This is a genomic window from Amycolatopsis albidoflavus (assembly GCF_039525725.1).
Taxonomy (GTDB): Bacteria; Actinomycetota; Actinomycetes; order Mycobacteriales; family Pseudonocardiaceae; genus Amycolatopsis; species Amycolatopsis albidoflava.
This window is the reverse complement of the sequence record NZ_BAAAHV010000009.1, coordinates 56,340-112,967: the sequence shown is the minus strand read 5'-3', so window position 1 is coordinate 112,967 and position 56,628 is coordinate 56,340. Positions and strand designations below refer to the sequence as shown.

Annotated in this window: 51 protein-coding genes; 20 read left to right on the top strand and 31 right to left on the bottom strand. The window is 68.8% G+C overall.

All coding sequences use genetic code 11. The annotated features are described in order from the left end of the window. Positions 1–138: 138 nt before the first annotated feature. Positions 139–1,785 (bottom strand): thiamine pyrophosphate-binding protein, encoded by a 1,647-nt coding sequence (locus tag ABD156_RS12410; RefSeq protein WP_344271052.1) that lies wholly within the window; start codon positions 1,783–1,785, stop codon positions 139–141. A gap of 194 nt (positions 1,786–1,979) precedes the next feature. Here ABD156_RS12410 and ABD156_RS12405 point away from each other — a divergent pair, with 194 nt between their 5' ends. Then, positions 1,980–3,347, top strand: coding sequence for a WS/DGAT/MGAT family O-acyltransferase (locus tag ABD156_RS12405; RefSeq protein ID WP_344271050.1), 1,368 nt, complete (start codon positions 1,980–1,982; stop codon positions 3,345–3,347). Positions 3,348–3,351: 4 nt separating this feature from the next. Here ABD156_RS12405 and ABD156_RS12400 read toward each other — a convergent pair whose 3' ends face one another. After that, positions 3,352–4,317, bottom strand: coding sequence for an aldo/keto reductase (locus tag ABD156_RS12400; RefSeq protein ID WP_344271047.1), 966 nt, complete (start codon positions 4,315–4,317; stop codon positions 3,352–3,354). Between the two features lie 86 nt (positions 4,318–4,403). On the opposite strand from ABD156_RS12400, the gene ABD156_RS12395 reads away from it, so the two are divergent. Beyond that, positions 4,404–5,633 carry an MFS transporter gene (locus ABD156_RS12395; RefSeq protein ID WP_344271044.1) on the top strand — a complete coding sequence of 410 codons (1,230 nt, stop codon included), beginning with the start codon at positions 4,404–4,406 and terminating at the stop codon, positions 5,631–5,633. Here the strand turns inward: ABD156_RS12395 and ABD156_RS12390 are convergent. The 3 genes from ABD156_RS12390 to ABD156_RS12380 all read right to left on the bottom strand — a co-directional run bounded on the left by ABD156_RS12390 (position 5,590) and on the right by ABD156_RS12380 (position 8,448). Beyond that, positions 5,590–6,075 (bottom strand): MaoC family dehydratase, encoded by a 486-nt coding sequence (locus tag ABD156_RS12390; RefSeq protein WP_344271042.1) that lies wholly within the window; start codon positions 6,073–6,075, stop codon positions 5,590–5,592. The two genes, ABD156_RS12395 and ABD156_RS12390, sit on opposite strands and share 44 nt — an antisense overlap. Positions 6,076–6,136: 61 nt before the next feature. Continuing rightward, entirely contained in the window at positions 6,137–7,519 is a 1,383-nt protein-coding gene (locus ABD156_RS12385) for an amidase (protein ID WP_344271039.1), read from the bottom strand. Continuing rightward, positions 7,501–8,448 carry a D-2-hydroxyacid dehydrogenase gene (locus ABD156_RS12380; protein ID WP_377927067.1) on the bottom strand — a complete coding sequence of 316 codons (948 nt, stop codon included), beginning with the start codon at positions 8,446–8,448 and terminating at the stop codon, positions 7,501–7,503. Before ABD156_RS12380 ends, ABD156_RS12385 begins: the two co-directional genes overlap by 19 nt. 162 nt (positions 8,449–8,610) lie before the next feature. On the opposite strand from ABD156_RS12380, the gene ABD156_RS12375 reads away from it, so the two are divergent. The 3 genes from ABD156_RS12375 to ABD156_RS12365 are packed head-to-tail and all read left to right on the top strand — an operon-like array spanning position 8,611 to position 10,813. Then, on the top strand, positions 8,611–9,351 hold the full coding sequence (locus ABD156_RS12375) for a maleate cis-trans isomerase family protein (RefSeq protein ID WP_344271034.1): 741 nt from the start codon (positions 8,611–8,613) through the stop codon (positions 9,349–9,351). A gap of 46 nt (positions 9,352–9,397) precedes the next feature. After that, the gene (locus ABD156_RS12370; RefSeq protein ID WP_344271032.1) at positions 9,398–10,123 is read left to right on the top strand and encodes a maleate cis-trans isomerase family protein; all 726 of its coding nucleotides are present in this window, start codon (positions 9,398–9,400) and stop codon (positions 10,121–10,123) included. A gap of 3 nt (positions 10,124–10,126) precedes the next feature. Further along, positions 10,127–10,813 (top strand): GntR family transcriptional regulator, encoded by a 687-nt coding sequence (locus ABD156_RS12365; protein ID WP_344271030.1) that lies wholly within the window; start codon positions 10,127–10,129, stop codon positions 10,811–10,813. A gap of 110 nt (positions 10,814–10,923) precedes the next feature. Here ABD156_RS12365 and ABD156_RS12360 read toward each other — a convergent pair whose 3' ends face one another. Beyond that, the gene (locus ABD156_RS12360; RefSeq protein ID WP_344271028.1) at positions 10,924–11,697 is read right to left on the bottom strand and encodes an amidohydrolase family protein; all 774 of its coding nucleotides are present in this window, start codon (positions 11,695–11,697) and stop codon (positions 10,924–10,926) included. A 96-nt stretch (positions 11,698–11,793) separates the two neighbouring features. On the opposite strand from ABD156_RS12360, the gene ABD156_RS12355 reads away from it, so the two are divergent. Then, complete coding sequence (locus ABD156_RS12355; RefSeq protein WP_344271026.1) at positions 11,794–12,147, top strand: MerR family transcriptional regulator; 354 nt, start codon at positions 11,794–11,796, stop codon at positions 12,145–12,147. 5 nt (positions 12,148–12,152) lie between these two features. On the opposite strand, the gene ABD156_RS12350 is transcribed toward ABD156_RS12355, so the two are convergent. From ABD156_RS12350 to ABD156_RS12335, 4 genes are all read right to left on the bottom strand, one after another. Next, a complete protein-coding gene (locus ABD156_RS12350) occupies positions 12,153–12,632 on the bottom strand; it encodes a GNAT family N-acetyltransferase (protein WP_344271024.1) in 480 nt (159 codons plus the stop codon). A 53-nt stretch (positions 12,633–12,685) separates the two neighbouring features. Further along, the gene (locus ABD156_RS12345) at positions 12,686–13,153 is read right to left on the bottom strand and encodes a DUF4262 domain-containing protein (protein WP_344271021.1); all 468 of its coding nucleotides are present in this window, start codon (positions 13,151–13,153) and stop codon (positions 12,686–12,688) included. A 72-nt stretch (positions 13,154–13,225) separates the two neighbouring features. Continuing rightward, positions 13,226–14,281 carry a tartrate dehydrogenase gene (locus tag ABD156_RS12340; protein ID WP_344271018.1) on the bottom strand — a complete coding sequence of 352 codons (1,056 nt, stop codon included), beginning with the start codon at positions 14,279–14,281 and terminating at the stop codon, positions 13,226–13,228. Continuing rightward, positions 14,278–15,741 (bottom strand): NAD-dependent succinate-semialdehyde dehydrogenase, encoded by a 1,464-nt coding sequence (locus ABD156_RS12335; protein ID WP_344271015.1) that lies wholly within the window; start codon positions 15,739–15,741, stop codon positions 14,278–14,280. Before ABD156_RS12335 ends, ABD156_RS12340 begins: the two co-directional genes overlap by 4 nt. 94 nt (positions 15,742–15,835) lie before the next feature. On the opposite strand from ABD156_RS12335, the gene ABD156_RS12330 reads away from it, so the two are divergent. The 4 genes from ABD156_RS12330 (at position 15,836) to ABD156_RS12315 (ending at position 21,340) form a co-directional block, all read left to right on the top strand. Then, a complete protein-coding gene (locus tag ABD156_RS12330; protein ID WP_344271012.1) occupies positions 15,836–17,092 on the top strand; it encodes an aspartate aminotransferase family protein in 1,257 nt (418 codons plus the stop codon). A 3-nt stretch (positions 17,093–17,095) separates the two neighbouring features. Further along, positions 17,096–17,596: a DUF3830 family protein gene (locus tag ABD156_RS12325; RefSeq protein WP_067576183.1), complete on the top strand. Its 501-nt coding sequence runs from the start codon at positions 17,096–17,098 to the stop codon at positions 17,594–17,596. Between the two features lie 790 nt (positions 17,597–18,386). Beyond that, entirely contained in the window at positions 18,387–19,772 is a 1,386-nt protein-coding gene (locus tag ABD156_RS12320) for an FAD-binding oxidoreductase (RefSeq protein WP_344271006.1), read from the top strand. 5 nt (positions 19,773–19,777) lie between these two features. Then, positions 19,778–21,340, top strand: a complete 1,563-nt coding sequence (locus tag ABD156_RS12315; RefSeq protein ID WP_344271003.1) for an acetolactate synthase large subunit — start codon at positions 19,778–19,780, stop codon at positions 21,338–21,340. Here ABD156_RS12315 and ABD156_RS12310 read toward each other — a convergent pair. The 6 genes from ABD156_RS12310 to ABD156_RS12285 form a co-directional block, all read right to left on the bottom strand. Beyond that, entirely contained in the window at positions 21,337–22,740 is a 1,404-nt protein-coding gene (locus ABD156_RS12310) for an MFS transporter (protein ID WP_344272292.1), read from the bottom strand. The two genes, ABD156_RS12315 and ABD156_RS12310, sit on opposite strands and share 4 nt — an antisense overlap. Positions 22,741–22,871: 131 nt before the next feature. After that, on the bottom strand, positions 22,872–23,354 hold the full coding sequence (locus ABD156_RS12305; RefSeq protein WP_344271000.1) for a DUF3761 domain-containing protein: 483 nt from the start codon (positions 23,352–23,354) through the stop codon (positions 22,872–22,874). A 66-nt stretch (positions 23,355–23,420) separates the two neighbouring features. Further along, positions 23,421–26,249, bottom strand: a complete 2,829-nt coding sequence (locus ABD156_RS12300; RefSeq protein WP_344270997.1) for a hypothetical protein — start codon at positions 26,247–26,249, stop codon at positions 23,421–23,423. Between the two features lie 203 nt (positions 26,250–26,452). Next, positions 26,453–26,902, bottom strand: coding sequence for a hypothetical protein (locus ABD156_RS12295; RefSeq protein ID WP_344270994.1), 450 nt, complete (start codon positions 26,900–26,902; stop codon positions 26,453–26,455). A gap of 72 nt (positions 26,903–26,974) precedes the next feature. Next, positions 26,975–29,146: a 3-hydroxyacyl-CoA dehydrogenase NAD-binding domain-containing protein gene (locus ABD156_RS12290; protein ID WP_344270991.1), complete on the bottom strand. Its 2,172-nt coding sequence runs from the start codon at positions 29,144–29,146 to the stop codon at positions 26,975–26,977. A 7-nt stretch (positions 29,147–29,153) separates the two neighbouring features. Continuing rightward, the gene (locus tag ABD156_RS12285; protein WP_344270988.1) at positions 29,154–30,365 is read right to left on the bottom strand and encodes an acetyl-CoA C-acetyltransferase; all 1,212 of its coding nucleotides are present in this window, start codon (positions 30,363–30,365) and stop codon (positions 29,154–29,156) included. Positions 30,366–30,524: 159 nt separating this feature from the next. Here ABD156_RS12285 and ABD156_RS12280 point away from each other — a divergent pair, with 159 nt between their 5' ends. The 4 genes from ABD156_RS12280 (at position 30,525) to ABD156_RS12265 (ending at position 35,575) form a co-directional block, all read left to right on the top strand. Then, positions 30,525–31,706 (top strand): TetR/AcrR family transcriptional regulator, encoded by a 1,182-nt coding sequence (locus tag ABD156_RS12280; protein ID WP_344270985.1) that lies wholly within the window; start codon positions 30,525–30,527, stop codon positions 31,704–31,706. Between the two features lie 53 nt (positions 31,707–31,759). Further along, positions 31,760–32,938 (top strand): low temperature requirement protein A, encoded by a 1,179-nt coding sequence (locus ABD156_RS12275; RefSeq protein WP_344270982.1) that lies wholly within the window; start codon positions 31,760–31,762, stop codon positions 32,936–32,938. 101 nt (positions 32,939–33,039) lie between these two features. Further along, a complete protein-coding gene (locus ABD156_RS12270) occupies positions 33,040–34,335 on the top strand; it encodes an acyl-CoA dehydrogenase family protein (RefSeq protein WP_344272290.1) in 1,296 nt (431 codons plus the stop codon). Positions 34,336–34,363: 28 nt separating this feature from the next. Next, on the top strand, positions 34,364–35,575 hold the full coding sequence (locus ABD156_RS12265; protein ID WP_344270979.1) for an acyl-CoA dehydrogenase family protein: 1,212 nt from the start codon (positions 34,364–34,366) through the stop codon (positions 35,573–35,575). A gap of 247 nt (positions 35,576–35,822) precedes the next feature. Here the strand turns inward: ABD156_RS12265 and ABD156_RS12260 are convergent, their stop codons facing one another. Next, positions 35,823–35,960 (bottom strand): hypothetical protein, encoded by a 138-nt coding sequence (locus ABD156_RS12260; RefSeq protein ID WP_344270976.1) that lies wholly within the window; start codon positions 35,958–35,960, stop codon positions 35,823–35,825. 174 nt (positions 35,961–36,134) lie between these two features. Here ABD156_RS12260 and ABD156_RS12255 point away from each other — a divergent pair, with 174 nt between their 5' ends. After that, entirely contained in the window at positions 36,135–36,491 is a 357-nt protein-coding gene (locus ABD156_RS12255) for a bleomycin resistance protein (RefSeq protein WP_344270973.1), read from the top strand. Here ABD156_RS12255 and ABD156_RS47805 read toward each other — a convergent pair. From ABD156_RS47805 to ABD156_RS12240, 3 genes are all read right to left on the bottom strand, one after another. Then, positions 36,410–37,234 (bottom strand): hypothetical protein, encoded by an 825-nt coding sequence (locus ABD156_RS47805; protein ID WP_377926930.1) that lies wholly within the window; start codon positions 37,232–37,234, stop codon positions 36,410–36,412. The genes ABD156_RS12255 and ABD156_RS47805 overlap by 82 nt on opposite strands. 894 nt (positions 37,235–38,128) lie before the next feature. Beyond that, positions 38,129–38,869, bottom strand: a complete 741-nt coding sequence (locus ABD156_RS12245) for a hypothetical protein (RefSeq protein ID WP_344270970.1) — start codon at positions 38,867–38,869, stop codon at positions 38,129–38,131. A gap of 206 nt (positions 38,870–39,075) precedes the next feature. Further along, the gene (locus ABD156_RS12240) at positions 39,076–39,438 is read right to left on the bottom strand and encodes a winged helix-turn-helix transcriptional regulator (protein ID WP_344270967.1); all 363 of its coding nucleotides are present in this window, start codon (positions 39,436–39,438) and stop codon (positions 39,076–39,078) included. Positions 39,439–39,513: 75 nt separating this feature from the next. Here ABD156_RS12240 and ABD156_RS12235 point away from each other — a divergent pair, with 75 nt between their 5' ends. Next, positions 39,514–40,440 carry an NADP-dependent oxidoreductase gene (locus ABD156_RS12235; RefSeq protein WP_344270964.1) on the top strand — a complete coding sequence of 309 codons (927 nt, stop codon included), beginning with the start codon at positions 39,514–39,516 and terminating at the stop codon, positions 40,438–40,440. Positions 40,441–40,447: 7 nt separating this feature from the next. Here the strand turns inward: ABD156_RS12235 and ABD156_RS12230 are convergent, their stop codons facing one another. Next, positions 40,448–41,395, bottom strand: a complete 948-nt coding sequence (locus ABD156_RS12230; RefSeq protein ID WP_344270961.1) for an NADPH:quinone reductase — start codon at positions 41,393–41,395, stop codon at positions 40,448–40,450. A gap of 108 nt (positions 41,396–41,503) precedes the next feature. On the opposite strand from ABD156_RS12230, the gene ABD156_RS12225 reads away from it, so the two are divergent. After that, a complete protein-coding gene (locus ABD156_RS12225; protein ID WP_344270958.1) occupies positions 41,504–41,899 on the top strand; it encodes a hypothetical protein in 396 nt (131 codons plus the stop codon). Here the strand turns inward: ABD156_RS12225 and ABD156_RS12220 are convergent. From ABD156_RS12220 to ABD156_RS12185, 8 genes are all read right to left on the bottom strand, one after another. Next, entirely contained in the window at positions 41,888–42,946 is a 1,059-nt protein-coding gene (locus ABD156_RS12220; RefSeq protein WP_344270955.1) for an alpha/beta fold hydrolase, read from the bottom strand. The genes ABD156_RS12225 and ABD156_RS12220 overlap by 12 nt on opposite strands. 103 nt (positions 42,947–43,049) lie before the next feature. After that, positions 43,050–43,916, bottom strand: a complete 867-nt coding sequence (locus ABD156_RS12215) for an SDR family oxidoreductase (RefSeq protein WP_344270952.1) — start codon at positions 43,914–43,916, stop codon at positions 43,050–43,052. A gap of 60 nt (positions 43,917–43,976) precedes the next feature. Beyond that, entirely contained in the window at positions 43,977–44,486 is a 510-nt protein-coding gene (locus ABD156_RS12210; protein WP_344270949.1) for a GNAT family N-acetyltransferase, read from the bottom strand. 71 nt (positions 44,487–44,557) lie between these two features. Then, entirely contained in the window at positions 44,558–45,715 is a 1,158-nt protein-coding gene (locus tag ABD156_RS12205; RefSeq protein ID WP_344270946.1) for an acyl-CoA dehydrogenase family protein, read from the bottom strand. Next, entirely contained in the window at positions 45,712–47,697 is a 1,986-nt protein-coding gene (locus ABD156_RS12200) for an acetyl/propionyl/methylcrotonyl-CoA carboxylase subunit alpha (protein ID WP_344270943.1), read from the bottom strand. The genes ABD156_RS12205 and ABD156_RS12200 overlap by 4 nt, the downstream gene beginning before the upstream one ends. A gap of 5 nt (positions 47,698–47,702) precedes the next feature. Continuing rightward, positions 47,703–49,316 carry a carboxyl transferase domain-containing protein gene (locus ABD156_RS12195; RefSeq protein ID WP_344270940.1) on the bottom strand — a complete coding sequence of 538 codons (1,614 nt, stop codon included), beginning with the start codon at positions 49,314–49,316 and terminating at the stop codon, positions 47,703–47,705. 196 nt (positions 49,317–49,512) lie between these two features. Continuing rightward, on the bottom strand, positions 49,513–50,010 hold the full coding sequence (locus ABD156_RS12190; protein ID WP_086024916.1) for a hypothetical protein: 498 nt from the start codon (positions 50,008–50,010) through the stop codon (positions 49,513–49,515). Positions 50,011–50,062: 52 nt separating this feature from the next. Beyond that, the gene (locus ABD156_RS12185; RefSeq protein ID WP_344270935.1) at positions 50,063–50,653 is read right to left on the bottom strand and encodes an SACE_7040 family transcriptional regulator; all 591 of its coding nucleotides are present in this window, start codon (positions 50,651–50,653) and stop codon (positions 50,063–50,065) included. A gap of 195 nt (positions 50,654–50,848) precedes the next feature. On the opposite strand from ABD156_RS12185, the gene ABD156_RS12180 reads away from it, so the two are divergent. Continuing rightward, complete coding sequence (locus ABD156_RS12180; RefSeq protein ID WP_344272287.1) at positions 50,849–51,619, top strand: SGNH/GDSL hydrolase family protein; 771 nt, start codon at positions 50,849–50,851, stop codon at positions 51,617–51,619. Positions 51,620–51,677: 58 nt separating this feature from the next. Here ABD156_RS12180 and metX read toward each other — a convergent pair whose 3' ends face one another. After that, positions 51,678–52,805: a homoserine O-acetyltransferase MetX gene (gene metX / locus ABD156_RS12175; protein WP_344270933.1), complete on the bottom strand. Its 1,128-nt coding sequence runs from the start codon at positions 52,803–52,805 to the stop codon at positions 51,678–51,680. Continuing rightward, on the bottom strand, positions 52,802–54,109 hold the full coding sequence (locus ABD156_RS12170) for a bifunctional o-acetylhomoserine/o-acetylserine sulfhydrylase (RefSeq protein WP_344270930.1): 1,308 nt from the start codon (positions 54,107–54,109) through the stop codon (positions 52,802–52,804). Before ABD156_RS12170 ends, metX begins: the two co-directional genes overlap by 4 nt. A gap of 170 nt (positions 54,110–54,279) precedes the next feature. Between ABD156_RS12170 and ABD156_RS12165 the strand changes: the two genes are divergently transcribed. Both ABD156_RS12165 and ABD156_RS12160 read left to right on the top strand, forming a co-directional pair. Further along, a complete protein-coding gene (locus tag ABD156_RS12165; protein WP_344270927.1) occupies positions 54,280–54,768 on the top strand; it encodes a hypothetical protein in 489 nt (162 codons plus the stop codon). A gap of 71 nt (positions 54,769–54,839) precedes the next feature. Continuing rightward, a complete protein-coding gene (locus ABD156_RS12160) occupies positions 54,840–56,408 on the top strand; it encodes a PucR family transcriptional regulator (RefSeq protein WP_344270924.1) in 1,569 nt (522 codons plus the stop codon). Positions 56,409–56,628 lie beyond the last annotated feature (220 nt).

The following is a 56,628-nucleotide window of genomic DNA, read 5'->3' as shown; positions in this document are numbered from 1 at the left end:
ACCGTCTAAGGTATGTCAGGATCCTGACATTAGTCAAGGCCGCGAAGGGCCAGCCTTGGACATGTCACTGAGGCTGTCCGCGTTCGTCACGTGGGCAGTGGATGAAGGAGGCGGCCGCGCGACCCGGCTAGACGGCGCCTAGCTGCGCGGCTTCCGATACCACCGCGGCGAAGTGTTCAGCGGCGGCTTGAGCTTCGCGCGCACCACCAGCACGTTCGGCTCGTCCGATTCCACGAATTCGCTCAGCAGCCGGCGAAACGCGCGGCCGAAGCCGGACACCCGGTCCGCGTGCACGCCGAACGAGCGGGCCAACCCGACGAAATCGGGGCTGTCCCAGTCGACTCCGCGGTGCGGCAGGCCTTCCTGGTCCTGGTCGAAGCGCAGCATGCCGTAGCCGCCGTCGTCCACGACCACGACCGTCACCGGCAGCTGTTCCTCGGCCAGCGTCGCCAGATCCCCTACCGCGTAAAGGAAACCGCCGTCGCCGGTGACGCACAGGACGCGACCGCCGCCGGTCGCCTCGGCCGCCGCGCCCGCGCCGAGCGACGCCGGGAAGCCGTAGCCGAGCGTGCCCCAGCCCATCGGGTACGCCAGCCGCCGCGGCGCGCGGACCCGGTGGAAGCCGCCGATCCAGTATCCGGCGACGCACATGTCGGTGACGATCGTCCCGTCCGCCGGGAGCACTTCCTCCAAAGTGGACAGAAAGTCGGCGGCCTGCGGTTCCTCGTCGCGGATGCGCCTGCGCACCCGGCGGCCGATGCCGGCCAGCCGCGCGGTCAGCTCGTCCAGGCCGGGGCGAGTTTCCGGATGCAGGGATTCGACGACGCGGCGGGCGTCGCCGACCAGGGTGACGTCCGGCCGGTAGTTCTTCGCCGCGTCGCCGGCGTCGACGTTGATCGCGATCAGCTTCGGCGGCGCGGGCATCTGCCAGTTCTGCGTCATCAGGCCGTCGAAGTCGGTGCCGATCGCGAGCACCACGTCGGCCTCGTCCCACAGCTGCCCGACCTCCGGCGCGTGCACCGGATTCGGGGCCAGGCAAGGATGTTCGGGCGGAAGCAGGCCGCGCGCGCCGAACGTGGTGAGCACCGGCGCGGCGAGCCGCTGCGCGAGCTGCCCGATCGCTTCCCCGGCTTCGGAACGCAGCGCGCCGCCTCCCGCCCAGATCAGCGGACGGCGCGCGGACGCCAGCAGCTCCGACGCACGAGGCAGGTCCGGCAGGTCGAGCACGCGCTCGGCGGGCGGCGCGGGCGGTTCGCGCGGCGGCGTGGTCTCCCGGAGGAAATCGGTCGGAATGCCCAAATACACCGGGCCGCTTTGCGGCATCAGCGCGAGCCGGGCGGCGCGGTGCAGCGTCGTGGCGATCTGGTCCGCGCGGTGCACGGTGAACCCGGCTTTGGTCACCGGCGCGAACATCGCCTGCTGGTCGGAAGTTTCGTGCAGCACCCCGCGCACGACACCCGGACGGCGCAGCGTCGACGGGATGTCCGTGGCGATTACGAGCACCGGGGCCGCGGACGCCATCGCTTCGCCGACCGCGCCGAGCGTGTTCGCCGCGCCGGGGCCGGTGGTCACGAGCGCGACGCCGAGTTTTCCCGTCCTGCGGGCATAACCGTCGGCGGCGTACCCCGCGGTCTGTTCGTGCCGGACGTTGACGAGCCGGATCCCGGTGTCCGCCAACGCCTCCCACAGCGGCAGGTTGTGGACTCCCGGCAGGCCGAACACCACCTCGGCCCCGAGAGCCGTGAGCGCGTCCCCCAGCTGCTGAGCTCCAGTCCGTCCTGCCACGCCAGCGATGGTATCCGCCCCCGGTAAGCAGCCGCAGACACGTCACCGGACAGGGTTTGTCAGGGTCTGCGGCCTGCCGCGCCGCCCCGTTGTCCCCCACCTGGCCGCGAGATCTGAGACACCGGCTTTTTCGTGCGTACACTCCGGGTGCCGGGGACGCCGAGGTCCCCGTGGCGGCGGAAAGGGGTGTCCGAATGCCGTTGATGCCGGTGACCGACTCGATGTTCCTGATGGTCGAAACCCGCGAGCACCCGATGCACGTCGGCGGGCTCCAGTTGTTCCGCAAACCCGAGGGCGCGGGCGAGGACTACCTGCGCGACCTTCGCCGCGGCCTGCTGGAGTCGGACAACATGCGCAGCGTGTTCCGGATGCGGCCGAGCCGCCCGGTGAACACCGTCGGGCACGTGCGCTGGTCGCGTGACACCGACCTGGAGCTCGACTATCACTTCCGGCATTCCGCGCTGCCGCAGCCGGGCCGGATCCGCGAACTGCTCGAACTCACCTCGCGCTGGCACAGCACGCTGCTCGACCGGCACCGGCCGCTGTGGGAAACGCACCTCATCGAAGGACTGCGCGACGGCCGGTTCGCGGTGTATTCGAAGATCCACCACGCGCTGATGGACGGCGTTTCGGCGCTGCGGCATCTGCAGGGCACGCTGTCGGACGACCCGGCCGACCTGGACTGCCCGCCGCCGTGGGGTTCGCGCGACAAGCCCGCCGCGAACCACAACGGCCGCGCCCCGGCGTCGCCGTTCGCTCTGGTGGGCAAGACGTTCGAGCAGGTCGCGGGTATCGCGCCGGCCGCGGCGAAGGTGGCCCGCGAGGCGTTCCGCGAGCACCGGCTCACGCTGCCGATGCAGGCGCCGAAGACGATGCTGAACGTGCCGATCGGCGGCGCGCGCCGGTTCGCCGCGCAGTCCTGGCCGCTCGACCGGGTGCGCGAGGTCGCGACCGCCGCGGGCGTGTCCCGCAACGACGTCGTGCTCGCGATGTGCTCCGGCGCGCTGCGCGACTACCTCATCGAACAGAGCGCGCTGCCGGACGCGCCGCTGGTCGCGATGGTCCCGGTGTCGCTGCGCCGCCGCGACTCCGGCGACGCGACCGGCAACAACATCGGCGCGCTGCTGTGCAACCTGGCCACCGACGAGACCGATCCGGCGCGGCGGCTGGCCGCGATCTCCGAGTCGATGTCGAACGGCAAGAAGCTGTTCTCGCAGCTCTCGCCGCTGCAGACGCTGCTGCTGTCCGGGATCAACGTGGCCCAGCTGGGGGCGTCGCCGATCCCCGGCGTCGTCGGCAACACGCGCCCGCCGTTCAACCTGGTGATCTCGAACGTCCCCGGCCCGCGCAAGCAGATGTACTGGAACGGCGCGGCGCTGGACGGCATCTACCCGGCGTCGGTGCTGCTCGACGGGCAGGCCCTGAACATCACGCTGACCAGCAACGGGGACAACCTCGACTTCGGCGTCACCGGGTGCCGGCGCAGCGTCCCGCACCTGCAGCGGATCCTGACGCATCTGGATACGGCGCTCGCCGAGCTGGAATTCGCGACGCGGGGGTAGCCGGTCAGTCGATGCCTTCCGGGCTGGCTCCGCCGACCGCGACGGCTTGGGCGACGATGCGGTCGATCTCGGCGAGGTCCGCTGAGGTGAGCTGAAGGTCGGTCGCGCTCTTCTCGATGCTGGCCGGGCGGCGGGCGCCGACGATGGCGACGTCGGCCTTCGCCAGCGTCCACGCGATGGCCAGCTGGCTCACCGCCGCGCCTCTGTCCTCGGCGAACGCGGCGAGCTGGTCGACGATCTTCAGGTTGTGCCGCAACAAGTCCCCGCGGAAGGCGGACGAGCGCGAGCGCCAGTCCGACGGGTCGAACGCCGTCTCGGCAGTGAGCGAGCCGGTGAGCAGACCGCTGCCGAGCGCACTGTAGGCGAGCACGCCGAGGTTGTGCTCGCGGGCGTACGGGAGCGGATCGGTTTCCGCGCCGCGGCGGAAGAGGTGGTAGGGCACCTGCACGGTTTCCACCGTCTTGTTCAATGCCGTCTCGTTCACTGCGCTGAGCTGCGCGGAGTCGTAGTTCGAGACTCCGGCGTGGCGGATCTTGCCCGCGTCCACGAACTCCCGCAGCGTCCCGGCAACCTCGGCGGCCGGAGTCAGCGGGTCGGGCCAATGGATTTGGTAGAGGTCGAGATGGTCGACGCCGAGCGCGCGCAGGCTCTCGTCCACGCCTTGTGTGAGCCATGCTCGACGCGAATCGCGGATGCGTTCGGAACCGGGGTTCGTCCCGCCTTTGGTGGCGATGACGACGCTGTCGCGGCGATGGTCCAGTTCGCTGCGCAACGCTTTGCCCAGGAGCGCTTCGGCAGTGCCATAGGCGCGGGCGGTGTCGAAGAGGGTGATGCCCAGTTCGTGCGCGCGCCGGATCGCCGCGATCGCGGTGTCCTCGTCGAAGCCGCCCCACTGGCCGCCGAATCCGCCGGTGCCGAAGGCGATCCGGGAGACTTCGAGGCCGCTGCGGCCTAGGGTCGTCGTCCGCATGAGCCGAGCACAGCACTCTTCGCTTGACCTCGCCGAGCGTTCTCAACTGCTGATTATTCGGTTGACAATCAGAGGATGCTCGCCAGGTGAGCCTCCTGGAGCCGTTGCGGCACCGCAGTTTCCGCGCCCTCGCCGCCGGGCGAACGCTCGGCACCTTCGGCAACTCGGTCGCTCCGGTCGCGCTCGCGTTCGCGGTGCTCGACCGCACCGGGTCGGCGGTCGATCTCGGGCTGGTCGTCGGCGCCCGGTCGCTGGCGAACGTGCTGCTGCTGCTTTTCGGCGGCGTCCTCGCGGACCGGCTGCCGCGCGCGGTGATCCTGCAGGGCACCGAGATCGCGGCCGGGCTCAGCCAGGCGCTGATCGCCGCGAGTGTCCTTTGTGGATTCAGTTCGATCCCGTTCCTGATCTCGCTGAGCGTGGTCAACGGGGCGGTCGCGGCGATGTCGCTGCCCGCGTCGGCGGCCATCACTCCGCAGACGGTGCCGCGAGACCTGCTGGCTCCGGCGAACGCGTTGCTGCGGCTGCTGGTCAACGGAGGGCGCATCGCCGGAGCCGGAGTCGCCGGGGTCGCGGTGGCGGCGGCCGGATCCGGCTGGGCGCTGGCGGTGAACGCGCTGCTGTTCTTCGCCGCCGCGCTCGCCTATCACGCCGTCCGGCTGCCGCGCACCGACCGGGTTCCGGGCGCACGACCGATCGCCGATCTGGTCGCCGGATGGCACGAGTTCCGGTCCCGCGCCTGGGTGTGGGTAGTGGTCGCGCAATTCGCCTTCGTCAACGCCGCCGGGCTCGGCACGCTCGTGGTCATCGGGCCAGTCGTCGCGGACGAGACGTTCGGGCGGTCCGGTTGGGGACTGGCGCTGGCGATGCAGACCGCGGGCGCGCTCGTCGGCGGGATCGTCGCCGCGCATTGGCGGCCGCGGCACGCCTTGTTCATCGGGGTGCTGCTGGTGACAGTGGAAGCTCTGCCGGTGCTGGCGCTCGGCTGGTGGCCGTCGCTCGTCCCGCTGCTGGTCGCGATGCTGGCGGCCGGGCTGGCGATGGAGCAGTTCAGCGTCGCCTGGGACGTTTCGCTTCAGGAACACATCCCGCCCGACAAGCTCGCGCGCGTGTACTCCTACGACATGGTGGGTTCACTCGCCGCGATGCCGCTCGGGCAGATCGCGGCGGGTCCCCTCGTGCAGCACTTCGGCCGCGAGCCGGTGCTAGTCGCGTGCGGGGTGCTGATCCTGGTTTCGACCGGGCTCGCGCTGTGCAGCCGCGAGATCCGGCAGCTCACGAACCGGCCGGCGGAGCTGGTCGCACCGACAGGAAGTTGACCGCGCTCGCGCTGAACACCAGCTCGTCGTCGCCGTTGAACACTTCCATCCGGGTGCGGACGAGGCCGCGATCGGGCTTCGACTTCGACCGCCGCGCCTCGGTGACGGTCGCCCGCATCCGCAGCCGGTCCCCCGGCCGCACCGGGCGCGGCCAGCGCAGTTCGTCGATGCCGGGGCTGCCGAGGCTCGCGACCGACGACAGGTAGTGGTCGGCGAACATCCGCATCATCAGGCTGGACGTGTGCCAGCCGCTCGCGATCAGCCCGCCGAACGGGCCCTCCTTCGCCGCCGCCGGGTCGACGTGGAAGCTCTGCGGGTCGTACTTTTCGGCGAACTCGACGATCTCCGCTTCGGTGACAGTCGTGTCGCCGAACTCGTACACCGATCCCTCGGGGTAGTCCTCGAACCAGCGGTCGTCGATGGGCGCGGTGAACTCGGTCATGCGCGACAGCCTGCCATAGCTGATCGCGCCGGAAACGTGACTCGCGTCTGCCCGGCGAGCGTCACGGCGCGGCCCAGGGCCGGACCTCCTCCAGCAGCTTCGCCACCGCCAGCACCAGGTCGTCCGAATGCCGCGGGCCGACGATCTGCAGTCCCACCGGAAGGCCCGATTCGGTGCGCCCGGCCGGGACGCTGATCGCGGGCTGCTGCGTCATGTTGAACGGGTAGGTGAACGGCGTCCACTCCGGCCATTCGCTCATCCCGCTGCCCGGCGGCACGTCGTGGCCCGCCTCGAACGGCGGAATCGGGACGGTCGGCGTGAGCAGCACGTCGTAGCGGGTGTGGAACTCGCCCATCAGGATGCCGAGCGCGGCGCGTTCCGCGGTGGCGTCGAGGTAGTCGCCCGCGGAGTAGGTGTGGCCCCGTTCCCAGACGCGGCGCAGGCCCGGGTCGACCCGCGGCTCGCTGCCCGGCGGGAACGCGTCGAGCGACTTCGCCGCGCCTGCCGACCACAGCACGTCGAAGGCGTCCTTCGGGTCGGCGAATCCGGGATCGGCCTGCTCGACCTGCAACCCGGCGTCGGCGAGCGACTGCACCGCAGACTGGACGATCGCGGCGATTTCCGGGTCCACGTCGACAAAACCGAGCGCCGGCGAATACGCCGCGATCAGCCCGCGCACGTCGCGCCGCACCGCCTCGCGGTACGCGCTGATCGGCGGCGCGAGCCCGGTCGGGTCGCGGTGGTCGGGCAGCGCGAGGACGTCCAGCAGCAACGCCGTGTCGTCCACGCAGCGCGCCATCGGCCCGGCGTGCGCGAGCGGGCCGAACGGGCTCGCTGGGAACAGCGGGATCCGGCCGTGGGTCGGTTTCATGCCGACGATTCCGCAGAACGACGCGGGAATCCGCACCGAACCGCCGCCATCGGTGCCGACGGACAGCTCACCCATCGCCGCCGCGACCGCGGCCGCGCTGCCGCCACTGGACCCGCCCGCCGTCATCCGCGGGTTCACCGGATTGCGCGTGATGCCCGCCAGCGCGCTGTCGGTGACGCCCTTCCACGCGATCTCCGGCGTGGTCGTCTTGCCCAGCACGACCAGCCCCGCCTCGCGCATCCGCGCCATCACCGGGCTGTCGACCTCCCACGGCTGGTCGACCGGGATGCTCGTGGAACCGCGCAGCGTCGGCCAGCCCTGGGTGAGGAAGATGTCCTTGATCGACGCGGGAACCCCGTCGAGCGCGCCGATCGGATTCCCGTCGCGCCACCGGGCCTCGGCCGCTTTCGCCTGGTCGAGCGCGCGTTCGGCGTCGACGAGGCAGTAGGCGTTGATCTCGCCGTCGCGGTCCTCGATGTTCTGCAGGGCGCTCTTCGTCGCCTCGACCGGCGACAGTTCGCCGGTGGCGTAGGCGGCGACGAGTTCGCTGGCGGTCAATTCCCGGTCGCCCATCCGGCGCCTCCCTGCGATTCGGACGGCACGTAGCCGAGCCGTTTGTCCACGACGTTCCACAGCGGTTCCCCGGCGACCCAGCGCCGGAAGTTCCCCGCGAACACCTCGACCAGGGTCCGCCGCCAGCCGATGAAGTCGCCCGACATGTGCGGCGACAGCAGGACGTCCGGCATGGTCCACAGTGGACTCTCGGCGGGCAGCGGCTCGGTTTCGAAGACGTCGAGCGCGGCCCCGGCGATCTCGCCGGCTCGCAGGGCCGCGATCAGATCGGACGTGACCACCAGTTCGCCGCGGCCGACGTTCACGAATCGCGCGGACGGTTTCATCGCGGCGAACGCGGAGGCGTCGAACATGCCCTTGGTCTGATCGGTGAGCGGCGCGACCGCGACGACGTAGTCGAACTCGGGCAAATACCGCGCCAGCTCGGTGGATTCGCGCACGACGCCGAAGTCCGGGTCCCCGACCCTGGCTCGCCTGCCCGCCCCGGACACGCGCATCCCGGCCGCCCGCAGCATCCTCGCGATGGCCCTTCCGATCGGTCCGGTGCCGACCACCAGCACCTCCCGCCCGGCGATCCGCTCGCTCTCGCGGTGCTTCCACGTGCCGGCGCGCTGCAGGTCGAGCGAACGCGCGAAGTCCTTGGCGAACGCCAGCACGACGCCGAGCACGTACTCCGCGATGGCGTCGTCGAACACCCCGCGCGAGTTCGTGAGCACCACGTCGCTCTCGCGCAGCCCCGGGAACAGCACCGGGTCGACGCCGGCGCTCGCGATGTGCAGCCACTGCAACCGGTCCGCCGCGGGCCAGGCCCCCGGGACGGCTCCGGAAAGGAAATCGTAGACAAAAAGCGCGTCGGCTCCGGCCAGCGCACCGGCGAGGCCGCGCTCGTCGGTGTAACGAACTACCGCCGCGTCTTCGATAGCGGCCATGTCCGGTGGTTGGTCTGCCCCGCAGAGCACTGCCAGTACGGGGGTTTCCGGGGCGATCACGATTGACACGGTAAAAGTGGCTCGTATGATTGTCAACAATCCGAGGACCACCCCCGGAGCACCGGACGGGCATCCGCACAGGCGTATTCCGGAGGCTGAACCTTGGATCTGGACTTCCTCGCGTTCGAGGGCCCGCTAGCCCAGCGCGGCATCGGCGTGATCGCGCCGTTCGACCTCGCGCTCGAGCGCGAACTGTGGCGCTGGGTGCCGATGGAGGTGTCGCTGCACCTCGCCCGCACCCCGTACGAACCGGTCCCGGTGAGCATGGAAATGGCCCAGCTGGTGAGCGACAGCCGGCACCTCGCCACGGCCACGCGCGACGTGCTGCACGTGGAGCCCGAGGTGGTCGCGTACCTGTGCACCTCAGGCAGCTTCGTGAACGGCATCGACTACGAGCGCTCCCTCACCAAGGCGATCTGCGACGCGGGCGCGCCGGACGCGGTCACCACCTCCGGAGCTCTCGTCGAGGTGCTGCACCAACTCGACCTGCACCGGGTCTCGGTGCTCACGCCGTACGACGCCGACCTCACCGGCAAACTCCACGACTTCCTCGCCGAGGTCGGCGTGGACACCGTGTCCAGCGACCACCTCGGGCTGGGCGGCGGCATCTGGAAGGTCAGCTACCGCACCATCGCCGAGCGGATCCTGGCCGCGGACCACCGCGAGGCCGAGGCGATTTTCGTCAGCTGCACCAACCTCCCCACGTTCGACCTGATCGAACCGCTGGAGAAGGCGCTCGGCAAACCCGTGCTGACCGCCAACCAGCTGACCATGTGGGCCTGCCTGCGCCGGATGCGGCTGCCCGTCGTGGGTCCCGGCCAGTGGCTGCGGGAGGTGTCTTGACCCGTCCCGCTAATATTGTCGACAATTTGCGCATCCCGGAGGTTTCGTGACCACGATCGGCTTCATCTACCCCGACCACGCGGCCGAGGACGACTACCCGCTCGCGGAACAGCTTCTCGGCGGCTCCGAAGGCGACATCAGCCTGCCGGTCGCCCATATTTACGGGACTGACCTGCACGCCGTGCCGGAACTGCTCGACCTCGGCAGCGAAGCCCGGCTCGCCGAAGGCGCCCGGCTGCTCGCGAAGCACCAGCCGGAAGCGGTGGTGTGGGCTTGCACGTCCGGCAGCTTCGTGTACGGCTGGGACGGCGCGCGCAACCAGGCCGACCAGCTCGCCGCGGTTGCCGGGGTCCCGGCGTCGAGCACGTCGTTCGCCTTCGTGCACGCGGCGAAAGCCCTTGGCGTGCACCGAGTCGCGGTGGCCGCGAGCTACCCCGACGACGTCGCGCGGCTGTTCGTGGACTTCCTCGCCGCGGGAGGCGTCGAGGTGCTCTCGATGTCGAGCGCCGACATCGACACCGCCGCCGAGGTCGGCCAGCTCGCGCCCGAGGCTGTCGTCGATCTGGCGGTAAGCCACGACCACCCGGACGCCGACGCGATTCTGGTGCCCGACACCGCGATGCGCACGCTCGGCGAGATCACCGCGATCGAGGAGAAGCTCGGCAAGCCGGTGCTGACCGCCAACCAGGTGACCGTGTGGGAAGGCCTGCGCCTGACCGGTACGACGCGGCTGGTGCGTTCGCTGGGCGCGCTGTTCCGGACGAGGGGCTGACCCGTGGTCGCACTCCCTGACATAGAACCGGTGAGCCGGGAATCGACCGCCGCGGTGATCGCGCGCCAGCTGCGCGACGCGATCATGACCGGCGCACTGCCGCCGGGCACCCAGCTCGGCGAAACCGACCTGGCCGCCCGCTTCCAGGTCTCGCGCGGCCCGCTGCGGGAGGCGATGCAGCACCTCGTGTCCGAGGGCTTGCTGCGCAGCGAACGCCACCGGGGCCTGTTCGTGATCGACCTCGAACCGGCTGACGTGTTCGATATTTATCTCGCCCGGTCCGCCGTGGAAAGAGCCGCCCTGCTGTGCGCGTTCCGCGGCGACCGCGAGGCGGTGGCTGCCATCTTGGAGCAGAACGTGGCCGACATGGCCGCCGCCGCGGACGATCCGGCCGCGTTGTCCGAGGCGGACCTCCGATTTCACGAGGCCCTGATCAATGCCTCCGGCAGCAAGCGGTTGATGCGAATGGCCCGGACGTTGCTGATCGAGACGCGGATGTGCCTGACGTTGCTGCAGAGCACGTATCAGGGCGTGGAGGATCGGCTGGAGGAGCACACGCGGATCATCGAAGCCCTGCGGTCGGGCGACGAGGAGACGGCGCTGCAGTTGCTGGACGCGCACATGGAGGACGCGATCAGCCGGCTGCTTCCGGGGCGGAGTTTGAAGGACGGGGTCTCGGCGGCTGGGTGATGAGGGGGTCGTCGCCGCGTGGTTGGGTGCGGACGGCTTTCGCGCGCCGCGCAACAACGCACGCAGTCTCCTGGTTCGGGCCACGCTCCGGAGCCGGTTGAGGGCGAACGTCATAGCCCCAGCACCTCCGCCAGGGTGCCGCCGAGGACGCGGTTTCGCAGTTCTCCGGGCGGGGTCACGCGTTCGATCGTCGTGCGGGCCAAGACCGGGTCGCCGTAGGGTGCGTCCGAGCCGAACATTGTGCGGTCCGGGAGTTCCTTGATCGCCAGCCGGACCGCGAAGACGATGCTGGCTGTCGACAGTTCCAGGTAGACGTTCGGGGTCTCGCGGGCCAGATCGATCGCGGTGAGCCAATGTGCGCCGCCCAGTTGGCTGAGCACCAGCGGCACGGTCGGGTAGCTGCGGGCAAGCGCCGCCAGGGTGGACAGATCGGCTTCGGCGGTCGGGGCGGAGCCGTGCACCACGACCGGGAGTCCATTGTGGTCGGTGGCTGCCCGCAGGACTGGTTCGATCCGGGCCGCCGCGCCTGGGGGTGGGGTCAGTTCGCCGATGCCGTGGAACCCGCTCGCGACCTGATCGACCTCCGCGGCCAGCTGGTCTTCGGACCGGTCAAGGCGGACTGAACGGAAGCCCAGGAACCGGTCCGGATGTGCGGCCAGGGCGGTGTCCAGTTCTTGCCAGGCGGACTGGTAGCCGTCTCCGGACTGGCCGTTCAGCGCGGCGTCCAGCGCGCTCATTTCCCGGCGGAACGAGACCAGATCGGTGGCTCGTTCGGGATGCGGCCTGGTCGCGAACAGCACGGCGCGATCGGCTCCGGCCTCGTCCAGCAGGGCGAGATGCTGGTGCACGGGGTCGTGGACGTGGCTGTGTGCGTCGATGATCAACGGAAACTCCCGGTCAGCTCGGGCGCGCGGAATGCGGCCGCCGGGGCCAGTGTTGAACGTTGACACCGTGCCAAGGTCAAGCTCAGCGGAGGGGCGATGCGAATCGGGCAGCTGGCCGAGCGCACCGGGACCAGCGAACGGCTCCTGCGGTACTACGAACGCGTCGGCCTGCTGACGGCGGACCGGCTGCCCAACGGCTACCGCGACTACGCCCCGTCCGCCGAGCAGACCGTGCGGCAGATTCGCGCGCTGCTGGCGGCCGGGTTGCCGACCAGCCTGATCAAGCGGATGCTGCCGTGCGCCGAAACGGACGGTTCGTTGCGTCCGTGTCCGGGAGTGCTGGGCGCGCTGCGCACCCAGCTCACCGAACTCGACCGCCGGGCGGAAGACATCGCGCGGGCACGGCGGACCCTCCGCGAGGCGATCGCGGTGACGGAACGCGCCGGCTGAACGGCTCAGGTCGTGATCCAGTACCTCCGCACCGGCCCGTGATCGGTCTGGCGCACTTCCTCCAGCACCCCGCCCGCGCGTTCGATCGTCTTGGCGGACGCCAGGTTCTCCCCCGCGCACACCAAAAGCACCCGAGGCAATTCCCGGGCCTCGGTCAGCATCTCGCGCAATGCCCAGGAAGCCAGACCGCGGCCGCGCGCCGACGGGCGGATGCCGAAGCCGAGGTGCCCGGCCCACGAAACGTACTCCGCCGGGCCAGAGCGCAGAGCGATTCCGCCGAGTACCCGGCCGTCCTCGACTAGCCAGCGGTACCGAGCTCGGTCCCGCGTCAAAGAGTTCACCCAGGCGGCGAAGCCAGCTGGCGAATCGACCTCGTCCGACGCCGACAGGCCGAAGCCGTCCTCGTGCAGGCCTGGGCCCCATTCGATGTGTGCTTCCAGCCACGAGCGATGCAACCGGACGGTGGGGGCCACAAGTTCGGGCATGCTCCGAGTCTACCGGGCGAAAGCGCGAAAAAGCCTGGCGCAGCAGGAAAAACTCAGGCATCGCGCACCCCCAGCACGGGCTGTCCGCCGAGGCCGAAGTTGTACTGCGGCGACCACGGGAACCGGCCCGCCGGATCGGCGTAGACCAGCTGCCTGGCTTCGATTCTCGCGCCATAGCAGCAAACCGCCATGTACAGGTGCGTCGCGGGCGCGCTGAGCCGCACCACTTCCAGCGCGGGCAGCCGGGGCAGCAGCCACTGTTCGCCGGGCTCCGGCGGGCCGGTATGCAGGATATGTTCGGCCCCGGCGTTGAGCACGTATGTCGCTTCGCGCAACGACAATCCGGTGACCACCAGTTCCGGCAGCCCTTGCCCGGTCAGGCCCGCGGTGTACGCCCAGGGCGGCCGGGAACCTGGTTCCCGCACGCCCTGGACGCACCATCCGTACTCCCTGATCCGGTCCAGCACCTCGATCAGGTGCTGCTCCTCGGATCTTTCCGGCTCCTCGCACATCTGGCACATCGGTGCCCTCCTCCCCTCGGGGACCCGCCGACCGGGTCAGGGAAGAGTGAACCTCGCGGCACCGACGAAAAATCAGCGGAGCGAATCAGCCACCGCGGCGCCGAGCGAGGTTGTGGTAGCGGTTCCGCCGAGGTCGGGGGTGAGCGTTTCGCCCGCAGCCAGCACCTCGTCGACCGAGGCGCGGATCGCTTGTGCGGCAACGGTTTCCCCGAGGTGATCGAGCAGCATCGCCCCGGCGAGGATCTGGGCGACCGGGTTCGCGATGCCCTGTCCGGCGATGTCCGGAGCACTGCCGTGAACGGCCTCGAACATCGACGGAAAGTCACCTGATGGGTTGATGTTTCCGGACGGCGCCATGCCCAATCCGCCGGTGATCGCGGCCGCCAGGTCGCTCAGGATGTCGCCGAACAGGTTCGACGCCACCACCACGTCGAGCCGGTCCGGAGCCTGCACCATCCGCGCGGCGAGAGCGTCCACATGGCACTGTTCCGCGCGGACGTCCGGATACCGCGCGGCGACCTCGGCGAAAATCTCGTCCCAGTAAGGCATCGAGTGGATCAGCCCGTTGGACTTGGTCGCCGAAGTGACGTGCTGCGAACGCGTGCGCGCGAGCTCGAAGGCGTACCGGATGATCCGTTCCACCCCGACCCGCGTGAACACCGACTCCTGCAGCACGAACTCGTCCGGCCGCCCGGCGTTGTGCCGCCCGCCGATCGAGGAGTACTCGCCCTCGGAGTTCTCCCGGACGATCACCATTTCCAGCTCGTCGGCCTTCCGCCCGGCCAGCACCGAGGACGTCCCCGGCAGCAGCCGGACCGGCCGCAGGTTGACGTACTGCTGGAACGCCCGCCGCAACGGAATCAGCAGGCCCCACAACGAAACGTGGTCCGCCACACCGGGGAAGCCGACCGCGCCGAGCAGGATTCCGTCGAAGCCCGACAGCTGCGCGACACCGTCCTCCGGCATCATCGCGCCGGTCTTTGTGTACCGCTCGCAGCTCCAGTCGAATTCGGTCCACTCCAAGGAGAAGCCGTACTTCGCCGCGGCCGCGTCGAGGACCCGGCGCGCTTCGATGGTGACGTCGACCCCGATCCCGTCGCCCGGGATGCTCGCAATCCGGTGTGTCACAGGCTCACCGCGATGTACTTGGTCTCCAGGAACTCGTCGATGCCGACCGTGCCGCCCTCGCGGCCGAGACCGGACTGCTTGACGCCGCCGAACGGAGCCGCCGGGTTGGACACGATGCCCTGGTTGAGGCCGATCATCCCGGCCTCCAAACGTTCCGACACGCGCAGCGCGCGCTTCAGGTCGCTGGTGAACAGGTAGGACACCAGGCCGAATTCGGTGTCGTTGGCCTTCTCGACCGCCTCGTCCTCGGTGTCGAACGGCGTGATCGGCGCGACCGGGCCGAAGATTTCCTCGCTGGCCAGCCGAGCGTCGACCGGTACGTCGGTGAGCACGGTCGCCGGGTAGAAGTGCCCCGGACCTTCGACCCGCGAGCCGCCGGTGAGCACGCGCGCGCCCTTGTCCGTGGCGTCCTTGACCAGTTCGGTCACCTTCTTCACCGCGGCCTCGTCGATGAGCGGACCGACCACGACGCCCTCGTCGGTGCCGCGGCCCATCGGCAGCGCCTGCATCCGCTCGGTGAGCCGGCGGGAGAACTCCTCGGCGACGCCGCGCTGCACGTAGAACCGGTTGGCCGCGGTGCACGCCTCGCCGATGTTGCGCATCTTTGCCTGCATCGCACCCTCGACGGCGGCGTCCAGGTCCGCGTCGTCGAACACGACGAACGGCGCGTTGCCGCCCAGCTCCATCGACGTGCGCAGCACCTTCTCCGCGCACTGCTCCAGCAGTTTGCGCCCGACCCCGGTCGACCCGGTGAACGACAGCTTGCGCGCGCGTCCGTCGCGGATCAGCGGCTCCATCACGCCGCCCGCGTCCTTGGTGGTGACGACGTTCAGCACGCCCTCGGGCAGCCCGGCGTCGGCGAGGATTTGGGTGAGCGCGAGCATCGACAGCGGCGTCTGCGCGGCGGGCTTGATCACCATCGTGCAGCCCGCGGCGACGGCCGGGCCGATCTTGCGCGTGCCCATCGCCATCGGGAAGTTCCACGGCGTGATGAGCAGCGTCGAACCTACCGGCTGGCGCGTGATCAGGAACCGGCCCGAGCCGTTCGGGGCCACCGCGTAGCCGCCGTCGATCCGCACCGCTTCTTCGGCGAACCAGCGGAAGAACTCGGCGGCGTAAGTGATTTCGCCGGCGGCCTCGGCCAGCGGCTTGCCCATCTCCAGCGTCATCAGCAGTGCCAGCTCGTCCCGGCGCTCGATGAGCTTGCTGTACGCGCGGCTCAGGATCTCGCCGCGCTCCCGTGGCGCCACTGCCGCCCAGCCGGACTGCGCCGCGACCGCCGCGTCGAGCGCCGCGAGACCGTCTTCCGGCCCGGCGTCCGCGACCTGGCACAGGACCTCGCCAGTGGAGGGGTCCTGCACGTCGAAGGTCTTCCCGCTGCGCGCGGCGACCCACTTGCCGCCGATGAAGAGTTCCTTGCCGACCGCGCCCACGACGCCGTTCTCGGTGATCCCGCTCATCCAGGTTGCTCCTGTTCCTGTTGTCCCGAACTCATGCTATGGATATTGTCAACAATCGACAACCGTCTCCACCCGCATCCCAGGAGGGCGCCGCATGGCCCAGCTGTCCCCGCTGCTCAAGCAGGCAACGCCCGTCGCCGTCGACCACGGTGAAGGGGTTTACCTCTACGACGTGGACGGGAAACGTCATCTCGACTTCACCGCGGGGATCGGGGTGACCAGCACCGGGCACTGTCACCCGCGCGTGGTCGAAGCCGCGCGCGAGCAGATCGGCAAGCTCGTGCACGGCCAGTACACGACCGTCATGCACCAACCGCTGCTCGAACTCACCCGCAAGCTCGGCGACGTCCTGCCGTCCGGGCTCGATTCGCTCTTCTACGCGAACTCCGGCAGCGAGGCTGTGGAGGCCGCGCTGCGACTCGCGCGGCAGGCGACGAAGCGGCCGAACGTCATCGTGTTCCAGGGCGGCTTCCACGGCCGCACGGTCGCCGCCGCGACCATGACCACCTCCGGCACGCGGTTCAGCGCGGGCATCTCGCCGCTGATGTCCGGCGTGCACGTCGCGCCGTTCCCGTACGCCTACCACTACGGCTGGGACGAGGAGACGGCCACGAAGTTCGCCCTGCGCGAGCTCGACTACCTCTTCCAGACCGTCTCCGCGCCGAACGAGACGGCCGCGTTCTTCATCGAGCCGGTGCTCGGCGAGGGCGGCTACGTTCCCGCGAACACCGCGTTCATGGCCGGGCTGCGCGAGCGCGCCGACCGGCACGGCATCCTGCTGGTGCTCGACGAGGTGCAGGCGGGCTTCGGCCGCACCGGCAAGTTCTGGGGCCACGACCACTTCGACGTCCACCCGGACGTCGTGCTGATCGCGAAGGGCCTCGCCAGCGGCTTCCCGCTGTCGGGCATCGCCGCTTCGGAAGAGCTGATGGCGAAGGCGTACCCAGGTTCGCAAGGCGGTACGTACGGCGGCAACGCGGTGTCGTGCGCGGCAGCCATCGCGACGCTTGATGTCATTCAGGACGAAGGCTTGGTCGAGAATGCCGCGGAGCGCGGGCGTCAGCTTCTCGAGGGCGCGCGCGTCATCGCGGACAAGACGCCGGCTATCGGCGACGTACGCGGTCTCGGTCTTCTCGTGGGCACTGAGTTCACTACTGCGGACGGCGAACCGGACACGGCCACCGCGCAGGCCGCGCAACAAGCGGCTGCCAAGAGCGGGCTGCTGTTGCTCACCTGTGGTGCGTACTCGAACGTCGTGCGCATGGTGCCGCCCCTGGTCGTCAACGCGGAACAGGTCGACGACGCGCTGCGCATCTGGGGCGAGGTCGTCACGTCGGTCACGGGGAGCTGAGGCATGGCGCGCTACATCACCATCAGCCTCGACAAGCGCGGCGTCACCTGCCGCGCGCGGCTGCTCGACGACGAAGCACCGCGCACCTGCAAGGCGGTGTGGGACGCGCTGCCGCAAAGCGGTTCGGCCTACCACGCGAAGTACGCGCGCAACGAGGTCTACACGCTCGTGCCGCCCTTCGCCGAGCCGAAGCCGGGCCGCGAGAATCCGACCATCACGCCGATTCCCGGCGACGTGGTCTACTTCGGATTCGAGGCATGGGAAATCGGCAACCCGGCGTACGGCTACGACGACGGCAGCGAGGCCCACAGCGACCAGGGTGCCACGGATCTCGCGATTTTCTACGGCCGCAACAACCTCCTGATCAACGGCGACGCGGGCTGGGTGCCCGGCAACGTGTTCGCGACGATCGAGGAAGGCCTGTCCGAGATGGCCGCGGCCGCGCAGGACCTGTGGCTGCGCGGCGTGGAGGGCGAGACGCTGTCGTTCGCCCGCGCTGACTGACTGTCGCTTCCGGCAAGCGCAAGGGCCGGTTCCTCCACCGCGGAGGGACTGGCCCTTTTCACTGCCCGATCGGGCCAGATTGTTCCGCCAGAGTGAAGCCGGGTTAACCCTCCGCGATCATGAACGCGGCCCGGAATGCGCTGCCAGACAAGGGATCCGAGCCTGATGATCACCCGGCGGTGTGAACCTCGGCAACTCACCAATCGTGGCTTCGCATTCACCGGTTCGAGGGGCCACGCCGCCCGGTTGCCGCAGTGCGCGTCTGCTACCCAGGGTGATCGGACGCGGCCTTCGCTACAAACCGTGGCGAAGAGTCCACAGTGCACCCCCGGCGGCAAACCCGAAAGCCTTACATGTTTAACATGGGAAGATTCTCCGGCCGTCGATCCGTTGCCAGGACTGGGAAAACCGCGTTTTGACACCGCGACAGCACCGGTGGAAATCTGCGTTGGCTCCTCGCGAGAGCACCACAGAAGAACAATCCGAACAAGGAGCCCCTCAATGCAGATGTTCACCCAGCACGTGCACCACGGCCACGACCTGATCTCGGGTCTGCTCGCGCACCTGGCGCACGTGCTCGGCTGGCTCGTCTGACCGGCACCGAGGATTAACCCAGGGGCCGGCCTGTTGGCGCGGGCCGGTCCCTGCTGTGGTTCTCCCCCTGGCCACGCCGCGGCGTGGCCTTTTTCGTGCCCGCCCTCCGTCGGCTAACGTGAAAACTATTCATGGCCAGTCCGGTGGCAAAACAGCTAGGCTTCGGCCTTGACGTACGCGCGCACGAGGGAGTGGCATGAGCGAGATCGCAACACAGCTGGCAGGTGCCGTCGGAGCTGGGAACCTGCTGACCGGTGACGCGATTTCCGACGATTACGCGCACGACGAAGCACTCAGCACTCCCGGCCAGAAACCGGCGTACGTCGCGAAGCCGGCGACTGCCGAAGAGGTCTCCGCGCTGCTGAAGATCGCCTCCGCCGAGGGCCTCCCGGTGACCGCGCGCGGGTCCGGCAGCGGGCTGTCCGCCGCGGCGCGGCCGGTCGAAGGCGGGCTGGTCGTCTCGTTCGAGCGGATGAACTCGGTGCTCGAAATCGACACCGGCAACCACGTCGCCGTGGTCCAGCCGGGCGTCACGCTGGCCGAACTCGACGCGAAGACCGCCGAGCACGGCCTCACCTACCCCGTCTATCCCGGCGAACTGAGCGCGAGCGTCGGCGGCACCGTCGGCACCAACGCCGGCGGCATGCGCGCGATCCGCTACGGCATCACGCGCGGCAACGTCTCGGGCCTGCAGGCGGTGCTCGCGACCGGCGAGATCATCCGCGTGGGCGGCCGGATGTCGAAGATTTCCAGCGGTTACGACCTCACCCAGCTGATCATCGGTTCGGAGGGCACCCTCGCGCTGGTGACCGAGGTGATCGTGAAGCTGCAGCCGCGGCTCCCGCACAGCGCGACCGTGCTCGCCCCGTTCGATGATTTCGAGCAGGTGATGGCGGCGGTGCCGAAGATCGCCGCGAGCGGTCTCGCGCCGCAGATCCTCGAGTACATCGACAACCTGACGATGGCCGCGATGGTCTACAACGACAAGCTCGAACTGGGCGTCCCGGCGGAAATCCGCGACCGGACCCAGGCGTATCTGGCCGTAGCGCTGGAAAACCGGGTGGCCGACCGGCTCGGCGAGGACGTCGAGACGCTCGGCGAACTGCTGGTCGAGCTTGGCGCGACCGACGCGTACGTGCTCGAAGGCAATTCCGCTCGCAAGCTCATCGAAGCGCGGGAAAAAGCCTTCTGGAACGCCAAAGCCGTGGGCGCGGACGACATCATCGACGTGGTAGTGCCGCGGACCGCGATGCCGGAATTCATGGCCAAGGCCCGCGAGCTGGCGATGGCGACCGGCGGCGGCGCGCTCGGCTGCGGGCACGCCGGCGACGGCAACGTCCACCTCGCGATCTTCTGCAAGGACCCGGACACGCGCTCGCGGTTGCTGACCGACATCTTCGGCTGCGCGTACGAACTCGGCGGCGCGATCTCCGGCGAGCACGGCCTCGGCCGCACCAAGACGAAGTACTACGCCAAGCTGGAAGACCCCGCGAAGCTCGAGCTGCTGCGCCGGGTCAAGGACAGCTTCGACCCGGCCGGGATCCTGAACCCCGGCGTCCTGTTCGCGCAAACCGGAAAGTGAGCACAGTGAGCACGCTCAACGGCGCCCAGTCCCTCATCCGCACGCTCGTCGACAGCGGGGTCGACGTGTGCTTTTCCAACCCCGGCACGTCGGAGATGCACTTCGTCGCCGCGCTTGATTCGGTGCCGGAGATGCGCGGCGTGCTCGCGCTGTTCGAGGGCGTCGTGACCGGTGCCGCGGATGGGTACGCGCGAGTCGCCGGCAAGCCCGCCGCGACGCTGCTGCACCTCGGCCCTGGCCTGGGGAACGGCCTGGCGAACCTGCACAACGCGCGCCGCGCGCACACGCCGGTGGTCAACGTGATCGGCGACCACGCGACTTATCACAAGCAGTACGACGCCCCGCTCGAATCGGACATCGACGCGATCGCGGGCACGCTCGAAGGCTGGGTGCGCCGGTCCGGGCACACGAAGGACGTCGGCGCGGACGCGGCGGCGGCGGTCGCGGCGGCGCAGGACGCACCGGGCCGGGTCGCGACGCTGATCCTTCCGGCCGACGCGTCGTGGGGCGAGGGCGGTGAGACGTGCGAGCCGATTCCGCCGCGCGTGCCGCAGACCGTCGACGCGACGACCGTGCAGAAGATCGCGGACGTGCTGCGCAGCGGTGAGCCGGTGGCGTTGCTGGTCGGCGGATCCGCTTGCCACGAAGCCGGTTTGCGCGCGACCAGCCGGATCGCCGCCGCGACCGGGGCGAAGGCGCTCGCCGAAACTTTCCCGGCGCGGCTGGAGCGCGGTGCCGGTCTGCCGAACATCGAACGGCTGGGGTATCTCGCCGAACAGGCCAAGTACCAGCTGGACGGGATCAAGCACCTGATCGTCGCGGGCACGCGGGCACCGGTGTCGTTCTTCGCCTACCCCGGCATGCCGAGCGAGCTGACTCCGGAAGGCGCCGACGTGCACGTCCTCGCGACCGCCGGCCAGGACGTCGCCGCCGCGCTGGAAGCGGTCGCCGCACTCGTCGCCGCGGACACCGAGCCGGTCCTGCAGGAGGCCGGACGGCCGGAGCTGCCGAGCGGTCCGATCACCGTGCAGAACTGGGTCGACGTGATCGGCGCGCTGCTGCCGGAGAACGCGATCATCGTGGACGAGGCGAACACGTCCGGTCTCATGCTCCCCGCCGCGACGGCGGGCGCGCCGCGGCACGACGTGCTGACCCTGACCGGCGGCGCGATCGGCTACGGCATGCCGGTGGCCGTCGGCGCGGCGATCGCGGCTCCGCGGCGGCCGGTGATCAACCTCGAATCCGACGGCAGCGCGATGTACACGATCTCCGCGCTGTGGACGCAAGCGCGCGAGAACCTCGACGTGACCACGGTGGTGCTCAACAACAACGCGTACGCGATCCTGCGGATGGAGCTGCAACGCGTCGGCGCGTCCGGCGACGGGCCGCGCGCGAAGGACCTGCTGGACATCGGCCGTCCGGACCTGGATTTCGTGAAGATCGCCGAGGGCATGGGCGTTCCGGCGACCCGGGCGACGACGGCGGAGGAGCTGGCCGAGCAGTTCCGGCGCGCGGTCGCCGAGCCGGGGCCGCACCTGATCGACGTGGCTGTTCCGCCGCTGCTCTAGACCCGGGCGAGTTCCGGGCTGGCGGCACGGAATCGCGGCACCACCGCGGTCAACGCCAGCCCGGCCACCGCCGCCACCGCGGCGACCGCGAACGTGGCGCGGAAACCGGCGAGCGAAGGCACTGTGAACGAGCCGACCGTGATGGTGAGGTGGGCCAGCATCGTGGCCATCACGGCGCTGGAGGTCGAGGTGCCGACGGAACGCATGAGCGAGTTGAGCCCGTTCGCCGACGCGGTTTCGGTGACCGGCACCGCGCTCATGATCAGCGCGGGCATTGCGGCGTAAGCGATTCCGACGCCCGCGCCGATGATCACCGACGCGATGATCAGCTCGACCGCGTTGGCCATCAGGAAAATCGCGAAGACGTAGCCGACCGCGATCACGGTCGCGCCGGTCATGAGCGTGACGCGGGCGCCGTAGCGGTTGGTCAGCCGCGCGGACACCGGGGAGAGCGCCATCATCACCAGGCCGTTCGGTGCGAGGCACAGCCCGGCTTCGACCATGCTGAGCCCGAGGCCGTAGCCGGTCGCCGACGGTGCCTGCAGCAACTGCGGGAACGACAACGACATCGCGTACATCGCGAAGCCGACGAGCACCGACGCGAGGTTCGTGAACAACACCGGCCGCCGCGCCGAAACACGCAGATCGACCAGCGGGTCACGACGGCGCAGCTGATACCAGCCCCAAGCCGCGAGAACGACCACCGCGGTCGCGGCGAAGCCGAGCGTCGCCGGGCTGCCCCAACCCCATTGGCCGCCCTTCACGATCGGCAGCAACAGGCTCGTGAGGCCGACGATCAACCCGAGCGTGCCAAGGAAATCGAACGGCGCGGGCGTGCGGACCGGCGATTCCGGGACGAATCGCAGGATCAGCAGCGCACAGCCGAGCCCGAGCCCGGCCGCGCCCCAGAACAGGACGTGCCAGTCCGCGTGCTCGGCCACGATCGCCGCGACCGGCAACCCGATCGCGCCGCCGACCCCGAGCGTCGCGCTCATCAGCGAAATCGCGCCGCTGACGCGTTCCGGCGGCAGTTCGTCGCGCATGATGCTGATGCCGAGCGGAATGACGCCCATCGCGCAGCCCTGCAGCCCGCGGCCGACGATCATCAGCGCGAGCGAACTGGTCAGCGCCGAGACCACGGACCCGGCGATCAGCACCGCCAGGCTCACCAGGAGCACGCGGCGCTTGCCGTAAAGATCGCCGAGCCGCCCAGCGACCGGAGTGCACACCGCCGCGGCGAGCAGCGTGACGGTAACGACCCACGACGCGTCCGTCGGCGTCGTGTTCAGCAGTCTCGGAAACGCCGGGATCAACGGGATGACCAGCGTCTGCATGAACGAAGCGACCAGCCCGCACGAGGCCAGCACCACGATGATCGGCCGCGCGCCTGCCCGTGCCACCACGTCCCCCGTTCCGTATGCCGTACCGGATTCGCACGCTACCGGGCGGGGCGGGCGGAACGGGCGGTTCGTGATCGATCCGACTTAGCGGACTGGTCCGTTTGGCCCAGCGCTTGCTTGGGCCGGCGGGTTCAGAGCCACTGTTTGACGCCGCCGTGTCCGGAGCAGGTGCCGGAACGGTGCTGGCTATAGCTGTAACTGCCGTCCTTGCACTGCGCGGTCGCGCCGGAGGGGTTCGAGTCCGGGCGGTGGACGCAGTTTCCGGAGGAGTTGCGGTAGTAGTCAGCACCGCAGTCGGCGGGCGCGGGGTCCGGTGCTGGCTGCTCCTTGGGCGTGGTGACTCGCGGCGCGGCCTGGGTTTTCGGTGCCATCTTGGGCTTTGCCACCGTGGTCGGCGGCGCGACCGGCGGCGCGACCGGCGGCGTGGTGACCGGGACCGCGATCGAGGTCGACGGGGCCGTCAGCGTTGCCGAGGTTTCCGGTGCGCTGTAGCTCGTAGTCGGCGGCGGCGAATACTCGCTTGTGACAGCCGACGGTGCGTTGCCGGTCGGCGCCGCTCCGCATCCGGCGACCAGAACGCCTACGGCCAAAGCCATCCCCAGTTTCCGCAGCATGCGGTGCCTCCTCGCAATCCAGACAATCGAGGAGGTCGGGAATCCGCGGAAAACTGTTACAGCGGCTCAGCCGTCCGCCGGGCACCAAGGATCCGGCGCCCGGACGACCGCCTTCCCGCAGAAGCCCTGCAAAGCCGGGTCGACCTCGCCGCCTTGGACCTGCAGTACCGCGAGTGGTTTGTCCTGCGGGACGTGTCTGCCGATGTCGCCGCCGTAGTCGATGGTGCCGCTGACGCCCTCGATGTATTTGTTGGTCTGGTTCGCATCCGGCCGCGAGGTGTGGATCGCGGTGATCTCGCGCCACACCGCGCCTGGCGTCACCGGGATGTTCGATGACGTCTCGCGTAGGTACGCGGTCGCGGTGATCATCACCAGTGCGGCGTCGTAGGACAGCGCGGCGTGACCGTCGAACGACCGGCCTTTCTCGGTGTGCTCGAAGGCGAACTTGGCGTTGAGCGTGGCGTAGAAGTCGCGCGCGAGGCCCTTCGCCGGTGTGGCTGGTGCGTTCGCGAGCGCGAGATAGTAGTACGGCAGCGCGCGGTTGCGTTCTCGCGCAACGGAATCCGCGACGAAACGCGAGACGTCGTCGTCGCCGATGATGGTCGCGGTGCTGCCGCACTGTGCGGCTCCGGCGAGGAACGCCCCGAAGTCGGGGACGCCTCGGCCGGCGAAAAACGCGTCGCCGTCGTAGGAACAGCTGTCCCGCCCGGCCGCTCCTGCGTTGCCGACATTCCGGTAGCCGTCCCGCAGGTGCGCGGATTTTCCGGCTGGCCCGCCGTCCGGCTCGAACGCGCGCGCTTCGACCGTGAAACCCTTCTGCTTAAAGGCTGCCAGCACGTCGTCGCGGAGGTTCATGCTGTAGAAATCGGCGTCGTCGTCGGGATAGTAGACCCGCAGCGACCGGGGGCCGGGCCGTTGGGCGGCGAACGCCGCGGCCACCGCGGCTTCCCGGCGGTTCTGCGGCGCGACCTGGAAGTAGATCGGATTCTGGTCCGCGAGCTGGTCGGCGGTGAGCGTCGCGGCGACCACCGGAATGCCCGCGTCGCCGAGCGCGCGGATCGTGTCGGACGTCGGCGCGCTGCTCATGTCGAGCCCGACCACGCCGACGATGCTGGGGTCCTGTTTCGCCATCTCCAGCAGCGTCTTCGAGACCGCGGCTCCCTGCAGCATTCCCTTGCCGCCGTTGGCGATCAGCATGCGCACGATCGGTTCGGCCGCGGCGGTCGCGTCGAGTTGCCGCGACTGTGCGACGGCGAAGCCCTCCAGCGATTCCCGTTCCGCGGTGAGGCCTTCGGCGGTGCCGTTCGACGACGTCAGCGCCTCCAGGTCGACCAGCGTGATGTACGGCCGTTCCGGATGCTGCCGGTGCAGTTCTTCGGCCCGCCGGTTCTGGTCCGCGATCACGGCTTCGACCTGCTGGATCGTCCCCTCTTTGTCGAGCGGGGAGAACAGCGTGAAGGTGCCGTCGGACACTCCGACGCACTGGTCGTCCACCCGCGCCAGCCACTCGCTCGAGGTGCCGCAGTGACTGTCCAGAAAGGACTGATAGCGCACCACGGCGAACCCGGCGACCAGCGCGAGCACCACCGCGGGCACCCCGGCCCGGACCCAGCGCGTCGTCCACCACGCTGCCCGGGCGCGTCCGCCGGACAGGTCGTAGTGCTCGCCGAGCGCCAGCATTCGCTTGCGCACCTCGGTTTTTTCGGTTTCGGTGTGCGGCGCGTCGAGACCGATCGGCAGGTACCACGCGGTGGGGCGGCGGGCCCGCCGGTCCGCGCTGAGCCGGTTCTGCCACACCCGGTACGCGTCGGCGGAATCGGCGGCGTAGTACTTCGGCCGGTCCTCGCTCGGCGCGGCGTCCGGCGGCGGCGCCTGGCTCGCGCTCACCACAAGCAGCGGGTCGAAGAGGCCGACCTGGTTGCGGACCTCGTTGATCAGGTCGAGCAGCCGGTACCCGCCGTTGGCCGGGCCGACCTCGTCGAGCAGCAGCACCGGATACGTCATCCGGCGCCGCCGCCAAAACTGCCACGGCCGCAGCCGGTACTCGCGGCGCAGGTCCTCCAGGAACGCGTTGACCAGCAGCCGCGAAACGTACTGGGGCGACTCGTGCTGCCATTCGCCGTCGGTGAGCCGCATCGCGAAGCGGACGAAGCTGCCGGACATCTCCGGCGCGAGATGCGGCTGGCGCAGGAACCACCGGTACCGCCCGGACAGGCCCGGCACGCGCCCGGTGACAGCGAGCCGGAAGAAGCCGATCGTCAGCCAGCGCAACAGCAGCAACGGAAACCGCCACGCCGGATGCTGCGGCACCAACTCGCGGCTGACGCTGTCGATGGCCGAGCGGAAGCGGACCAGCAGGCCGTTCTCCTGCAGTTCGCGCAGCAGGATTGCTTCGGTATCGGTTTCGCCGTCCGGAAACCGCTTCGCCATGAGCTGGTCGACGAGCGTGAACAGCCGGAACCGCAAGCGGCTTTCCCGCGTGCGAGAACTGCGGACGAGGGTGTTGCGGACGCGCCACAGAATGTCGCGCACCACCTCGACGGTCGCCTCGGTGGCCTTGCCCGGCGGGTCGACGTCCGGCCGATCAGCGAGCGAGAGGTAGACAGAACGCACCGTGCCCGCCGGTTTCGCGTTCTGCAACCGCGAGCCCAGCTCCTCAAGCGCCCCCTCGCGCGCGTCGCCGACGAGACACACCATGGGCAGCCCTCGCCGCCCCGCGCGTTCCCGGTGATAACCGCGCCGCCATTCTCCGTCGTCCTGCAATTCGCGCGGCCGGTCGCCGACGCGGGGCCGCTGATAAAGCGCCCCGATGAGTTTGACAAGCCGATCTGCCCCAGCGAACGCGAGTTGTTCCCCAGCGACGGCCACCGTCTGGTCCATGCCGAAGTAAACCACGCGGCTCCGGGGACGGGTCCCGGAATTGTGCCGTCATGGCAACGGTTTCCCGGTTTTCCGCGGGCGGCTTGCGGCCGTTCGGGTGGCGGCGGGTTCAGCCGTTCGCGGGACGCGTGGTTGCGCTGAGCGACGGGTCCCCCGGCGAGCATTGATCAATTTCCCGTCTTGCTACGAAAATCGTAGATCAATTCACGAACAGGGAATTAATTGTTCGCGAGGCGGGCGATCGTTCCCAGCAATCTCCGCATGCCGACCGCGTGCCCACCGCTTCCGATGACGAGCAAGCGGTAACCAGACCCGAATATTCCAGGAAACCGGGCGCGGCTCTCGGCGCGGACCAAGGTCTGTCCATCCGAGACAGCTTCGAGCCGGAAGGTAAGGCGGTACTCAGAAAACCGATGCCGCCCGGCAAGCACGAGCAGCTCGTGCGGTTCGGCCGCGACGACCCGGAAGCCGGGAACAGTCGAGCCTTCAGCGAGCGGACGAGGGCCGGCTGCTTTCCAGTCGGCGGCGCCGACCGCCCAGGCGTAGCCAGTCGCCAATCGGCCGGAGACGCGCTCGACGACCTGGTTGATCGCCCGCCAGGTCGCCTCGGCGTCCGCCCGCACGACGACCCGATGTTCGTCCAACACCGGCAGCTGCTGTTCCGTCATCGTCACCTCCGCGAAAAACGGGGCCGCGCCAGGGAAAACCCCGGAGCGGCCCCGCTGCCACAAGCTCAGGCCTTATTCGTAAATCTCGCCCTTGGCGGCCTTCTCCACCAGCGACTGCGGCGGCTCGAAGTGGCTGCCGTACCGCGCCGCCAGTTCGCGAGCCCGGTCCACGAAGCCCTGCAGCCCGCCCGAGTACTGGTTGATGTACTGGATCACGCCGCCGGTCCAGGCCGGGAAGCCGATACCGAAGATGGACCCGATGTTGGCGTCCGCGACCGTGGTCAGGACGCCCTCGTCGAAGCACTTCACCGTTTCCAGCGCCTCGGCGAAGAGCATGCGCTCCTTGAGGTCCTCGAACGGCACGTCCGCCGAACCCGAGCCGAACGCCTCGCGCAGACCCGGCCACAGACCGGTGCGCTTGCCGTTCTCGTCGTACTCGTAGAAGCCCGCTCCGGTGGAGCGGCCCTTGCGGTCGTACTTGTCGAGCATCGTGTCGATGACGGCCTCGGACGCGTGCGGCGTCCAGGTGCCGCCCTCGGCCTCGATCGCGGCGCGGGTTTCCGCCCGGATCTTGCGCGGCAGCGTCAGGGTCAGCTCGTCCATCAGCTGCAGCGGCGGCGCCGGGTAGCCGGCCTGCGAACCCGCCTGCTCGATCGACGCCGGCTCGACGCCCTCGCCCAGCGCGGCCACGGCCTCGTTGATGAAGGTGCCGATGACCCGCGAGGTGAAGAAGCCGCGGCTGTCGTTGACGACGATCGGGGTCTTGCGGATCTGCAGGGTGTAGTCGAAGACCTTCGCCAGCGTGGCCGGCGACGTCTTCTCCCCGCAGATGATCTCGACCAGCGGCATCTTGTCCACCGGCGAGAAGAAGTGGATCCCGATGAAGTCCTCGGTCCGCTGCACGCCCTCGGCCAGCGCGGTGATCGGCAGGGTCGAGGTGTTGGAGCCCAGCACCGCGTCCGCGTTGACGATGCTCTCGATCTCGCCGAACACCTTGTGCTTCAGCTCGACGCTCTCGAACACGGCCTCGATCACGAAGTCGACGCCCGCGAAGTCGGCCGGGTCGGCGGTCGGCTTGATCCGCGCCAGCAGCGCGTCCGACTTCTCCTGCGTGGTCTTGCCGCGCGAGAGCGCCTTCTCCTCGAGCTTGACCGCGTAGCCCTTGCCCTTGTCGGCCGCCTCCTGCGAGACGTCCTTGAGCACGACGTCAATGCCCGCCTTCGCAGACACGTACGCGATCGCGGCACCCATCATCCCGGCGCCGAGCACGCCGACCTTCTTGGCCGTGTACTTCTCGAACCCGTCCGGACGCGAACCGCCGGAGTTGATCGACTGCAGGTCGAAGAAGAACGCCTTGGTCATGTTCTTCGAAACCTGCCCGATGGCCAGGCTCACGAAGTAACGCGTCTCGACCTGGATCGCGGTGTCGAAGTCGACCTGCGAACCCTCGATCGCGGCGGCGAGGATCGCGCGCGGCGCGGGCATCGGCGCGCCCTTGAGCTGCTTGCGCAGGTTCGCCGGGAACGCGGGCAGGTTCGCCGCGAAGCTCGGGTTCGACGGGGTGCCGCCCGGGATCTTGTAGCCCTTGACGTCCCACGGCTGCACGCCGCCCTCGGGGTTGGCCTTGATCCACGCCTTCGCGGCGGGCACCAGTTCGTCGACGGTGTCCACGACTTCGTGCACCAGGCCCAGCTCCAGCGCCTTGCGCGGCTTGAGCCGCTGGCCCTGCAGCAGCACGTTCAGCAGCGCGCTCTGGATGCCGAGCAGCCGCACGGTGCGGACCACGCCGCCGCCGCCGGGCAGCAGGCCGAGGGTGACCTCGGGAAGGCCGATCTGGCTGCCCTTGACGTCGGCCGCGATGCGGTGGTGCGTCGCCAGCGCGATCTCGAGACCGCCGCCGAGCGCCGCGCCGTTGATGGCCGCGACGACCGGCTTGCCCAGCTGCTCGAGCCGGCGCATCTGGCCCTTCATCGCGGTGCTGGACGCGGTGATCTCGGCCGCGTGCTCCGGCTGCGCCTGGATCAGGTCGCGCAGGTCGCCGCCGGCGAAGAAGGTCTTCTTCGCCGAGGTGAGCACGACGCCGGCGATGTCGTCCTTCTCCGCCTCCAGCCGGTCCACGGTCGCGGCGAGCGACTCGCGGAAGGCCTGGTTCATCGTGTTGGCCGACTGGTCCGGGTCGTCCAGGGTCAGCGTGACGATGCCGTCGGAATCCTTGTCCCAGCGGATGGTCTTGCTCTCGGTCATCAGGTCCTCACACCCGCTCGATGATGGTCGCGACGCCCATGCCGCCGCCGATGCACAGGGTCACCAGGGCCCGGCGCGCCTCGCGGCGTTCCAGCTCGTCGACCACGGTGCCGACCAGCATCGCGCCGGTGGCGCCGAGCGGGTGGCCCATGGCGATCGCGCCGCCGTTGACGTTGATCTTCTCGTCCGGCAGGTTCAGGTCCTTCTGCCACTTGAGCACGACGGACGCGAACGCCTCGTTGAGCTCCCACAGGTCGATGTCGTCCGGGGTCAGGCCCGCGGTCTTCAGCACCTTCTCGGTGGCCGGCGTCGGACCGGTCAGCATGATCGTCGGCTCGGAGCCGATCGAGGCGGTGGCGACGATGCGCGCCCGCGGCGTGAGGCCGGCCCGCTTGCCCGCTTCCTCGCTGCCGACCAGGACGATGGCGGAACCGTCGACGATGCCGGAGGAGTTGCCGCCGGTGTGCACGTGGTCGATCTTCTCGACCTGGTGGTACTTCTGGAGCGCGACGGCGTCGAACCCGCCCATCTCGCCGATCGTGGTGAAAGCCGGCTTGAGCTTCGCCAGACCCTCCACAGTGGACCCCGGACGGCGGTGCTCGTCGTGGTCGAGGATCGTGACGCCGTTCATGTCCTTCACCGGCACCACGGACTTCGCGAAGTAGCCGCCGGACCAGGCCGCCTCGGCCTTCTCCTGCGAGCGGACCGCGAACGCGTCGACGTCCTCGCGGGAGAAGCCCTCCATCGTCGCGATGAGGTCCGCGCCGATGCCCTGCGGGGCGATGTAGTGGTCGTACGCGGTGGCCGGGTCCATGAACAGCGCGCCGCCGTCCGAACCCATCGGCACCCGCGACATCGACTCGACGCCGCCCGCGATGACCAGCTGGTCCCAGCCGGAACGGACCTTCTGCGCCGCGACGTTCGTGGCTTCCAGCCCGGACGCGCAGAACCGGTTGAGCTGCACGCCCGCGACCGTCTGCGGCAGGCCCGCGACGAGCGCAGCGGTGCGCGCGATGTCCGCGCCCTGCTCGCCCACCGGGGACACGACGCCGAGCACGATGTCGTCGATCGCCTGCGGGTCGAGGTTCGGGTGGCGGACCTTCAGCTCTTCGATGAGGCCGACCACCAGGTCGACCGGCTTGGTGCCGTGCAGGGCACCGCCCTTGTTCTTGCCCCGGGGCGTGCGCAACGCCTCGTAGATGTAGGCCTCGCTACTCACTGAACACTCCTCCGCGAAGCGGCGTGGTTGGACACTGCGGTGTATCTCGCCGCCGACTATACCGGCCAGTAGGTGCTAATGGCCATTAACATAAGCCCGATGAACCCCATGGTGTCAATGGGTTGCCGTAGTTTCGATTCACGCTATGGTCAGTTCACCATGAGTACGTCTCCCTCCCGCGGCACGCGGCCTCGCGACCGCAAGGCCCAGCTCGCCGCCGTGGCGGCCGAGCTGTTCCGCGCGCGGGGGTTCCACGGGGTCGGGATCAATGACATCGCCGCCTCGGCGGGGGTGACCGGGCCGGCACTGTACCGGCATTTCGCCGACAAGCAGGCGATCCTCGCCTACGTCGTGCTGGCCGGGATCGACGACATGGAGTCGGCCACCGCGGCCGCGCTCGCCGATTCCGCGCCGCCGCTGGAGCAGCTGGACGCCCTGCTCACCGGCCTCGCGACGCAGGCGGTCGAGCGCCGGGAGATCGCCGCGCTGTGGCGCTGGGAAGGTCCGCACCTGCCGCGCGAGCAGCGCCGGGAGATCCGCCGCCGGTCCGGCGCGGTGCTCGACGCGTGGACGAAAGCCCTGCTCACACTGCGTCCGGAGCTGTCCGCGGACGAGGCAGAGCTGCTGTGCTGGGCCGCGCTGTCGGTGTTCGGGAGCGTCGCGGTGCACCACACCTCGGTGGCGCGCAAACGCTTCGTGCCGCTGCTGGTCGAACTGGCGCTGGCGGTGCTCAACGTCTCGCTGCCGGTCCCGGCCGAGCCCGTGGCACCGGTCGCGAGCAGCCTCGGCACGCCGTCCCGCCGCGAGCAGGTCCTGAGCGCGGCGACCGGGCTCTTCGCCGAACGCGGCTTCCACACGGTGAGCATGGAAGACATCGGCGCGGCGGCGGGCATCGCCGGGCCCAGCGTGTACCGGCACTTCCCGAGCAAGGCCGCGCTGATGGTCGCGATCGGACACCGCGCGGCGGACCGGCTCGCACTGGCGGCCGAGCAGGCTTTGCAGGCTCCTGACGAACGGGCCGCGCTGGGCCGGCTTGCGGCGTCGTATGTGCACATTCTGCTGCGCACGCCGGAACTGCTGGTGTCGTTCACGGCCGATCGCGTGACCATGCCGGAGCGCGACAAAGCGGATCTGCGACGGGTCCAGCGCGACTATGTCGATCAGTGGGTTTCCTTGCTGTGCGCGGTGTTTCCGGAGCTTCCGGCGCGCGAGGCGAAGATCCGGGTGCACGCCGCGCTGACGATCGCGAACGACCTGAGCCGGACCGGGCGGATCAGGAGCAGGCCTCATCTGCAGACGGAACTGACGGCGGTGCTGCACGCGGTTCTCGGGCTCGACTGAACGCTCTGCGCGAAACCGCCCCTGCCGCTCCCCCGGACGTGTAAGCATCTGCCGTGCCCACGAGACGGTTGCATCTGGTTCGCGCGGACGAAGGCCACCGCGTCACGACCCTCGAGCTTTTCTTCGACCTGGTCTTCGTCTACGCCATCACGCAGACGACCGAGCTGATGTCCGGGCACCTGAGCCTGCTCGGCGTCGGCGAGGGACTGCTGGTGCTGATGGTGCTGTGGTGGTGCTGGTGCAGTTACGCGTGGCTCGGCACCATGATCCACGTCGACCACGGCATCGCGAGGCTGGCGATGTTCGGCGCGATGGCGGTGATGTTCCTCGTCGCGCTCGCGGTGCCGCAGGCGCTCACCAACGAACCGGGCGGGCTCGACGGGCCATTGCTGTTCGTCGCCTGTTACGCCGTCGTGCGGCTGTTGCACATCGTCGCCTACCTCGGCGCGGCGCAGCACGACGCCGAATTGCGCCGGGTGCTTCTGCGGATGTTGCGCGGGTTGCTCCCGAGCCTGGTGCTGCTGGCCGTCGCCGCCGTGGTGGGCGGGCCGTGGCAGCCGGCCCTGTGGGTAGTCGCGCTGGCGGTGGACTACCTCAACGTCTACCTGTCCGGCCCCGCGGGCTGGCGGCTGCATTCGCCCGCGCACTTCGCCGAGCGGTTCGGGCTGATCGTGATCATCGCGCTCGGCGAATCGGTCGTGGCGATCGGCATCGGGATCGGGCACGTGCCGATCACCTGGCTCGTCGCCGGGTCGGCGATCTGCGGGATCGCGCTCGCCGCCGGGATGTGGTGGACGTACTTCGACCTGGTCGCGAACGTCGCCGAGCGCCGGCTCGCCCGCGCCGAGGGCATCGCGCGAACCAAGCTTGCCACCGACTCCTACACCTATCTCCACCTGCCGCTGATCGCCGGAATCGTCCTCGTCGCGCTCGGGCTGAAGAAGACGTTCCTGTCCCTGCACACCAATCCCGCAGACGCGCTGCACGGCGTCGCGCTGTGGGCGCTGACCGGCGGGCTCGCGCTGTACCTGGTCGCGCTCAGCTCGCTTCGGCGACGCAACCTCGGCACCTGGAACCGGCAACGGCTCGTGCTCGCGGCGGTGCTGCTCGCGCTCACGCCGCTGCTCGGACACGTGCCCGCGGCCTTGCTGCTGCTGATCGTCACGGCCTCGGTCCTGCTGCTCATCGCGTTCGAACGCACGTCCCTGGCCAGGCGGCCGGTGGTCGAGTGAGCCGGGCCGCACTGGCGGATTCCGCGTCGCCGCGTTAACCTACTCGCCAGTAGGTAACGCGAGGGAGATGCTGCATGGCTGCGCCAAGGAAACGAGACGCGATGGGCCTCGGCCTGGCCGCGCTCACCCGGTTGGCCGGGAGCAAGGCGATCGACCGGGTCGGGCTGCGCGGACCGGTGCAGAACCTGGTCAAGACGGGAACCCGGAGCGGTTTCCGCGCGGCGGGGGCGGCGACCAGGTCGTTCACCTCGGTCCAGCGGCTGGGCAAGCCGGCTCGGCTGGCGAAGCCGGACGACCGCGGGCTGTTCGACCTGACGCCGGACGAGGACCAGAAACTCATCGTCGAGACGGTCAGCGAGTTCGCCGCCGAGCAGCTGCGCCCGGCCGCCGCGGACGCCGACGAGAAGCTCGCCGCGCCGGAGGGTCTGCTGAGCCGCGCGGCCGAGCTGGGCATCAGCCTCGTCGGCATCCCGGAGGAGCTGGGCGGCGCGGGCACCGAGCGGTCGGTCGTCACGAACGCGCTGGTCGCGGAGGCGCTCGCGCACGGCGACCTCGGACTCGCGGTGGCCGTGCTGGCCCCGTCCGCGGTGAGCACCGCGCTGGTCGCGTGGGGCGACGAGCAGCAGCAGGCCGATTACGTGCCCGCGTTCACCGGCGAGCAGGTGCCGGCCGCGGCGCTCGCGCTGCTGGAGCGGACGCCGCTGTTCGACCCGTTCAAGCCCGCCACCAAGGCGAAGCGCACCCCGAAGGGCTACCAGCTCGACGGCGTGAAGTCGCTCGTCCCGCGCGCGGCGGAGGCGGAACTGTTCCTGGTCTCGGCCGATCTGGAAGGTCGCGGACCGGCGCTGTTCCTGGTCGAATCGTCCAACGCGGGCGTGACGATCGAGTCCGAACCCGCGATGGGCCTGCGCGGCGCGGCGACCGGAAAGCTGCACCTGGAGAAGGTTTCGCTGCCCGCGGGCGCACTGCTCGGCGGCGGCAAGGCGGACGTTTTCACTGAGGTGGTCAGGCTTTCCCGGCTCGGCTGGGCGGCGCTCGCCGCTGGTGTCGGCAAGGCCGTGCTGGACTACGTCGTGCCTTACGTGAACGAGCGGACCGCGTTCGGCGAGCCGATCAGCCACCGGCAGGCGGTCGCGTTCTCGGTGGCGGACATCGCGATCGAGCTGGAAGGCCTGCGCCTGGTCACGCTGCGCGCGGCTTCGCGGGCCGAGCAGGGCAAGGAATACGCGCGGGAAGCGGCGCTCGCCCGGAAGCTCGCGACGGACAAGGGCATGCAGATCGGCAACGCCGGCGTGCAGTTGCTGGGCGGGCACGGGTTCGTGAAGGAGCACCCGGTGGAGCGCTGGTACCGCGACCTGCGGGCGATCGGCGTGATGGAAGGCGCCGTCCTCCTCTGATCCTTTTTCTTGCTCCGAAAGGCAACTCATGATCAACCTGGAAGCTCCGAAGAAGGCCGGCGCGCTGATCAACCAGGCGTACCAGGCCGCGGCCGAGGTGTTCCGGCCGATCTCGCGCAAGTACGACCGCGCCGAGCACACCTATCCGTCCGAATTGGACATGTTCGCCGCGCTGCTGGACGGCCTGAACTCCTCCGGCGAGGGCGGGGCTGGCGCGGCCGGCGTGCGCCGGTCCGAAAAGGACAACGGCCCCAAGGGAAACCGCAACGGCGCCAACCTGAACGTGGTGCTCGGCACGATCGAGATGTGCTGGGGCGACGTCGGCCTGCTGTTGTCCATGCCGCGGCAAGGCCTCGGCAACGCCGCGATTGGGTCGGTGGCGACCGACGAGCAGCTTGAGCGCTTCAAGGGCCTGTGGGCCGCGATGGCGATCACCGAACCCGGCTGCGGTTCGGACTCGGCCGCCATCACCACGACGGCCACCGAAGACGGCGACGACTACATCCTGAACGGCGAAAAGATCTTCGTGACGTCCGGCCAGCGCGCCGACGCCGTTGTGGTCTGGGCGACGCTGGACCGCACGAAGGGCCGCGCCGCGATCAAGTCGTTCGTGGTGGAGAAGGGCACGCCGGGCTTCGAGGTCGTGCGCGTGGAACACAAGCTGGGCATCCGCGCGTCCGACACCGCCGTGCTGCGCTTCGAAAACTGCCGCGTCCCGCGCGAAAACCTCCTGGGCACGCCGGAAATCGACACGGCCAAGGGTTTCGCCGGGGTCATGCAGACCTTCGACAACACCCGCCCACTGGTGGCCGCCATGGCGATCGGCGTCGCGCGTGCGGCACTGGACGAAACCCGCCGGGTCCTGACCGAAGCCGGGGTTGTCATCGACTACGACCGCCCGGCGTTGACGCAGCACGCTGCCGCCGCGACTTTCCTGCAACTGGAAGCGGATTACGAGGCTGCGTATCTGCTGACGCTGGAGTCGGCGTGGATGGCGGACAATCGTGAGCCGAACTCGCTGCAGGCTTCCATGGCTAAGGCGAAGGCTGGCCGGACGGTGGTCGATGTGACGCTGAAGTGCGTCGAGCTTGCCGGGGCGTATGGGTATACGGAGGAATCGCTGCTGGAGAAGTGGTCTCGGGATGCCAAGATCTTGGACATCTTTGAGGGGACGCAGCAGATTCAGCAGCTGATCGTGGCTCGGCGGGTGCTGGGCAAGTCGTCTGCTGAGCTGAAGTAGTTGTGACGTAGCGAAAAGCCGCCCGGTCGCTGCCCCTCCTTGGGGACTCATTGACCGGGCGGCTTTCACACTGGTGGGGACGGTTTCATGATCAGGCCGCCTCCAGGCCGCCATGAAAGGCAGGCCGTCCGAACACCGCCTCGACTGCCCCACGCGCTCGTTAGCGGCTCGACGGGACGAGGTGCGCGTACGTCCGGAGCGTGAAACCCAAGTCCGCGTGGCCAAGGTAGTCCTGACTTGGCTCAAATTAGTGCGCACCGCGGTCGTGGATGCGGGTGAGGGCATCGCGGAGGTCGTCGGGTAGCGGGTCGACGGCGGTGAAGGTGTGCTCGCCGGCCTGGATGTTGATGGTGCGGTAGCGGCGGGTGGTGCGCACGATCTGCACCGCCCTGGCCCCCCGACGCCGTCTTCACCGTGCGCACATACGCCACGAGAGACAGCCTGGAACCGGCCGCGTAGTGCACAGATTTTCGCCGTTCACACGACGAAACCGCAGCTCAACAGCCAGCACCCTACCCAAGATCAGCGATCTTGAGCCAAAGTCAGGTAAGGTGACGAAATGGTCATGCGGGTGGCGGTTCCCGTGCTGCCGTGCCGAGATGTGCAGGCAGCGCGGTCGTACTTCACGGACGTGCTCGGATTCGACACCATATTCACCTGGGAGACCCCACCTAGCTACGCGGCCGTGATCCGCGACTCCGCCGAGTTCCACCTGTACGCCGAAAGCAGCGTCGGCCCGGCCAGGGTGACGGTTATCGTCGACGACGTCGATTCCTGCCACGACGAGCTGCGCGCCCGCGGCGCCGACATCGTCGAGCCACTGGCTGACCGGCCCTACGGGATGCGCGACTTCAACGTACGGACACCCGATGGGCACTTGTTGATCTTTAGCCAGCCGCTCACCGAGTACGGGTGACCATCAGCGGACCAGCCGGAAGAATGCCGGACCTCGTCGACGAACAACGCCGGCTGCTCGAACGCCGCGAAGCGGCCGCCCTTGCCGGGCTCGTTCCAGTACCGGATGTTCGGGAACCGGCGCTCCGCCCACCGCCGAGACGGGCGCTGCAGCTCCTTGGGGAAGACCGAACAGCCGGTGGGTACGGTCACCGGCGCGTCGACCGTTCTAACAAGACTGGAAATTGACTCCCAGTATGCATTCGATGCAACTATCGCACGGTCCAGACCGTCTATAACCAGAATATGCACGTTATCAGTGAGCGCGGCCTCAATGTGACGAAGTAGCGCGTCACCGAGCTGCTGAATATTTATAGACTCAGTTTCCGTGGATTCAACTGTCGTGTCCGCGATTTTCGGAACACGGAACGAAGTACTCCGCTTCCTCAATTTTCGTAGAATCTGCGGGAAATCTTCTTCAGTGAGACCGACCTTCTGCATGGCCTTGAAAAGTTCGCGCAGCTTGCCAATATCCAAGAGTTGGCACGACTGACCAGAAAATAGCGATTCAATAATCCTGATGCAGATAAACAGCTTCCAAGCTGAATCGGAAAGGTGATAGCTGCCAACACCGATCTCAGACGATGAGTTCTTCTTTTCATCAGCAGTGAAGCTAGACTTCTGCAGATCATCCAGGTTAGTCAGTTTAACGAATGAGCCAGCCTCGCCGAATCTCTTTTCAGTATCCAGTTCAAGATAATTCACAACAGCCGATTTGCCACCCCATTCGGTCCAGTGAGCGAAAATACTTCACCAGAAAGTATTCGGGCCGGCAAGCTCCAGAGATCCGTGAATGAGTTATAGAATTTAACCGGATCAATCTCGGCTTCGTTCTCTGCAGCGGACTTCCCGAAGTACAAGCGATCGAACGATTTAGTCATTCAACACTCCAGCCATCAACTGCTTAGCTACGAACGAAGTTGCCGAATTCGACTCCATAAGATATAGGCGCGCCGCCGGTGGCGGCGCGCGCCTGTCGCCTACGTAGCCCCCTCGCCGTGGCGGCCGCATCCGCTTCCGACACGGCGGGCTGCCGCTCCGCTTCGCCCGCCGGCCGGGCGGTGCGGCCGCCACCGGGTCACCTGGCGCAGCACCGCACGTTGGCGGCACACGGGTCCCCAGAGCCAACGTCGGCCTCCTCTGCGAGCGGTCGTGACACACGGGTCGTTCGTGACTCGATCTCCGTTACGCACCGTCGTGAGAGACCTCCATCCCGACGCCTGATCGTGACAACTGCCGGTAGCACCGCGTCAACACCATGAAGCGTGTCTTGACCCGGCATCACCGGCCGCATGCTGGCTTCGTATCGGGATGCAGGGGTAGGTGTGGCTGGCCGCCAGGCCGTCTCCAGGCCGTCAGAGGCCAGGGAGCAGCGACAGACGACGAGAACTAGCGAGACGCATCAGCGCAGCTCAGAGGCCATTTACGGCGGAACGAGCGAGGCCCGCAAATTCCAGCTGAGAAATTCTGGACCTCTTTGAGGGGACGCAGCAGATCCAGCAGCTGATCGTGGCTCGGCGGGTGCTGGGCAAGACCAGCGCGCAGCTCAAGTGATCCAGCCGCTCGGCCCGCTTCACAGAGGCGGGCCGAGCGGTTCTGCTATTCCACCTGCCGCTTCCCGGTGGATTGCCCAAAGAAATACCCCAGCACCAGCAGGAACGCGCTGGACAGCACCTGGTTGATCTCCACCGCGGCGAACATCGCGGCCACTACCGCCAGGCACATGATCAGCAGAATCGCCGCTCCGACGTAGGTCGCGACGGATTCCTTGGCCAGGAAGTTCTGCCACACCTTGGCTTTCCGCTCGTACTTGTCGATGTCGGTGGCCATCGCCGCCGCCTCGACCTCGGCGATGTTCTGGCTGGTTTTCTTCAGCTCGCCGTCGATCTCGTCGGTCTTGCTTTCGAATTCGCCGAGCAACCGGTGGAATTCCTCTTTGGTTCCGGCGTCGTCGACCCCGGACACCGCGTTTCTCAGCTTGCCGATCTCCTGTCCGACGGTCAGTCCGTTGATCAACTCGAGGATCTGCTCACGCCGCTCGAGGGCGATCTTCAAGGCACTGCGATGGGCATTCACCTTGCGCAGAGCGTCCGAACGCCCTTTCGACCCGCTTTCGGTCGCCAGCGCTTCCTTGTGCAGCGCGAGTTTCTTCCGCTGCCGCACGATGACGGCGTCGAGCCGGTCCAGCGACGAACGGAGGTCGTCGACAGACTGCTTCTCGAGCGAGGAGCTGTCGAGCCCGCTGTCGATGAACTCCAGCTCCATTCGCCGTCTCAACCGGCCGTCCCGGTGATCCGGTTCTTCGAACTCGACAACACTGCGATCTTCTGGAACGCTCATAGTTATTGTCCGTTTGATCGAGTTGCGCAGCCCCTCTGCCGCCTGCGGTGACCCACGGATCGAGTGCGACCTGGTGTTTGTTGCGCACCATCCTCAGCTGTCGCCGTTCTGAACCCGAATCGTGACAACAGCAGCAGTGCCACTGATTACGAAAAGCTCAGTCAAGCCAGTAATTAGCTAGCAAAAACGCAGCCAGGAGACCTTATTCAAGCATTTTCGGCGGCCGAATCCAGCGCATCCAGAACCGCGTCCCCATTCGCGCGAGCCCACTCCGTCAGGGTGTGGATCGGCTCGATCAGCGTCGCGCCCAGCGGGGTCAGCTCGTACTCGACGCGCGGCGGCGCCTCGGCATACGCCTGACGCCGGACGAGCCCATGCGCTTCAAGCCGACGCAGCGTCTGGGTGAGCACCTTCCGGGAGATGCCGCCGATCAGCTCGACCAGCGCGCCGTGCCGCACGGGGCCCTCGCTGAGAGCCGCGAGCACGACCACCGTCCACTTGTCGGCGATCAGCTCTACTGCCAGCCGCGCCGGGCAATCGGCGAGGAAGATGCCGCGGGAACCGCTCATGGAGTCCAAGGTACCTGCTGGTACCTATCGGAATCCTAGCCTGGCTTTCGTACCCCTCCAGAAACCAGGAGAGTCATGCGAGTCATCACCCAGCAGAAATTCGGCGGTCCCGAAGTGCTCACCATCGTGGACGCGCCCGAACCCCGCGCGTTGCCGACCGAAGTCCTCGTGCGTGTCAAGGCGATTGGGCTGAATCCGTTGGAAGCACGGCTGCGCGACGGCGAGTTCCCGTTGCTCGGCCAGCCGCCGTTCGTGCTCGGCTGGGACGTCAGCGGCGTGGTCGAAGAGGCGTTGACCTGGCGGTTCCGGCCGGGCGACGAAGTATTCGGCATGCCGTTGTTTCCCCGCGCGGCGGGCGCGTATGCCGAAGCGGTGGCGGCACCGGCGTTGCATCTGGCCCGCAAGCCGGAGAAGCTTTCGCACGTCGAGGCCGCGGCGTTGCCGATTGTCGGGCTGACGGCGTGGCAGGGGCTGGTCGACCTCGGCGGCGTGACGGTGGGCGATCGCGTTCTGATCCACGGCGGTGGCGGCGGGGTCGGGCACGTCGCGATCCAGATCGCGAAAGCGCTTGGTGCGCACGTAATCGCGACGGCCAGCGAGAGCAAACGGGAGTTCGTCGAAGGGCTCGGCGCCGACGAAGTCATCGACTACCAGAAGGTCGACTTCAGTGAAGTGGCGAGCGAAATCGACGTTGTGCTCGACACTCTTGGCGGCGACACCGTCGAGCGGTCCCTCGGCGTGCTCCGGCCCGGCGGGCATCTGGTCACGGCGGTAGCGGAGGACGACACCGAGTTGATCGCGAAATTCGAGTCGGCGGGAATGCGGTTCAGCGGGATCGGGGTCGATCCGGATCCGGTCGCGCTGCGGCAGCTCGTCGCGCTCGTCGAACAGGGCAAGCTCCGGGTCCACGTGCAGGAGACGTTCCCGTTCGAGCGCATCGCCGACGCGCATCGGCTGCTCGACGGCGGCCATCTGCGGGGCAAGGTCGTCCTCACCGTCTGACCTCGATTCAGACCTCCAGCACGATCCGGCCTCGCGCCTCGCCTGATTCCTGCAATCGGTGCGCTTCGGCGGCCGACGACAGGGGCAGGCGAGTGCCGATCCGGGGCCGGAGGATTCCGGTGGACAGTGCCCGGTTCACGACGCGGGCGGCGGAACCCAGCGCGGAGACCCCGGCGTTGCTGATAGCGAAACCGCGGATGCTCGCGTCGCGCGTGTACAACTCGCCGATCGGCAGCGTCGGGCCCGACTGCATTCCGGCCATCGCGACGATGCGGCCGCCACGGGACAAGAGCGGCACTGCCGAAACCAGGTCGTGAACGCCCGCGTTGTCCCACAACAGATCCACGGAGGGGAGTTTGCGATAGAGGTCGGGATCGGCGTAGTCGAAAACCTCGTCGGCACCGCTTTCCCGGCACCACTGCGCGTCTTCGACGCGGGCAGTCGCGATGACGCGCAGGCCGGCGGTGGAAGCAAGTTGGACGACGGCGCTGCCGACTCCGCCGCCCGCGCCGAGCACTGCGATCGTTTCGCCGTAACCGGCGTCGGCGTGCTCGAAAAGGCCCAGATACGCGGTTGCGGCGGTGTGCAGGACGGCGACGGCGTCGTCGGAAACCCCGTCCGGCAAGTGATACAGCCGGTCCTCGGGAACCGCGCAGTACTCGGCGAAGGAACCCTGCCGACCGTCGTGGCCGAGGCTGTTGCACCACACCCGGTCGCCGGGCGCGAAGCGGTTCACCGGCGAGGAAACAACCGTGCCCACCAAGTCCCGGCCGATGACGAACGGGAACGAAACGTCCGTGGGATACGCGCCGGAACGGATGAAGGTGTCGACGTGGTTCACCGCCACCGCGGACACTTTCACCAGCACCTCGCGCGGTCCCGGCTCGGGGTCTGGAAGCTGACCGACCTTGATCTCGGAACTGTCGCCGAGCGACGTCACGTATGCAGCGATCACCGGCTCACGGTACCGCCGGTTTTTCACCGACTTCGCGCGGATATCGGATTGATCTCCGCCGCCCGGAATCCGCGCGCAAAGGCGCGGAAATGCCCTAATCTGCCCGGCATGACCGCTCCGGTGGCGCCGGCCGACCTCAAACAGGCCCGCATCTTCATGTGGATCCAGGTCGCGCTGAGCGCGATCGGGCCGCTGCTGCTGGCCGGGATGGCCGGCGTTTCGCTGGTCGACCTGATCAGCCTCACCCAGCTCTACATCGTGATCACCTACGCGACCGCCATCGCGCTCGCGGTGTGCGCGGTCGTATTGCCGAAGCGCCAGCAATGGGCCTACGTGACCGCCGCGGTCATCGAAGGCCTCCTGGTGCTCAACAGCCTGGTCACGCTGCTCAGCAAGGGCCTGCCCGGCATTCTCCCGCTGATTTTCGCCGGGCTCGCGCTGCGCGCGCTGCTCACCCGCGACGTGCGGACCTGGTTCTTTCCGCAGCAGCCGTCAGCCGGCTGACCGTTCGTCCAGGAATTCGTCGAGGTACCGCCAGGTCGTGCCCCGCGCCCGGCGGCCGGTGAGCACGCCGAGGTGCCCGCCGGGCGCGGTGCGGAACCGGACCTCCGGCGCGTTTTCCAGCAGCTGCACCACGCGTTCCACCGACGCGCGCGGCGCGATGGTGTCGTTTTCGCCCGCCACCACCAGCATCGGCGTCTTCACGTCGGACAGGCTGATCTTGCGCCCGTTCAGGTCGACGGTGCCCTCGGCGAGGTCGTTCGTGCGGAACAAGCGGTGGTACAGCTGGCCGAACGTCCGCCCGGGATAGGCGTACATGTTGCCCATGAAGTGGTCCACCGCCTCGATCTGCGCGAGGTAGTCGCGGTCGTCGAGGTTTTTCAGGATCGCCAGCGGTTTCGTGATTTCCTTGGAGATCCCGGTGGCCCTGAACACCCGGGTGACCAAATAGGACGGTGCGCCGCCGAACACCCGGTACACCGGCGTGAGCAGATGCCCGCCGGTCAGGTCCACGAGCGGGCGGAACGGCGCGACGATCGGGATCGCGGTGAAATCGACCGGCGAGCCGACCGCGGTGATCGATTCGATCGGCAGCTCCGGCTGGTCCGCGCTGACCAGCATCGAGAAAATCCCGCCGAGCGACCACGACACCAGGTGCACGCCCTGTCCGCCGGCGTCCTCGCTGACCTTCCGGATCGCCCTCGGCAGCACCTCGTCGATCCAGTGCTCGATGCCGAGGCGGCGGTCGGAGAACGCGACCATGCCGTAGTCCACGAGGTAGGTCGGCCGCCCGCCCTCGACCAGGTGCTCGATGAGGCTGCAGCCGCGGCGCAGGTCGAAGCACAGCGCGGGCGCGGCCAGCGGCGGCACCAGCAGCACCGGCGGGCCGGAGACCTCCGACGAACCGTGCGTCATCCGGTACACCGACCGGTTGGGTCCCTGGTCGATCAGCACTCGCGGCATCGGCCGCAGATCGGCGACCCCACCCTGGAAAACCTTGCCCACGACGTTGGCCGCCGCGGCAGCCAACCGGGCCGGTGGGGAAACCATTCAGCGCCTCCTGGAACTCGTCGTCTGCCGGGCATCTTGCCGTGCGCGCGGGCGCGGCATCAACACGCCACTCCCGCAAGCACCCGGCAAGCGCATGTCCACATCAGACGCTCCCACCAGGCGGGACGGACGACGGCGCGCTCCGGGCGGCCCGGCTCTCGTACTCGGCGCGCTCGGGCGAATGCGCGGCGGACGCCAGCAACTGGTCGCCGCCGAGCGCGCGCACCAGCCATTCGCCGAACGCGCGCGGGAACAGCCGGGTGATCCGGCCGGTCAGATCGAGCGATTTCGGCACGAAGACGTCAAACTTCGGCCGTTCCAGCGCGTCGACGATTGCTGCCGCGACGTCTTCCGGCCCGACCGATTTGATGAACCGCGCTTCGCCCAGCCCCGACGCGAGTTCCGTGCGCACCACCGCGGGCATCACGCACGACACCTCGACGCCGGTGCCACGCAGTTCCAGGTGCACCGCCTCGGACAGCCCGACCACCGCGTGTTTCGTGGCGCAATACGTGGCCGCCCCGGCGAATCCGGACTTTCCGGCCATCGACGCCACGTTCACGATGTGTCCGCGCCCGCGCGGCTTCATCCGTTTGACCGCCTCGCGCGTGCCGTGCACGACCGCGTGCACGTTGATCTCCAGCAGCCGCCGCGTGGCCGCGTCGTCCTCCTCGTCCAGCGGCGAGAGCGGCATGATGCCGGCGTTGTTGATCAGCACGTCGATCGGCCCGATGGTGCTTTCGACGTCGTCCAGGAACGCGGTGAAGGCGGCCGTGTCGGTGACGTCCAGCGGCGACGCGACCACGTCCGGCCCCAGCTCACCTGCGGTTTTCTCGGCCCGGACCCGGTCGAGGTCGCCGAGCACGAGCCGGGCGCCGCGCCGGTGCAGCGCGGCGGCGGCGGCCGCCCCGATGCCCTGCGCGCCGCCCGTGACGACGACGACCTTCCCAGAGAGCGACTGCCTGGTCATGGCGGACTCCTCGGCCTATTGACATCTAGCCAATATCGTCCTCCGGGTCCGCCCGCGCCGCTATCCCCCAACCCGTTGCTCAAGCACCTGGCCGAGCCAGCCGTCGACGGTGAACTGCTCGGTCGGCTTGAAGCCCTGGCTCTCGTAGTAGCGCGGCAGATCGCCGTCACCGCCCGCCCAGCAGTCGACGCGCACGAGGTCGATCCCGCGCCGTTTCGCCTCGTCCATCGAGTGTTGCAACAGCCGAGAGCCGACCCGGTGCCCGGTGAACTGGCGGGAAGTGATCAGCAGCCGGACGTACAGCTCGGGCTCGTCGACCTGCGGCGCGTACGGCATGGCTTGCCCGAGGATGAGCGCGCCGGCGGGCTTCCCGTCGATCTCCGCCATCCGGAACTCGGGATCGGCCGCGTACTCGCGCACTCGCTCGACCCGCTTCGGGATCTTGCTCCACGGCTCGGTGCCCCATTGGCCCGCGCTGCCCCGCGCGACCAGCCATTCGACGGCGTCGTCAAAAAAACCCAGCACTACGTCTGCGTCTCCGGCAACCCCAGGCCGGATAGTGAACTCCATGGCTCCACCATAAGGATCTGGTGAAGCAGCGCCGCCGGGACTCCGCCCGGACGCCCCGGCGGCGCTGGGTCTCAGGCGCCGACCCCGAGGTGGCGCGCGATCAGCATCTTCTGGACCTCGCTGGTGCCCTCGCCGATCTCCAGGATCTTCGCGTCGCGGTAGAAGCGGCTGACCGGGAATTCGTTCATGAAGCCGTATCCGCCGAAGATCTGCGTGGCGTCGCGGGCGTTGTCCATCGCCGCGTTCGAGGCCACCAGTTTCGCGATCGACGCTTCCTTCTTGAACGGTTCGCCGCGCAGCATCTTCGACGCCGCTTGGTAATACGCCAGCCGCGCGGTGTGCGCGCGCACTTCCATGTCCGCGATCTTGAACTGGATCGCCTGGTACTCGCCGATCCGGTGACCGAACGCGACGCGGTCCTTCGCGTACTTCAGGCATTCGTCCACGCAGCCCTGCGCGAGACCGACGCTCAGCGCCGCGATCGCCACCCGTCCTTCGTCCAAAATGGACAGGAACTGGGCGTAACCGCGGCCCCGCTTGCCGACCAGGTTCTCGGCGGGCACCCGGACGTCCGAAAAGGACAGTTCATGGGTGTCCGAGCAGTTCCAGCCGACCTTCGAGTACTTCGGGGCCACCGCGAAGCCCGGCGTGCCGGACGGGACGATGATCGCCGAGATCTCCTTGCGGCCGTTCTCCATCACGTCGGTGACCGCGGTGACGGTGACCAGCTTCGTGATGTCCGTGCCGGAGTTGGTGATGAACGCCTTGCTGCCGTTGATGATCCACTCGTCGCCGTCGAGGCGGGCGCGCGTGCGGGTGGCCCCGGCGTCGGAACCGCCGCCGGGTTCGGTGAGGCCGAATCCGCCGAGCGCCTCGGCCGTGGTCAGCATGGGCAGCCAGGTTTCCTTCTGCTCCTGGGTGCCGAAGCGGTAGATGGGCATCGCGCCGAGCGAAACCCCCGCCTCCAGCGTGATCGCGACCGAGGAATCGACCCGCGCCAGCTCCTCCAGCGCGAGGCACAGCGCGAAGTAGTCCCCGCCCATGCCGCCGAATTCCTCCGGGAACGGCAGGCCGAACAGGCCCATCTCGCCCATCTTGGCGACCAGCTCGTACGGGAATTCCTCCTTCTCGTACAGCGGGCCGATCACCGGCGCGACCTCCGCCTGCGCGAAGTCCTCGACCGTCTTGCGGAGCGCCTCGTATTCCTCGTCCAGCCGGAAGTCGATCACTGCTTCTCCTCTGCTGCGCTCACGACGGCAAGCGTCTCGTCGAGCGCGACCTGCTGGCCGACCCGCACCGAAAGCTCAGTCACCACACCGTCGATCGGCGCGGTCACGGTGTGCTCCATCTTCATCGCCTCGACGACGAGCAGCGGCGTCCCCGCGCTCACCACGTCGCCTTCGGCCGCCTTCACCACCAGCACCGTTCCCGGCATCGGGCTCTTCACCGGACCAGCGCCCGCCGCCTCGCCGCGCGCGGACAGCGTGAATTCCTGGTCGGCGAACGCGAACGACTTGCCTTCGCGGGCCAGCCACACTGTCCGTTGTGGACCGTCGGCGCAGCGATACCGCTCGACACCGTTGGCCCGGCGCACCTCGAGCAGATCGCCCTCGCGGCGGGCGGAAACGCGCACCGGCTCCGCGTCGTCCACCTGCACCGAAGCGTCCGACGGCGTGCCCTCGACCCGTACGACGGCCTGGTTTTCCCCAGTCCGCAAGCGGAAAGTGACCCCGCCGGGACCGCTGAGCCGCCAGCCGTTCGGGATGTCCCACGGGTCCACGACCGCGCCCGTCGGCTGCAGCGAAATCAGCCGATCCATGGCCGCGGCGACGAAAAACCCGGCCGGGACTTCCGAAGAGACCAATTCGGACAGTCGCCGGTCCACCAGTTCGGTGTCCAGCTTTCCGGCGCGCACGTCCTCGTCGGCCAGCAAACCGCGCAGGAACGCGATGTTCGTGCCGAGGCCGAGCAACGCGGTGTCTGCCAGCGCTCGGTCGAGCTTCTGCAGCGCCGACGCCCGGTCCGGGCCGTGCGCGATGATCTTCGCCAGCATCGGGTCGTAATTCGACCCGACCACCGCGCCGACCGACATCCACGAGTCCACTCGCACGCCGTCGCCGGAGGGCTCGTGCACGGCCAGCACCGTGCCGCCGGTCGGGATGAAACCGCGCGCCGGATCCTCGGCGTAGACCCGGGCTTCGACCGCGTGCCCGTCGAGGCGCACGTCGTCCTGCGTCAGTCCGAGTGGCTCCCCTGCCGCCACCCGCACCTGCCAGGACACCAGGTCGAGTCCGGTCACCATCTCGGTAACCGGGTGCTCCACCTGCAGCCGGGTGTTCATCTCCATGAAGAAGAACTCGTCCGGGTTGTGCGCGGACATGATGAACTCGACCGTGCCCGCGCCGACGTAGCCGACCGACCGCGCGGCTTCCGCGGCCGCCGCGCCCATTTTCGCCCGCGTGGCCTCGTCCAGGAGCACCGACGGCGCTTCTTCGATGATCTTCTGGTGGCGTCGCTGCAGGCTGCACTCGCGCTCGCCGAGGTGCAGCACGGTGCCGTGCGTGTCGGCCAGCACCTGGATCTCGATGTGCCGCGGCGTGGTGACAAACCGCTCCATCAGCAACGTGTCGTCACCGAAAGAACTCTTCGCTTCCCTGCGCGCGGACTCGATCGCAGCGTCCAGTTCGGACTCTTCGTGCACCAGGCGCATGCCCTTGCCGCCACCGCCCGCGGACGGCTTCAGCAGCAGCGGATACCCGACTTTCGCCGCCGCTTCGGCGAACCCGCCCTCCGGAATGTCCACATCGGACGCACCAGGCACCACCGGAACCCCGGCCGCGGACACCGTGGCCTTCGCCCGGATCTTGTCGCCCATTTTGTCGATCGCTTCCGGCGGCGGGCCGATGAACACCAGCCCGGCCTCCGCGCAAGCCCGCGCGAACGCGGTGTTCTCGGCGAGGAAACCATAGCCGGGATGCACCGCCTGCGCGCCGGTTTCCGTTGCCGCCGCGACAATCGCCGGAATCGACAAGTAGCTCTTCGCCGCTTCGGCCGGGCCGAGGCGCACCGCGGTGTCAGCCTCGCGCACGTGCCGGGCATCGGCGTCCGCGTCGCTGTACACCGCGACCGAACGGATCCCGAGCGCACGCAGCGACCGGATCACGCGAACCGCGATCTCCCCGCGGTTGGCAACCAGAACAGTGTCGAACACGCTCATCACATCCGGAAGACGCCGTAGTTGACCTCGGGCAAAGGCGCGTTGGCCGCGGCCGACAGCGCGAGCCCGAGCACCGTGCGGGTGTCCGCCGGGTCGATCACGCCGTCGTCCCACAGCCGCGCGGTGGAGTAGTACGGGCTGCCCTGTTCCTCGTACTGCTCGCGGATCGGGTCCTTGAAGGTCTCTTCGTCCTCAGTGGACCATTCGCCGCCGCGGCCCTCGATCGCGTCGCGGCGCACCGTCGACAGCACCGACGCCGCCTGCTCGCCGCCCATCACGGAAATCCGCGCGTTGGGCCACATCCAGAGGAACCGCGGCGAATACGCCCGGCCGCACATGGAGTAGTTGCCCGCGCCGAAGGAACCGCCGATGATCACGGTGAACTTCGGCACCCGCGCGCACGCCACCGCGGTGACCATTTTCGCGCCGTGCTTGGCGATGCCGCCCGCCTCGTACGCGCGTCCGACCATGAAGCCGGTGATGTTCTGCAGGAATACCAACGGGATCGAGCGCCGGTCGCACAGTTCGATGAAGTGCGCGCCCTTCATCGCGGACTCGGCGAACAGCACGCCGTTGTTCGCGATGATGCCGACCGGGTGGCCGTGGATGTGCGCGAAGCCGGTGACCAGCGTCGAGCCGTATTCCTTTTTGAACTCCGCGAACCGGCTGCCGTCGACGACGCGGGCGATGACCTCGCGCACGTCGTACGGGGTGCGCGAATCCGTCGGCACCACGCCGTACAGCTCGCGTTCGTCCGCCGCGGGCGGCTCGATCGCCTTGACGTCCCACGGCCGCGGCGTGCGCGGGCCGAGGGTGGAGACGATGTCGCGGACGATGCGCAGCGCGTGCGCGTCGTCGTCCGCGAGATGGTCGGTGACACCGGACTGGCGGGCGTGCACGTCGCCGCCGCCCAGCTCCTCAGCGGTGACGACCTCGCCGGTCGCGGCCTTCACCAGCGGCGGGCCGCCGAGGAAAATGGTGCCCTGATTGCGCACGATGACCGCTTCGTCGCTCATCGCCGGGACGTACGCGCCGCCGGCGGTGCACGAGCCGAGCACGGCGGCGATCTGCGGGATGCCGCGCGCGGACATGGTGGCCTGGTTGTAGAAGATCCGGCCGAAGTGCTCGCGGTCCGGGAAGACCTCGTCTTGGCGCGGCAGGAACGCGCCGCCGGAGTCGACCAGGTAAATGCACGGCAAGTTGTTGTGCAGCGCGACTTCCTGCGCCCGCAGGTGCTTCTTCACCGTCAGCGGGTAGTACGTGCCGCCCTTGACCGTGGCGTCGTTGGCGACGATCACGCATTCGCGGCCGGAGACGCGCCCGATCCCGGTGATGATGCCCGCGGACGGGGCCTCGTCGTCGTACAGCCCGGTCGCGGCGAGCGGGGAAAGCTCAAGGAACGGCGATCCCGGGTCCAGCAGCGCGTCCACCCGGTCGCGCGGCAGCAGCTTGCCGCGTTCCACATGGCGGGCGCGCGACTTCTCCGGCCCGCCGAGCCGGGCGGCGGCGAGCCGCTTGTGCAGATCCTCGACCAATTCGCCGTGCGAGGTGACGCTACGGGTGAAGGTGTCGCTGTTCGGATCCGCGGAACTGCGCAGTACCGGCGTGTCCATGGCTCTCCGTCGAGACGTTAGCGGTCGTTAACTCCGGACCCGATGTTAGTGGCCGTTAACCCCGCTGTCCAGTCCAGTCCACAGCGCCCCAATGTGGCATTGGGTGCATGTGACGCACCCAATGTGGCGTTCGGTGCGCCTGACGCACCCAATGCCACATTGGGGCGGCCACGAGTGAGTGAAGAGAAGGCGGCGGTCAGCCCGCGACGGCGTCGGAGATCCAGCCGGCCACCGGCAGATCCCGTTCGAGGCATTCGACCGACAGCCGGATCGTCCAGCGCAGCGCCTGCAACAGGAGGCTGTCCACTTCGTTCGGAGCCGCGCTCGCCAACGCGATCTCGACCTGTTCGCGGGCGGCGGCGGTATTGCCGTGCACCTCGGCGAGCAGCGTGCGGACGGCGGTGCGGACCGGCGGATCGGCCTGGTCGATCGAAACCTCTTCGCCAGCCTCGTCGAAAACCTGCACCTTGACCGGGGCGGTGCCGCCGTCACCGAGTGTGGACACCATCGCGCTGCATTCGCCGAAGAGCAGCAGCATCAGCTCTTTGGTCTCCTCGTCGCGTTCGCCCGGCTCCTGCGACGAGGGCGTGACCTCTTCCAGCGCCTCCGTGTCCTCGCCAAGACTGATGGCGACGAGCGCGCGCTGTGCCTTCTCGACGAGCCGCTGCTCGCCCTCGCTCCGGTCCGCGGTCACGTGCCTATCAAACACCAGACCGGCGGTCGGCGGGATACCCCGGATCGCGGCCTCAGCCCGCCGCGGAAAGGGCGCCCAGCGCGAGACGGCACAGCAGATCGGCGAGGGCGCCGTCACCGAGATGGCGGTTGTAGGGCGTCGAGTTGATCAAGCCGAACACGGCGTGTGCCGCCGACCGCGCCTGGCGTTCGCCGAGGCCGGGCACAGCTTCGCGAATCGCCCGCACCCACACCTCGACGTACTGCCGCTGAAGCGCGCGCACCTGCTTGCGGTCACCGTCGGTGAGATTCGCGAGATTGCGCTCCTGCACGGTGATGAGCGCCGGGTGGTCGAGCGCGAAGTCGACGTGGAACCGGACGAGCGCGGCCAGCAGTTCGTCCGGGGTGCCGCCCGCCGCGGCGCGCTTGGTGCCGCCTTCGAGCAGGTAGTGGCTGATCGAGTTGAGCATTTCCCCGAGAATCGCGTCCTTGCTGCGGAAATGCCGGTACAGCGCGGGACCGGAGATGCCGACGGCCGCGCCGATGTCGTCGATGCCGACGCCGTGGAAACCGTGGTGGGCGAACAGCTCGGCGGCGGCGGTGAGGATCTGTTCCCGTCTGTTCGGCTTCGCGCCGTTCACCAGTGGGAGGGAATTCGCCGACATCCGCACATAGTAGGTCCCGCGGTTAGCGAGCGCTAACTTCCGGTGCTACTTCCTGCCTGGGCCAAGTGGAGGCACCCGGATTTGAGGGGTGTCTCGTGGGGATTGCACCTGGTAAAGCTTTACCGCGTCAAGCTGTCACGACAGGAGTGACCTATGGCTGCAACCACCCGTCAACCATCACGACGCGTCCTTCGGATGTGCGCGGCCCTGGGGGTCGCTCTCGCTGCCTCGCTCGGCTTCGCCACCGGCGCGAGCGCTGCGTCGCAAAACTACGTCGCGCTCGGCGACTCCTACTCCGCTGGAGTGGGCGCCGGGAGCTACGGAGATTCCGGCAGCTGCAAACGCAGTGCCAACGCGTACGGCCAGCTGTGGGCCAACGCCCACTCCGGCACCAATTTCACCTTCCTCGCCTGCTCGGGCGCGAAGACCGGCGACGTGCTGAACCAGATCAGCTCGATGCCGTCCAACGCCACCTTGATCACGCTCACCGTGGGCGGCAACGACGCCGGCTTCACCGACGTGATCAAGACCTGCACGCTGGGAAGCGACCAGACCTGCGTGGACCGGGTCAACACCGCCAAGACGTACGTCCAGAACACCCTGTCCGGGCTGCTGGACAAGGTGTACTCGGCGGCCAAGAGCAAGGCGCCCGGGGCGCAGCTGGTCGTGCTGTCCTACCCGCGGTTCTACACCGTGCCCGGATCGTGCAGTGTCGGCTTGAGCGACACGAAACGGACGGCGATCAACTCCGGGGCGGACACGCTCGCGTCGGTGGTGTCGTCGCGGGTTTCGGCGGCCGGCGGGAAGTTCGTGGACGTCCGGTCCGCGTTCGTGGGGCACAACATCTGCTCGGCGGCCAGCGACTACCTGCACAGCTTGACCTGGCCGGTGGACGAGTCGTACCACCCGACTGCCGCCGGGCAGCGGGGCGGCTACTACGCGCCGCTGACCTCGGCGATCGGCTGACGTTCGGCGAAATTCGGGAAGGCCGCCTCGAGTTCGCCCGAGTCGGCCTTTCCGGCGTTCAGCCCAGCAAAGTCTTGACCAGCGCGGAGATCTGCTCGGTCTCGATGAGGAACGAGTCGTGGCCGTACGGCGAAGTCAGCACCGTGGCCTCGCCGCCGACCGCCGCGGCGATCTCGTGCGACTGATACGACGGATAAAGCCGGTCGCTGTCCACCGCGGCGACCACCGTTCGCGCGGTCACCCGGCCCAGTGCGGCGGCGACCCCGCCCCGGCCGCGGCCGACGTCGTGGGTGTTCATGGATTCGGTGAGCACCACGTAGGAACCCGCGTCGAAGCGGTGGACGAGCTTGTCCGCGTGATGGTCCAGATAGGACTCGACGGCGAAGCGGCCGCCGGCCAGCGGATCTTCGTCCTGCTGCGGCCGGTTCCCGAAACGCGTCTCCAGTTCGGGTTCGCAGCGGTAAGTGACGTGCGCGATCCTCCGGGCCACGCCCAATCCGCGGTAAGGACCTTCGGCGGCGGAGTAGTAGTCACCGCCGTGCCAGGCCAGGTCGCCTCGGATCGCGTGCAGTTGAGGTGCCGCCCAAGCGATTTGCTCGGCTGACGCACGAGCTGTCGAGGCGAGAACGAGCGCGGAGGCAACCCGATCGGGTTGAGTTACGGCCCATTCGAGAGCCCGCATCCCGCCCATCGAACCGCCCGCGACGGCGGCCCAGCGTTCGATGCCGAGTGCGTCCGCGAGTGCCGCTTCGGCGTTGACCTGGTCTCGAACGGTCAGCGCCGGGAATCGGCTGCCCCACGCCTCGCCGTCCGGAGAAAGCGACGACGGACCTGTCGACCCCTGACAGCCGCCGAGGACGTTAGGGGCCACGACGAACAGCTCGCGGGTGTCGAAAGCCTTGCCGGGACCGATCAGTCCGTCCCACCATCCGGGACTCGGATGTCCGGGTTCGGCGGGGCCGGCGGCGTGGCTGTCGCCGGTGAGCGCGTGCTCGATCAGGACGGCGTTGGACCCGTCGGAGTTGAGCGTTCCCCACGTTTCGAACGCGAGGGTGTAGCTGGGCAGGCTGGCGCCGGCCTCCAGCGCGAGTGCGCTGGGGCCGGTGAACCAGTGCCGTCTGCCGGGTGGGTCCCCCGCCCGCCACGCGCCGGTGACGGGCGGAAGACTCGCGCCGGGATCGGTCACAGCGCCGCCTTGGCAGCTCGGAAGCCTGCCTCGAGGTCGGCCTTGAGGTCCTCGATTCCTTCCAGCCCGACCGCGAGCCGCACGAGACCCGGCGTGACGCCGGCGGCGACCTGCTCCTCGGGGCCGAGCTGGCTGTGCGTGGTCGACGCCGGGTGCACGATCAGGCTGCGCACGTCGCCGAGGTTCACCAGCTGGCTGTGCAATTCGGTGCCGTCGACGAACTTCCGGCCCGCCTCGACGCCGCCGCGCAGCTCGAAGGACAGCACCGCGCCAGCGCCGCGCGGCAGGTATTTCTGCGCCGCCGCGTGGTACGGGCTCGACGGCAGTCCGGCGTAGTACACCTTCTCGACCTCGTCGCGCTCCTCCAGCCATTCCGCGAGGGCTAGCGCGTTGGTGGAGTGCCGCTCCACGCGCAGCGACAGCGTTTCGATGCCCTGCAGGATGAGGAAGCTGTTCAGCGGGGCGATCGCCGCGCCGGTGTCGCGCAGGATCTGCACGCGGGCCTTGGCCGCGAACGCACCCGGGCCGAGCGCCTCCCAGTACTTGAGACCGTGGTAGCTCGGGTCGGGCTCATTGAAGCCCGGGAAACGGGACGGGTCCTTGCCGAAGTCGAATGTGCCGCCGTCGACCAGCACGCCGGCGACCGTCGTGCCGTGGCCGCCGAGGTACTTCGTCGCGGAGTGCACGACGATGTCGGCACCGTGCTCGATCGGGCGAACCAGGTACGGCGTCGGCACGGTGTTGTCCACGACCAGCGGGACCCCGGCTTCGTGCGCCAGGTCGGCGACCTTGCGAATGTCGAGGACGGCGCTGCTCGGGTTGGCCAGCGTCTCGGCGAAGAACAGCTTGGTGTTCGGCCGGACCGCGGCCCGCCACTGCTCAGCGTCGTCCTGGTCGTCGATGAAGGTGACCTCGATGCCGAGCTTCGGCAGCGTGTAGTGGAACAGGTTGTAGGTGCCGCCGTACAGCGACGGGCTGGTGACGAGGTGGTCGCCAGAGTTGGCCAGGTTCAGGATCGCCGCGGTGACCGCCGCCGAACCGGAGGCGAACGCGAGACCGGCGACGCCGCCTTCGAGGGTGGCGACGCGCTGCTCCAGCACGTCCTGGGTCGGGTTGTTGATCCGCGTGTAGATGTGGCCGGGCTCGGCGAGGCTGAAGAGATCCGCCCCGTGCTGGGTGTCGCGGAAGACGTACGAGGTGGTCTGGTAGATCGGCGTGGCGCGAGCGCCGGTGGCCGGGTCGGGCGCCGCCCCCGCGTGGATCTGCTTGGTCTCGAAGGACCAGCTCGTGGTGTCTTCCGGCATGTGCTCGCTCCTAGCGGTCGGGATCGGGTCGGCTGGGCGCGACGCTAACCAGGGCGGACGAAACGCCCAACCGCTCTCACGAGATGAGAGTCCTACGCACCCGGACGTAGGAACAAGTGCCGAGCGCTGACGGACGACGCGACAGCGGGGTACAGCGCACCCTCAGGCGCATGGACTGGAGAATGCGCCCGGCGACCCGGAAGTGGTTCCTGTTCGGCCACGTCGTCACGTCGGTCGGCTGGATCGGAGCCGAACTCGCGGTGCTGATCTGCAGCATTCTCGCGATCGCCGGCTTCGACCCGGTGACCACGCGCAGCGCGAACGTCATCGCCGGAATTCTGGCCGGCACGCTCTACTTCCCGGCCAGCCTGCTCGCGCTGGCGACCGGTGTCGTGCTCGGACTCGGGACGAAGTGGAAGCTGGTGCGCTACCACTGGGTGCTGTGGAAACTGCTGGCGACGCTGGCCCTGTTCGGCGGCGGAAACCTGCTGGTGGTCCCGTCGTTCGTCGCGCACGGCGAGCAGGCTTCGCGAGGCGAGATCGTCGGGGCGAGCGCGGTGGCGGGCACCGGGGCGATGAGCGTCGGGCTGACGCTGCTGCTGGGGGCGACGCTGGTGTCTTACTTCAAGCCGTGGCCGAAGGTTGGTCGCGCTAACTAGTGCCGCGGGTGGCGAAACCGGCACAGTCTTCTACCGTTCCAGCAAGAACGTCACAAGCGCTGGAGGTAGCTGTGGTTTCGGTGCGCAGCGTCGTGGACCGGGTCGGTCCCACGCTGCTCCACGCGCTGCTCGTGCCCGAAGGCTGTCCCGCGGTCGGCGACGTGGTGATCGCCGAGCCGGGCGCGGAGTCCGCCATCGCCGCGGGTGACCTGGTGCTCGGCGTCGCCACGATCGAGTCGGCCGACGCCGCGGAGCTCGTCCGGGTGAGCGCCGGGCGGGGCGCGGCGGCGGTGCTGCTGAAACCGCCGTTGGCCGCGAAACAGTCGGTGCGGCGCGCGGCGAAGTCGGCTGGGATCGCGTTGATCCAGGTGCACGCGGCGACGTCCTGGGCCCAGCTGGTCTGGCTGTTGCGCACGGTTCTGGACGCGCTCGCCGACGAATCCGAAGCGCTCGAAGAGGGCGGCGACCCGGGTTCCGGCGACCTTTTCCGGCTCGCCGACGCCGTGGCCGCGGTGGTCGACGCGTCGGTGACGATCGAGGACACCAACTCGCGCGTCCTCGCCTACTCCGCGCGCCAGGACCTCACCGACCCGGCGCGCGTCGCGACGATCATGGGCCGCCGCATCCCGGACGACGTACTGGCCCGGTTCCGCTCGCGCGGCGTTTTCCGCGAACTTTCCCGTGGCCGGCAAACGATTTTCGTGCCCGCCCAGCGCGACGGCACCCTGCCGCGGCTGATCGTGCCGATCCGGATGGGCGGCGAACTGCTGGGTTCGATGTGGGCCGTCGTGCCCGGTCCGGTTTCCGAGGAACGCGCAGCGGCTTTTGCCGACGCCGCCCCGGTGGTCGCACTGCATCTCCTGCGACGGCGCGCGCACACGGACGCCCAGCGGCGAGCTTCGGCCGAATTGCTGCGCGCGGTCTTGGAAGGGCAGGTCCCGCCACGCCGGGTGGTCGCCGAACTGGATCTGTCCGACGAGCCGCACCGAGTCGTCGTCGTGGACGTCAGCGGCGGCGACAGCCGGGACGCCGAAGGTCTGTTGCTGGCTTTGCTGGAACGGATCTCGCAGGGCTTCGGACGCCGTCCGGTCGCCGCTGAACTGGGCGGGTTGCTGTACGTCGTGGTCCCGGACCGCACCGGCGAGGGCGGCTGGCCGGAACTGCGGGAGGCACTGCTCGCCCAACCCGCTTCCCGCCGAGGCGGCCTGCCTCGCGCGGCCGCAGGTGCCCCGGGCGATCCGACCGCGCTGGCCGCGTCGCGCGCCCAGGCGGACGAAGCGCTGGGCCTGCTGCGGGCAGGACTGGTCGAGGGCCGCGTCGTGGCGTACGACGAAGCGTGGACCGCGCTGGTCCTGCACCGCGCCGCCGCCGGAGCAGCGGCGGCGCAGGTGTCAGAACTCGGCCCGCTCGGCGTGCTGCGCGCGCACGACGAGACGAGCAACGCCGGGTACGTCGACACGCTCTACGAGTGGCTGCGCCATCCCGGCGACCCCCGCGCCGCCGCGGAACGGCTGCGAATCCACCCGAACACGTTGCGATACCGGATGAAACGGCTGCTGGAACTGGTCCCGCTGAACCTGGACGACCCCGACGTCCGGCTCGCGTTGCTCACCCAGCTGATCGCGCTCCGCTGGAGCTGACTGTGCTGGCTTGGTAGCTGAGATCGTTGGCCCGCAACGATTCCGGCCGCGCGTCCCCGCTCACAGAAGTCCGTAAGGGGAACCCTCACGGACTCAGAGTCCCTCAGGGTTCCCCTCACGGAGCCCTTCACAGCCCACCAACCAACCGCAGCCGACGCACCCAATTAAGGCAGCCACACCCCCCGCACCCCGATACGAAGCCAAAAACGCGGCGCGGGAG

Coding starts and splice junctions, on each gene's coding strand:
- ABD156_RS12405 (WP_344271050.1), top strand. CDS start 1,980: ATGCCGTTGATGCCGGTGACCGACTCGATGTTCCTGATGGTCGAAACC.
- ABD156_RS12400 (WP_344271047.1), bottom strand. CDS start 4,317: ATGCGGACGACGACCCTAGGCCGCAGCGGCCTCGAAGTCTCCCGGATC.
- ABD156_RS12390 (WP_344271042.1), bottom strand. CDS start 6,075: ATGACCGAGTTCACCGCGCCCATCGACGACCGCTGGTTCGAGGACTAC.
- ABD156_RS12385 (WP_344271039.1), bottom strand. CDS start 7,519: ATGGGCGACCGGGAATTGACCGCCAGCGAACTCGTCGCCGCCTACGCC.
- ABD156_RS12380 (WP_377927067.1), bottom strand. CDS start 8,448: ATGGCCGCTATCGAAGACGCGGCGGTAGTTCGTTACACCGACGAGCGC.
- ABD156_RS12355 (WP_344271026.1), top strand. CDS start 11,794: ATGCGAATCGGGCAGCTGGCCGAGCGCACCGGGACCAGCGAACGGCTC.
- ABD156_RS12350 (WP_344271024.1), bottom strand. CDS start 12,632: ATGCCCGAACTTGTGGCCCCCACCGTCCGGTTGCATCGCTCGTGGCTG.
- ABD156_RS12345 (WP_344271021.1), bottom strand. CDS start 13,153: ATGTGCCAGATGTGCGAGGAGCCGGAAAGATCCGAGGAGCAGCACCTG.
- ABD156_RS12335 (WP_344271015.1), bottom strand. CDS start 15,741: ATGAGCGGGATCACCGAGAACGGCGTCGTGGGCGCGGTCGGCAAGGAA.
- ABD156_RS12330 (WP_344271012.1), top strand. CDS start 15,836: ATGGCCCAGCTGTCCCCGCTGCTCAAGCAGGCAACGCCCGTCGCCGTC.
- ABD156_RS12325 (WP_067576183.1), top strand. CDS start 17,096: ATGGCGCGCTACATCACCATCAGCCTCGACAAGCGCGGCGTCACCTGC.
- ABD156_RS12320 (WP_344271006.1), top strand. CDS start 18,387: ATGAGCGAGATCGCAACACAGCTGGCAGGTGCCGTCGGAGCTGGGAAC.
- ABD156_RS12305 (WP_344271000.1), bottom strand. CDS start 23,354: ATGCTGCGGAAACTGGGGATGGCTTTGGCCGTAGGCGTTCTGGTCGCC.
- ABD156_RS12295 (WP_344270994.1), bottom strand. CDS start 26,902: ATGACGGAACAGCAGCTGCCGGTGTTGGACGAACATCGGGTCGTCGTG.
- ABD156_RS12290 (WP_344270991.1), bottom strand. CDS start 29,146: ATGACCGAGAGCAAGACCATCCGCTGGGACAAGGATTCCGACGGCATC.
- ABD156_RS12280 (WP_344270985.1), top strand. CDS start 30,525: ATGAGTACGTCTCCCTCCCGCGGCACGCGGCCTCGCGACCGCAAGGCC.
- ABD156_RS12270 (WP_344272290.1), top strand. CDS start 33,040: ATGGGCCTCGGCCTGGCCGCGCTCACCCGGTTGGCCGGGAGCAAGGCG.
- ABD156_RS12265 (WP_344270979.1), top strand. CDS start 34,364: ATGATCAACCTGGAAGCTCCGAAGAAGGCCGGCGCGCTGATCAACCAG.
- ABD156_RS12255 (WP_344270973.1), top strand. CDS start 36,135: ATGGTCATGCGGGTGGCGGTTCCCGTGCTGCCGTGCCGAGATGTGCAG.
- ABD156_RS12245 (WP_344270970.1), bottom strand. CDS start 38,869: ATGAGCGTTCCAGAAGATCGCAGTGTTGTCGAGTTCGAAGAACCGGAT.
- ABD156_RS12240 (WP_344270967.1), bottom strand. CDS start 39,438: ATGAGCGGTTCCCGCGGCATCTTCCTCGCCGATTGCCCGGCGCGGCTG.
- ABD156_RS12235 (WP_344270964.1), top strand. CDS start 39,514: ATGCGAGTCATCACCCAGCAGAAATTCGGCGGTCCCGAAGTGCTCACC.
- ABD156_RS12225 (WP_344270958.1), top strand. CDS start 41,504: ATGACCGCTCCGGTGGCGCCGGCCGACCTCAAACAGGCCCGCATCTTC.
- ABD156_RS12220 (WP_344270955.1), bottom strand. CDS start 42,946: ATGGTTTCCCCACCGGCCCGGTTGGCTGCCGCGGCGGCCAACGTCGTG.
- ABD156_RS12215 (WP_344270952.1), bottom strand. CDS start 43,916: ATGACCAGGCAGTCGCTCTCTGGGAAGGTCGTCGTCGTCACGGGCGGC.
- ABD156_RS12210 (WP_344270949.1), bottom strand. CDS start 44,486: ATGGAGTTCACTATCCGGCCTGGGGTTGCCGGAGACGCAGACGTAGTG.
- ABD156_RS12195 (WP_344270940.1), bottom strand. CDS start 49,316: ATGGACACGCCGGTACTGCGCAGTTCCGCGGATCCGAACAGCGACACC.
- ABD156_RS12185 (WP_344270935.1), bottom strand. CDS start 50,653: ATGTCGGCGAATTCCCTCCCACTGGTGAACGGCGCGAAGCCGAACAGA.
- ABD156_RS12180 (WP_344272287.1), top strand. CDS start 50,849: ATGTGCGCGGCCCTGGGGGTCGCTCTCGCTGCCTCGCTCGGCTTCGCC.
- ABD156_RS12170 (WP_344270930.1), bottom strand. CDS start 54,109: ATGCCGGAAGACACCACGAGCTGGTCCTTCGAGACCAAGCAGATCCAC.
- ABD156_RS12165 (WP_344270927.1), top strand. CDS start 54,280: ATGGACTGGAGAATGCGCCCGGCGACCCGGAAGTGGTTCCTGTTCGGC.